General features: G+C 57.0%; 51 protein-coding genes. 20 read left to right on the top strand and 31 right to left on the bottom strand.

Going from position 1 to position 55,038, the window contains the following annotated elements; genetic code table 11:
• The 5 genes from AB7S84_RS05060 to AB7S84_RS05040 all read right to left on the bottom strand — a co-directional run.
• Positions 1-1,367, bottom strand: a 1,367-nt coding sequence (locus tag AB7S84_RS05060) for a sigma-54-dependent transcriptional regulator (protein WP_428153222.1), incomplete at its 3' end; no start/stop codon positions are given.
• Entirely contained in the window at positions 1,364-2,524 is a 1,161-nt protein-coding gene (locus AB7S84_RS05055; protein WP_428153220.1) for a sensor histidine kinase, read from the bottom strand. The genes AB7S84_RS05055 and AB7S84_RS05060, both read right to left, overlap by 4 nt.
• Positions 2,521-3,009: a hypothetical protein gene (locus tag AB7S84_RS05050; RefSeq protein ID WP_020875067.1), complete on the bottom strand. Its 489-nt coding sequence runs from the start codon at positions 3,007-3,009 to the stop codon at positions 2,521-2,523. The genes AB7S84_RS05055 and AB7S84_RS05050 overlap by 4 nt, the downstream gene beginning before the upstream one ends.
• On the bottom strand, positions 3,006-3,566 hold the full coding sequence (locus AB7S84_RS05045; RefSeq protein WP_020875068.1) for a hypothetical protein: 561 nt from the start codon (positions 3,564-3,566) through the stop codon (positions 3,006-3,008). Before AB7S84_RS05045 ends, AB7S84_RS05050 begins: the two co-directional genes overlap by 4 nt.
• Positions 3,567-3,671: 105 nt before the next feature.
• Positions 3,672-4,820 carry a sulfite exporter TauE/SafE family protein gene (locus AB7S84_RS05040; protein ID WP_428153217.1) on the bottom strand — a complete coding sequence of 383 codons (1,149 nt, stop codon included), beginning with the start codon at positions 4,818-4,820 and terminating at the stop codon, positions 3,672-3,674.
• Positions 4,821-5,498: 678 nt separating this feature from the next.
• On the opposite strand from AB7S84_RS05040, the gene AB7S84_RS05035 reads away from it, so the two are divergent.
• The 6 genes from AB7S84_RS05035 to AB7S84_RS05010 all read left to right on the top strand — a co-directional run bounded on the left by AB7S84_RS05035 (position 5,499) and on the right by AB7S84_RS05010 (position 11,273).
• The gene (locus AB7S84_RS05035; protein ID WP_020875070.1) at positions 5,499-6,008 is read left to right on the top strand and encodes a 4Fe-4S dicluster domain-containing protein; all 510 of its coding nucleotides are present in this window, start codon (positions 5,499-5,501) and stop codon (positions 6,006-6,008) included.
• Positions 6,009-6,021: 13 nt separating this feature from the next.
• Positions 6,022-8,202, top strand: a complete 2,181-nt coding sequence (locus AB7S84_RS05030) for an FAD-dependent oxidoreductase (RefSeq protein ID WP_020875071.1) — start codon at positions 6,022-6,024, stop codon at positions 8,200-8,202.
• Position 8,203: 1 nt separating this feature from the next.
• The gene (locus AB7S84_RS05025; protein ID WP_020875072.1) at positions 8,204-8,416 is read left to right on the top strand and encodes a hypothetical protein; all 213 of its coding nucleotides are present in this window, start codon (positions 8,204-8,206) and stop codon (positions 8,414-8,416) included.
• A gap of 12 nt (positions 8,417-8,428) precedes the next feature.
• On the top strand, positions 8,429-9,196 hold the full coding sequence (locus tag AB7S84_RS05020) for a 2Fe-2S iron-sulfur cluster-binding protein (protein WP_020875073.1): 768 nt from the start codon (positions 8,429-8,431) through the stop codon (positions 9,194-9,196).
• Positions 9,197-9,521: 325 nt separating this feature from the next.
• On the top strand, positions 9,522-10,124 hold the full coding sequence (locus AB7S84_RS05015; RefSeq protein ID WP_020875074.1) for a peroxiredoxin: 603 nt from the start codon (positions 9,522-9,524) through the stop codon (positions 10,122-10,124).
• Between the two features lie 39 nt (positions 10,125-10,163).
• Positions 10,164-11,273: a lytic transglycosylase domain-containing protein gene (locus AB7S84_RS05010; protein WP_020875075.1), complete on the top strand. Its 1,110-nt coding sequence runs from the start codon at positions 10,164-10,166 to the stop codon at positions 11,271-11,273.
• A gap of 30 nt (positions 11,274-11,303) precedes the next feature.
• On the opposite strand, the gene AB7S84_RS05005 is transcribed toward AB7S84_RS05010, so the two are convergent.
• From AB7S84_RS05005 to pncB, 3 genes are read right to left on the bottom strand one after another with little or no spacing between them, the layout of a single operon-like run.
• Positions 11,304-13,064 (bottom strand): NrtR DNA-binding winged helix domain-containing protein, encoded by a 1,761-nt coding sequence (locus AB7S84_RS05005; RefSeq protein ID WP_020875076.1) that lies wholly within the window; start codon positions 13,062-13,064, stop codon positions 11,304-11,306.
• A 40-nt stretch (positions 13,065-13,104) separates the two neighbouring features.
• Entirely contained in the window at positions 13,105-13,881 is a 777-nt protein-coding gene (locus AB7S84_RS05000; RefSeq protein WP_020875077.1) for a hypothetical protein, read from the bottom strand.
• Entirely contained in the window at positions 13,878-15,065 is a 1,188-nt protein-coding gene (pncB, locus tag AB7S84_RS04995; RefSeq protein WP_020875078.1) for a nicotinate phosphoribosyltransferase, read from the bottom strand. The genes AB7S84_RS05000 and pncB overlap by 4 nt, the downstream gene beginning before the upstream one ends.
• A gap of 301 nt (positions 15,066-15,366) precedes the next feature.
• On the opposite strand from pncB, the gene AB7S84_RS04990 reads away from it, so the two are divergent.
• The 3 genes from AB7S84_RS04990 (at position 15,367) to AB7S84_RS04980 (ending at position 19,734) form a co-directional block, all read left to right on the top strand.
• Positions 15,367-16,131: an enoyl-CoA hydratase/isomerase family protein gene (locus AB7S84_RS04990; RefSeq protein WP_020875079.1), complete on the top strand. Its 765-nt coding sequence runs from the start codon at positions 15,367-15,369 to the stop codon at positions 16,129-16,131.
• Positions 16,132-16,283: 152 nt separating this feature from the next.
• The gene (locus AB7S84_RS04985; RefSeq protein ID WP_144016425.1) at positions 16,284-18,449 is read left to right on the top strand and encodes an acetate--CoA ligase family protein; all 2,166 of its coding nucleotides are present in this window, start codon (positions 16,284-16,286) and stop codon (positions 18,447-18,449) included.
• Between the two features lie 19 nt (positions 18,450-18,468).
• Entirely contained in the window at positions 18,469-19,734 is a 1,266-nt protein-coding gene (locus AB7S84_RS04980) for a competence/damage-inducible protein A (RefSeq protein WP_020875081.1), read from the top strand.
• Between the two features lie 112 nt (positions 19,735-19,846).
• Here the strand turns inward: AB7S84_RS04980 and AB7S84_RS04975 are convergent, their stop codons facing one another.
• From AB7S84_RS04975 to AB7S84_RS04965, 3 genes are all read right to left on the bottom strand, one after another.
• A complete protein-coding gene (locus AB7S84_RS04975; RefSeq protein WP_020875082.1) occupies positions 19,847-20,473 on the bottom strand; it encodes a GAF domain-containing protein in 627 nt (208 codons plus the stop codon).
• 521 nt (positions 20,474-20,994) lie between these two features.
• The gene (locus tag AB7S84_RS04970) at positions 20,995-21,639 is read right to left on the bottom strand and encodes a thermonuclease family protein (RefSeq protein WP_020875083.1); all 645 of its coding nucleotides are present in this window, start codon (positions 21,637-21,639) and stop codon (positions 20,995-20,997) included.
• 7 nt (positions 21,640-21,646) lie between these two features.
• Positions 21,647-22,135: a ferritin-like domain-containing protein gene (locus AB7S84_RS04965; RefSeq protein ID WP_428153207.1), complete on the bottom strand. Its 489-nt coding sequence runs from the start codon at positions 22,133-22,135 to the stop codon at positions 21,647-21,649.
• A gap of 324 nt (positions 22,136-22,459) precedes the next feature.
• Here AB7S84_RS04965 and AB7S84_RS04960 point away from each other — a divergent pair, with 324 nt between their 5' ends.
• The 3 genes from AB7S84_RS04960 to AB7S84_RS04950 all read left to right on the top strand — a co-directional run bounded on the left by AB7S84_RS04960 (position 22,460) and on the right by AB7S84_RS04950 (position 26,606).
• Complete coding sequence (locus AB7S84_RS04960; RefSeq protein WP_020875085.1) at positions 22,460-23,764, top strand: helix-turn-helix domain-containing protein; 1,305 nt, start codon at positions 22,460-22,462, stop codon at positions 23,762-23,764.
• A 99-nt stretch (positions 23,765-23,863) separates the two neighbouring features.
• Positions 23,864-24,583 (top strand): GAF and ANTAR domain-containing protein, encoded by a 720-nt coding sequence (locus AB7S84_RS04955; protein ID WP_020875086.1) that lies wholly within the window; start codon positions 23,864-23,866, stop codon positions 24,581-24,583.
• A 370-nt stretch (positions 24,584-24,953) separates the two neighbouring features.
• Positions 24,954-26,606: a glutamate synthase-related protein gene (locus AB7S84_RS04950; protein ID WP_020875087.1), complete on the top strand. Its 1,653-nt coding sequence runs from the start codon at positions 24,954-24,956 to the stop codon at positions 26,604-26,606.
• Between the two features lie 78 nt (positions 26,607-26,684).
• Here the strand turns inward: AB7S84_RS04950 and lpdA are convergent, their stop codons facing one another.
• From lpdA to AB7S84_RS04920, 6 genes are all read right to left on the bottom strand, one after another.
• Entirely contained in the window at positions 26,685-28,097 is a 1,413-nt protein-coding gene (gene lpdA / locus AB7S84_RS04945) for a dihydrolipoyl dehydrogenase (RefSeq protein ID WP_020875088.1), read from the bottom strand.
• Position 28,098: 1 nt separating this feature from the next.
• Positions 28,099-29,385, bottom strand: a complete 1,287-nt coding sequence (gene odhB / locus AB7S84_RS04940; RefSeq protein ID WP_428153201.1) for a 2-oxoglutarate dehydrogenase complex dihydrolipoyllysine-residue succinyltransferase — start codon at positions 29,383-29,385, stop codon at positions 28,099-28,101.
• A gap of 488 nt (positions 29,386-29,873) precedes the next feature.
• Positions 29,874-32,657 carry a 2-oxoglutarate dehydrogenase E1 component gene (locus AB7S84_RS04935; RefSeq protein WP_428153224.1) on the bottom strand — a complete coding sequence of 928 codons (2,784 nt, stop codon included), beginning with the start codon at positions 32,655-32,657 and terminating at the stop codon, positions 29,874-29,876.
• A 62-nt stretch (positions 32,658-32,719) separates the two neighbouring features.
• Entirely contained in the window at positions 32,720-33,478 is a 759-nt protein-coding gene (locus AB7S84_RS04930) for an alpha/beta hydrolase (protein ID WP_020875379.1), read from the bottom strand.
• Between the two features lie 447 nt (positions 33,479-33,925).
• Entirely contained in the window at positions 33,926-34,774 is an 849-nt protein-coding gene (locus AB7S84_RS04925) for an Mrp/NBP35 family ATP-binding protein (RefSeq protein WP_020875378.1), read from the bottom strand.
• Between the two features lie 244 nt (positions 34,775-35,018).
• Positions 35,019-35,432 carry a DUF134 domain-containing protein gene (locus tag AB7S84_RS04920; protein ID WP_020875377.1) on the bottom strand — a complete coding sequence of 138 codons (414 nt, stop codon included), beginning with the start codon at positions 35,430-35,432 and terminating at the stop codon, positions 35,019-35,021.
• A 316-nt stretch (positions 35,433-35,748) separates the two neighbouring features.
• Between AB7S84_RS04920 and AB7S84_RS04915 the strand changes: the two genes are divergently transcribed.
• The 5 genes from AB7S84_RS04915 (at position 35,749) to fdhD (ending at position 40,638) form a co-directional block, all read left to right on the top strand.
• Positions 35,749-36,693 (top strand): dihydroorotate dehydrogenase, encoded by a 945-nt coding sequence (locus AB7S84_RS04915; RefSeq protein ID WP_040413969.1) that lies wholly within the window; start codon positions 35,749-35,751, stop codon positions 36,691-36,693.
• Between the two features lie 29 nt (positions 36,694-36,722).
• Positions 36,723-37,190 (top strand): ferritin family protein, encoded by a 468-nt coding sequence (locus AB7S84_RS04910; RefSeq protein WP_428153196.1) that lies wholly within the window; start codon positions 36,723-36,725, stop codon positions 37,188-37,190.
• A gap of 164 nt (positions 37,191-37,354) precedes the next feature.
• Positions 37,355-37,921 (top strand): chalcone isomerase family protein, encoded by a 567-nt coding sequence (locus AB7S84_RS04905; protein ID WP_020875374.1) that lies wholly within the window; start codon positions 37,355-37,357, stop codon positions 37,919-37,921.
• Positions 37,922-38,024: 103 nt separating this feature from the next.
• Positions 38,025-39,554: a carbon-nitrogen hydrolase family protein gene (locus AB7S84_RS04900; protein WP_020875373.1), complete on the top strand. Its 1,530-nt coding sequence runs from the start codon at positions 38,025-38,027 to the stop codon at positions 39,552-39,554.
• Between the two features lie 268 nt (positions 39,555-39,822).
• Complete coding sequence (gene fdhD, locus AB7S84_RS04895) at positions 39,823-40,638, top strand: formate dehydrogenase accessory sulfurtransferase FdhD (RefSeq protein ID WP_020875372.1); 816 nt, start codon at positions 39,823-39,825, stop codon at positions 40,636-40,638.
• 31 nt (positions 40,639-40,669) lie between these two features.
• Here fdhD and rlmD read toward each other — a convergent pair whose 3' ends face one another.
• The gene (gene rlmD, locus AB7S84_RS04890) at positions 40,670-42,058 is read right to left on the bottom strand and encodes a 23S rRNA (uracil(1939)-C(5))-methyltransferase RlmD (protein WP_428153192.1); all 1,389 of its coding nucleotides are present in this window, start codon (positions 42,056-42,058) and stop codon (positions 40,670-40,672) included.
• Between the two features lie 103 nt (positions 42,059-42,161).
• Between rlmD and AB7S84_RS04885 the strand changes: the two genes are divergently transcribed.
• Complete coding sequence (locus AB7S84_RS04885) at positions 42,162-42,902, top strand: alpha/beta hydrolase (RefSeq protein WP_020875370.1); 741 nt, start codon at positions 42,162-42,164, stop codon at positions 42,900-42,902.
• A gap of 60 nt (positions 42,903-42,962) precedes the next feature.
• Here the strand turns inward: AB7S84_RS04885 and AB7S84_RS04880 are convergent, their stop codons facing one another.
• Entirely contained in the window at positions 42,963-43,625 is a 663-nt protein-coding gene (locus AB7S84_RS04880; protein ID WP_020875369.1) for an OmpA family protein, read from the bottom strand.
• Between the two features lie 334 nt (positions 43,626-43,959).
• Between AB7S84_RS04880 and AB7S84_RS04875 the strand changes: the two genes are divergently transcribed.
• Positions 43,960-44,181 carry a hypothetical protein gene (locus tag AB7S84_RS04875; RefSeq protein ID WP_020875368.1) on the top strand — a complete coding sequence of 74 codons (222 nt, stop codon included), beginning with the start codon at positions 43,960-43,962 and terminating at the stop codon, positions 44,179-44,181.
• Complete coding sequence (yidD, locus tag AB7S84_RS04870) at positions 44,163-44,612, top strand: membrane protein insertion efficiency factor YidD (protein WP_020875367.1); 450 nt, start codon at positions 44,163-44,165, stop codon at positions 44,610-44,612. Before AB7S84_RS04875 ends, yidD begins: the two co-directional genes overlap by 19 nt.
• A 27-nt stretch (positions 44,613-44,639) precedes the next feature.
• On the opposite strand, the gene AB7S84_RS04865 is transcribed toward yidD, so the two are convergent.
• The 12 genes from AB7S84_RS04865 to AB7S84_RS04810 form a co-directional block, all read right to left on the bottom strand.
• Complete coding sequence (locus AB7S84_RS04865; protein WP_020875366.1) at positions 44,640-45,464, bottom strand: metal ABC transporter permease; 825 nt, start codon at positions 45,462-45,464, stop codon at positions 44,640-44,642.
• A complete protein-coding gene (locus AB7S84_RS04860) occupies positions 45,434-46,225 on the bottom strand; it encodes a metal ABC transporter ATP-binding protein (protein ID WP_020875365.1) in 792 nt (263 codons plus the stop codon). Before AB7S84_RS04860 ends, AB7S84_RS04865 begins: the two co-directional genes overlap by 31 nt.
• 184 nt (positions 46,226-46,409) lie before the next feature.
• Positions 46,410-47,222, bottom strand: a complete 813-nt coding sequence (locus tag AB7S84_RS04855) for a sirohydrochlorin cobaltochelatase (protein ID WP_428153188.1) — start codon at positions 47,220-47,222, stop codon at positions 46,410-46,412.
• Between the two features lie 85 nt (positions 47,223-47,307).
• Complete coding sequence (gene thyX / locus AB7S84_RS04850; RefSeq protein WP_428153186.1) at positions 47,308-47,949, bottom strand: FAD-dependent thymidylate synthase; 642 nt, start codon at positions 47,947-47,949, stop codon at positions 47,308-47,310.
• Positions 47,950-48,372: 423 nt separating this feature from the next.
• The gene (locus AB7S84_RS04845) at positions 48,373-49,044 is read right to left on the bottom strand and encodes a phosphoribosylanthranilate isomerase (protein ID WP_020878621.1); all 672 of its coding nucleotides are present in this window, start codon (positions 49,042-49,044) and stop codon (positions 48,373-48,375) included.
• 4 nt (positions 49,045-49,048) lie between these two features.
• Entirely contained in the window at positions 49,049-49,840 is a 792-nt protein-coding gene (trpC, locus tag AB7S84_RS04840; protein ID WP_428153183.1) for an indole-3-glycerol phosphate synthase TrpC, read from the bottom strand.
• Positions 49,840-50,856 (bottom strand): anthranilate phosphoribosyltransferase, encoded by a 1,017-nt coding sequence (trpD, locus tag AB7S84_RS04835; RefSeq protein ID WP_020878623.1) that lies wholly within the window; start codon positions 50,854-50,856, stop codon positions 49,840-49,842. The genes trpC and trpD overlap by 1 nt, the downstream gene beginning before the upstream one ends.
• Positions 50,857-50,933: 77 nt before the next feature.
• Entirely contained in the window at positions 50,934-51,521 is a 588-nt protein-coding gene (locus AB7S84_RS04830) for an anthranilate synthase component II (RefSeq protein WP_020878624.1), read from the bottom strand.
• Positions 51,522-51,548: 27 nt separating this feature from the next.
• Positions 51,549-53,033: an anthranilate synthase component I family protein gene (locus tag AB7S84_RS04825; RefSeq protein ID WP_428153180.1), complete on the bottom strand. Its 1,485-nt coding sequence runs from the start codon at positions 53,031-53,033 to the stop codon at positions 51,549-51,551.
• 283 nt (positions 53,034-53,316) lie between these two features.
• Positions 53,317-54,024, bottom strand: coding sequence for a methylenetetrahydrofolate reductase C-terminal domain-containing protein (locus AB7S84_RS04820; protein WP_020878626.1), 708 nt, complete (start codon positions 54,022-54,024; stop codon positions 53,317-53,319).
• Positions 54,025-54,054: 30 nt separating this feature from the next.
• Positions 54,055-54,468, bottom strand: a complete 414-nt coding sequence (locus tag AB7S84_RS04815) for a cytochrome c3 family protein (protein ID WP_020878627.1) — start codon at positions 54,466-54,468, stop codon at positions 54,055-54,057.
• Positions 54,469-54,504: 36 nt separating this feature from the next.
• Positions 54,505-54,888 (bottom strand): 4Fe-4S dicluster domain-containing protein, encoded by a 384-nt coding sequence (locus AB7S84_RS04810; protein WP_020878628.1) that lies wholly within the window; start codon positions 54,886-54,888, stop codon positions 54,505-54,507.
• Between the last annotated feature and the right edge of the window lie 150 nt (positions 54,889-55,038).

Genomic DNA, 55,038 nt, shown 5'->3' with positions numbered 1-55,038 from the left:
TAGCGCCGCATGATCTGCTGGAGAGACTGACGTTCGAGGCCGCATTTGCGGGCGGCCTGGGTGACGTTTCCGCCGGTTTCGGCGAGGAGCCGTCCAATGTAGGCATTGTTGAAGCGCTGCAGATTTCTTTCCTTGGCATCCCTGTAGGGCAGGTCGAGCAAGGTCTCTTCCTCCGGACAGTCCCCCGTTCCGGACAGTCTTTCGATCCCGATGTCCCGGGGCTGAATCTCTTCGCCGCCGGAAAAGAGAATCCCCTGGATGATGACGTTCTCCAGTTCACGCACATTGCCCTCCCAGGGGCGTTCGACAAGCAGTTCCATCAATTTGGGTGACAGCGTCTTCAGGGGCTTCGAAAGCTTGCGGCAGTGCTTTGCCAGGATATGATCGGCAATCAGGGGAATATCCTCCCGACGCTCCCGAAGCGGCGGTAAGGTGATGGGCAGAACGTTCAGACGGTAAAAAAAGTCCTCCCGGAAGGTACCCTCCCGAATCTTCTCCCGAAGGTTCTGGTTGGTGGACGAAATGATCCGGACATCCACTGAGATGGTCCGGTTGTCGCCAAGGGGCTTGATCTCCTTTTCCTGGATGACCCTGAGAAGCTTCGTTTGAATCGCCGGACTGACGTCGCCGATTTCGTCCAGAAAAAGCGTCCCCTTGTCGGCCTCCTGAAAAAGGCCGATCTTGTTTTGGGTGGCGTGGGTAAAAGCGCCTTTCTTGTAGCCGAAAAGCTCGCTTTCGAGGATGTGCTCGGGAACGGTCGGACAATTGACGGGGACATAGGGCCCTTCGCTTCGGGCGCTCAAGGCATGAATGGCCCGGGCGGTCAGGTCCTTCCCGGTACCGGATTCTCCGGTGATCAGGACCGTAAACTCCGTATTGGCCACCATCCGGATGGTCTCGAATACCCGCTGCATGACGGCGCTCTTTCCCACCAGATCCTGAAAGACGTGGGACGTTCGGGTCTCTTTTTTCAGACGGAGGTTTTCCCGGATCAGGCTGCTGCGCTCCAGGGCCTTTTCCAGCCGGAGTACAAGCGCATCGTGGTCAAACGGTTTGGTGATGAAATCGTAGGCACCGTGCTTCATGGCTTCCACTGCCGTCTCGATGGAGCCGTGACCCGTCATCATCACGACGGTCTGTTCGGGATAATCCCGTTTGACCATCTCCAGCAGGGCAAGTCCGTCCATACCCGGCATCTTGATGTCCGCCAGAATCAGATCGAAATATCCCTGGGAGACGTGCCGGAGCGCCTCGGTTCCGGACGATGCGAGGGTCACCCGGCATTTCAGGTCCGGTTCGAGGCTGCGTTTCAGCAGCACGAGCATGTCCGGTTCGTCGTCAACGATGAGAATGGCGCGCGTTGTCATGATACATGATCTCCCGGCCGGGGCGTGGCCGGCAGCGTAATCGTGAATTCGGCGCCTTTGCCGGGTTCGCTCTCCACGGAAATGTTCCCGCCGTGATTTTTCACGATGCCGTAGCTGACGGCCAGACCCAGGCCTGTGCCTTCTCCGGTGGGTTTGGTGGTGAAAAACGGATCGAAAATACGGGGAAGATCCTTCTTTTCAATGCCGTAGCCCGTATCCTTGACGCGTATCAGAAGCTGACCCGCAGGCGCGTCGTACAGCGTGGCGATTCGAATGGTTCCTTGATTGTGGTTGGCATGCTGGGCGTTCATGATGAGATTGATCAGCACCTGTCGTATCTTTTTTTCGTCCATGTAAAGCGGGGGCGCACTCCGATCGTATTCTCTCCGGAAGGTGAGCGCATTGGCGCCGGCCTGGTGGGTAACGAAAACCAGCACCTCCTCGATGATATCGTGGATATCGACCAGGGTGTTTTCCGGTTTCGAGCTTCGGGCGAAATTGAGAAGATCGGCAACGATGGCCTTGCAGTTCTTGACATGCTTCTCGATGATCTTGAGGTCTTCGAATTTCTGTGTGCCGGTAGGCTCGGATCGAATCAACAGCTGGGTATACCCCAGGATAATGCCGAGTGGATTGTTGATTTCGTGGGCGATGCCCGAGGAGAGCTGACCGATGGAGGCCAGCTTGTCCGCCTGGGCGATCTGTTTTTCGGAGCGTGCCAGAGCCTCGGTCCGTTCCCTTACGCGCCTCTCCAGGTTTTCGTTCAGGTCGAGCAACTCGCGATGGGCGCTTTGAATGGCGGTCTTATCGTTCATAATCTCCCGATACACCCGCCATGCCTGTCCGAAAAAGAGGGTAATGGACGCCACGATGATCAGCATGAAGGTGTTGACCCCGCCGCTGAAGGGTCGAATGAGCTCCCACACCTCCCCGTGCCCCGTGAAAAGCAGGACCTGCTTCAGGATGTGGCCGGCGGAGCGGGATACCGCGAACCCGGCCAGAAAATAACTCATCCAGAGGAGGTAGGTCCACATCAGGTGATTGGGGTTTCGCCGGTTCAGCTCCCGTGTCAGTCCGATGCACATGAAGCTCAGAACGATCATGGCGACGGAACCCACCAGGTCCACCACGATAATGGGAATGGCCGGCACGATCATGGGCCTGCCGGGACCTCGTCGGCCGGGTGTCGCTTGAGGAGCTGTTTCAGCCCCAGATAAAGCAGAAACAGGGCCGGCACGCAGAAGAGGTGGTCAAGCTTGACCAGGTAGTAAAGCCCCTTGATCCAGTCGACGTCCGGGATCGAATCGATCTGCAACATCCAGTCATCGCGTCGGGCAACCTGGATGATGGGGTATTGCTCGTCCATGAGGTGAACAGTGAAGGCGTCGATGGTCCAGAAAATGAAGAAAAGCGCTGAATACTGAAGGTTGCGCCATCCCCCCGTCAGCACCAGACCCCGCCGCCTCAGCCAGTAGATGAGAAGCCCCATGGAATAGGCCAGGAAGAGGTGAGACATCTGGTGGACGTACAAACCCTCGGGGTCCCCGTGGGCCTGGGTGGCGAAAACCGGACCCGGAGCGGCCAGAGTCATCCCGGCGGCCATGAGAAGCGCGTATGAAACGCGGCTCCCGACGGTACTCAAGACACCTCCGGCTGCTCCGCGAGCATTTTCTGGACACCCCTGAAATAGGGAAGCCACGGCCTCATGTACTTGAAGAGAATCCGGCAGCCGACGTAGATCGGAAAAAAGGAGAACAGGTACCCCACGCTTTCCAGCCCCACAAGGGAAAAGGGGAAACCAACGGCAAATTCCACACCCCCGAACCGGGTCTGCATCCAACCGAGGGCGAAGGGGATGGGCCAGAGGATCCCGCAGGAATAGGCGGCCATGGTGAAAAACTGCTTTCCCCATTCGTCGGTGGCTTCCTTGTTGAGGGCCTTGTATCCGGACTGGTTCCCCGCGGCATAAGCCGAGAAGGCCATTTTCTCCTTCCGGGCAACTTCTTGCTTCATTCCGTCGATATGGGATCGGTTGAACCGAATGGCCAGGGAGACGCAGATCTCGCCGATCACCACCGTCATGAACGCCAGGACGAAGGTGCCGATGAAATAATCGACGATGGGAATGCCGGTCCCCCGATAAAAAAAGATCAGGAAAGGGTCCACGATCCGGTAAAAGTCTGTGAAAAAAGAGGCCATCGTTTCATATCCTCGAAGATCGGCAGGGTTGGCGAACGCACCGTCGATCCGGCTGCCGCACCCAATGGGCGGCGGCCGGACCGGCGGTTTGGAGAAACACGGAATTTACAGCAGCGAGATGCCGAAAAAGCCTCTCAGGGTGTAGCGCAGCCCGATGTAGAAAGCGAGCACGAGGAAGATCCACTTGAGCACTTTTTCAGGAATGTACTTGCCGGTTCGGGGGCCGATCATGGAGCCCACGAAGATGCCGATGAGCTCGACGCCGATCATGGGCCAATAGACCGGGATACCCTTCATCACCATGAACTGGAAGATGGAGAAAATCATGCCGATGAGAACCGCCAGGGCCGATGTCCCGGCAACCACGAACATGGGGAGGCCCACCACGCTGGTCAGAAAGGGGACGTAAAGGAAGCCGCCGCCCACGCCGATGAAGGAAGCCAGCGCGGAGATGAGAAAACCACCCACGAAGGCCCAGATGGGGCTGAAGGTGAATTTCTGCCCGAAAAAGGAGATTTCGGTTCTGGCAAGGCTCCATTTCAGGGTCTCGACACCCTGCTCACAGATGTCGCCCTTGCACTTGACGGTTTCCTCGAAGGCCTTGACGGCCTCTTTGGCGGCTTTCTTGTTGGACTGACCCTTGGGGCTCATTTCATAGATCATGAAGGCTGCGATCAAAAACACACAGAGCCCGAACCATCCCTGGTACTGGGAGAAACTGACCTTTCCGGCGGTCCCGTAGACGACCATCAGGGTTGCGAACAAGGCGCCGATGCCCAGAAAAAAGCCGAGGGAGGTCACCAGGCGTTTCTGGCGACCATAATTGACGGTGGAGACCAAGGCCGAAAGCCCCACCAGCCACTGGTTGGAAACCCGGATGGAATCGGTCATCAACTTGTTGAGGGGGGTTGCGGTATCCTTGAAGGTCTTGGCATAGGCGCCCAGACCGTAGATGGTGATATGGCCGACGCCGGCCATGACGCCGCCGAAGGCGCCCACCGTCGAGAAAATCCAGCCCACCCAGATGGCCCACAGGAAACACATGATCATACCGGGATCGGGCGCGCCGGGAATGCCAAGAAATCCCGAAGATTTGCTGGGATCGATCTGTCCGGCTCCAGTTCCGATCGGGGCTGCGGCGATGGCGTCCGCCAGTTTGTCGGCATGAGCCGCCGTCGCCGTCAAAAGCGGAAGTCCCACCGTCAGACATATCACGACAATCACCAAAAACGAGGCCAGTTTTTTTTGCATCATTTCCTCCTAATCATAGAGCTTTGAACTTTCATTTCAAAACAAACAGTCCGCACCTTCAATTTGAAGTTTTCCGCGGGTTTCCGGATTTACATCAACAGCCACACCACCTTTCCGTGCAAAATTTCTCTCAGCGGCAACATGCAGCAAACAACATGCCATATTGTCCGGTTCGACTCAAAACCCATGACGTCCACCGCTTCGATGCTTGCCGACAGAAGGCCGCCGAGGGATGGGAACGGGTCGGACCCCTGCCCGGCGAGGCGGGGTCGGCGTTCAAAACACCGCCGGCAGGAGAGCGGCAGCATTTTTTTTATTGCGTCAAATTTACTGCGTCATGATTTTTTATATATATTTTGAGAAAGATAAGCCTATCGCATAAAAATATGACAGATGCAATATTTTCTTTGCAACCCCCTTCACCCCATTCCATCCGAGCGCCGTCTCCCGGGGACGATAAATTTTCTTATCGTATTGATTTTGAAATCTATTGTATGTGATTGGATATTTATTGAGGTCGATATTCATTGAGCGCAAACCTGGCATCGCTATTGCTTGTGAAAAAGCGTCAAAAATGGTATAGGTATATTAACATATCCATAGGGAACTGCTTTCCCTCCGGACCCGGAAAATCCCGGAAAGAGAAACCCGGAAGGATGAGCGGAACAAACGGAGACTTAAATGAGCAAATACTATCTGTTTCAAGACACCCACAAATGCATTGGCTGTCATGCCTGCGAAGTGCAGTGCAAAACCCATAAATCCCTGCCCGTCGGACCGAGGCTGTGCCAGGTGCTGACCGTCGGACCCAAACTTATCGGCGACCTCCCCAAGGCTTCCTATATCTTCATGCCCTGTTTCCATTGTGAAAACCCCTGGTGCGTAGCGGCCTGTCCCACCGGCGCCATGCAGAAACGGGAAAAGGACGGCATCGTGTTTGTGGACAACAACCTCTGCGTGGGATGCAAAACCTGTATTTCGGCCTGTCCGTGGGGCGCCCCTCAATGGAATCCGGAATTGGGTAAGGTGGTCAAGTGCGACTACTGTATGGACCGGATCGATCGCGGTCTCAAACCGGCTTGCGTCACCATCTGCACCACCGGATGCCTCCATTTCGGCAAGGCCGAGGAAACGACGCAGATCCGTCGGGAGCGACACGCCCGTCATGTGGCCGCTCTGGACCAGGAATAGGAGGGGGGACTCAATGGCGAATCAAAGCTGCACCGTGGCGGCCTGTCCGGTAAACGACGCCGTCACTCGCCTGAACGAGGCCCTCGGATCGGGCCGGATCGTTCATCCCCGAAGTCGTCGTATCGCGGAGGAGATTCTGGAACTCCTCAACGACGTGGCCTGGGGGCGAGCGGGAAAGGACCATATCCCGGCCATTCAGGACCTGGCCGCGGAGCTGGTGGATCTTGATCATTCGCCGGCCTCGGTTGAGGTCGGCCGTTCGATTCAGGAGGATCTATCGCGACACCGGGAGGTGTTCATCAGCCATGTGGAGACCCACAACTGCGCCACGGGCGCCTGCGTCAAGCTGGCGCCGGCGCCCTGCCAGATGGCTTGCCCCGCGGGCATCGACGTTCCCACCTATGTGACCCTCATCGGTATGGGAAAAGACGCAGAGGCCATCGAGGTCATCCGACGGGACAACCCCTTTCCCTGGGTCTGCGGCCTCATCTGTACCCGCCCCTGCGAATACATGTGCGTCAGGGGGCGAATCGACACCCCGATTTCCATCAAATTTCTCAAAGCCTTCGCGGCCGAGCGGGCCATGTCCGACGGCAATTACGTCAACCCGTCGAAGGAACCCGATAAAGGCAAAAAGATCTGCGTCGTCGGCGCCGGACCGGGCGGCATGAGCTGCGCATACTATCTGGCCCTCAAAGGATACGCGGTCACCGTCATCGAGGCCCTCCCGTCGGCCGGCGGGATGATCTTCGTCGGCATTCCCCGATACCGTCTTCCCCGGGAGGTCATCGACCGGGAAACGGCCATGCTCGAGGAACTCGGGGTCGAATTCCGGTTCAATACGCGATTGGGGCGGGACGTCACCTTCCCGGACCTCCGGGAAGAGGGATTCGATGCATTTTTCATCGCCGTCGGCGCGCATGCCGCATACAAGCTCAACATCCCGGGCGAAACCGACTATCAGGTGACCGACGCCATCGACCTCCTGCGCCGGGTGGCTCTGGGTGACCGCCGCAAACCCGGCAGACGCGTCGTCGTCATCGGCGGCGGCAACGTGGCCATCGATGCGGCCCGGACCTGTCTGCGGCTGGGATGTGAAGAGGTGACTATCGCCTATCGCCGGACCCGGAACGAAATGCCCGCCGACATCGAGGAGGTGGAGCAGGCCGAGGAAGAGGGGGTCATTTTTTCTTTTCTCACGGTGCCGATCGAGGTGGAGGGCAAAAACGACAAGCCCACCGGGCTTCGGTGCCTCCGGGCCAAGCTGGTGGCCCGGGAAGGCAGCTCGCGCATGTCGCCGGTGCCTGTCGAAGGCAGCGATTTCGTCATGTCGGCGGACGTTGTCATCGGCGCCATCGGCCAACGCGTGGAGCAGTCGTGTCTGGCGGATCTCACCGATATGCACTGGACCCGCCGCAGCACCATCGACGTCAACATGGTCAGCATGGAGACATCGATTCCCGGCGTCTTTGCGGCGGGGGACGCCGTGACCGGTCCCGCCACCGTTATCGAGGCCATCGGCGGCGGAAAACGCGCCGCACTGGCCATCGACCGCTATCTGTCGGGAATTCCGCAGCCCAAAATGCCGCCGGTTCCGGTCCGCCGCGCTCGGGTGGAGCACCTGGAGGTGCCGGCGACGACGAAGATGATCCTGAAGCGGCCCGAGATGCCCCTGCTCAACCTGGATCGCCGTCGCACCACCTTTCAGCAGGTGGAACTGGGATACCCCGAAAACGCGGTCCGGGAGGAGGCCCGTCGTTGCCTGCGGTGCGATATCTGCCGGCGATGCGGCGAGTGCGTCGAGGTCTGCCGGGACAAAATGAAGGTGAACGCCCTCCAGATGGGCTATTTCGACTTCGATCACCCCGTGGAGACCGACTTCAGGGTGACCCAGGATCGCTGCATTCTCTGCGGGGCATGCGCCAACAACTGCCCCAACAACGCCATGCAGATGAAAGACGTCAACGGCGAGCGGGTATTGTCCCTCTGCGGAACGGTGCTCAACCGGAAAAAGATTCTTCATTGCGAGGAATGCGGTGCCGTTCTGGGCACCCGGAAATATATCGAATATATCCGCCGTCGCATCGGCCCCGTCGGCAAGGTCCTCGACAAACGACTGCTGTGCGATGTCTGCCTGAGAAAAAACACGGCAACCGCCAACGTGGAAATCCTTTCCTCTTCCAAGGAGGTGTAAAATGACGTTTCGCAAGGGTCAACACATCGAAGTTTTTCAGCGTTCCGAAGACGAGAGTTGGGAGGATTACATGGACGAGTATATCGGGTGTCACGGTATTATCGTGGATCCGGACACTTCGGTGAACGATCCGGACGCCCTTATCGAGGTCAGCCTGGAGGGAAAAGGGACTCATCGCCTGCCTCAGGATTGTCTTCGTGCCCTCAACCATTAATTGGAGCACATCATGATCAATTTTGTAATCAACGACCGGCGTATTTCGGTGGAAAAGCAAACATCCGTGCTTGAGGCTGCGAGGGCTAACGGTGTGGATATCCCCGCGCTGTGCTTTCACCCTGCCCTTAGACCCTCGGGATCCTGCAAACTCTGCGTGGTCGAGATCATCGGCCACCCCGACATGGCGAATATTCCGACCACCATGCTTTCGTGCATTCTCAAGGTCAAGGATGGTATTGTCATCACAACTGAAAGCGATCAAGTCCAGGAAGCCCGCATCAAGGCGTTCAGAAACCTTCTCCAGATGGCGCCGCAATCCAAACCAATTCGACAGATGGCTGAACGGTACAACGTCCCCCTGGGGCCTGCCCCGGACGGGTGCATCCGTTGTCGTCTGTGTGTCCGGATATGCAAAGATATCGTGGGGGCCGGCGCACTGAAAATGGAAAAACGAAACGGAACCCATTATGTCGTCCCTGTCGAAGGACGCTGTATCGGGTGCGGCACCTGTGCCAATATCTGTCCCACAGGGGCCATCAAGGTTGAGGATCAGGATAATATGCGTATCATCAGCATCCGGGATGAGATTATCGTTCGTCATCCCCTTGCCACCTGCGAAGCCTGCGGTAAGCGTTTTGCCACCACCAAATTCCTGGCATACATCGAACAACGGACCGAGCCGCATCCCCATACCAAGGAAGAGCACCGCTATTGTCCGACCTGTGCTAAACTGTTTTCCAATCAGATCAAAACCTTTTCCAGACCTGCCAAACGATAGCGGATTGTGGGGGGGGGCATTCGAAGGTGTTGGGAAACACAGACTTGAAAATCCGCGAAACGGTCTTATGATTAAGCGTCAACACATGTGATAATGACGTTTCACTATCGTCTTTCGGGTGTCGGCAAAGGGTGATACATGCTCCCCCGGCGGCCCCCGAGTCGGTAGGCTGGAGACGATGGCCTCAAGGGGTGCGCTCGTTACGCAAGGCGCACTGTGCGGCGCAGTCCGAATGTGCGAAATTCCCCTTAGACCTTTGGTCTCATCTCGCAACGGTCGACAGTCGCGCTGTTTCAACGGATTTAACAAGGAGAGGAGGGAATCCATGAGTATATTGGTCGCAAAACCCGCTCCCCACTTTACGGCGCCGGCGGTCATGCCCGACGGTATCATCCGGGACGATTTCAAGTTGAGCGAATACCGGGGAAAATATGTCGTTCTTTTTTTCTGGCCACTCGATTTTACCTTTGTCTGCCCTACGGAAATCATTGCCCACGACCACAGGATAGACGCATTCCATGAGCGCAACGCCGAAGTGATCGGCATATCCATCGACAGCCAGTTCACCCACTTCGCGTGGCGAAACACCTCCGTCGACGACGGCGGCATCGGTGCGGTCCAATTCCCCATCGTCGCCGATGTCAAGCATGAGATCACCCGGCAATACGGGGTGGAGCATCCCGAAGCCGGTGTTGCCCTCAGGGCCTCTTTTCTCATCGACCGGGACGGCATCGTTCAACATCAGGTGGTCAATAATCTGCCCCTGGGGCGAAACGTCGATGAAATGCTGAGAATCCTGGATGCGCTCCAGTTCACCGAGGCGCACGGGGAGGTCTGCCCTGCGGGATGGCGCAAGGGAGATATGGGAATGACGCCCTCTGCGGAGGGTGTGGCGTCATACCTCTCCACCAAGGCCGATAAGCTGTAATCCTGCCGATTAACCCATCAAGGAAGATATGACGTCAACATGAATATCAGACAAGCGTTTCTGGCAATGACAACCTGGATTTTCCTCGCGGCTCCCGGACTCGCGGCAGAGACGCCCCTGAAAATCTCAGAGGTCTCCCTGTTTCCCACCAACCTCGCGGACATCCGGATTTCACCGCCTCTCGACTTCTGCGGTGAGCCCGTGCCGCTGGACGACCCGGACATCCTGGAAAATCTGGAGAAGGAATTGCTGCTCACGATCTGGAACCGGCCGCAGTTCATTCTCTACGTCAAGCGTTCGGCCCGCTACATGCCTTTCATCGAAAAGATGCTCCGGGAAAACCACATGCCCGAGGACCTGAAATATGTCGCCATTGCCGAGAGCGCACTGCTTCCCCACATCGGGTCCTCGGCCGGCGCCGTCGGCTACTGGCAGTTCATCAAGTGGACGGGGCAAAAATACGGGCTCAGAATCGACAATGACATCGATGAACGCCGGAACATCTTCGCCTCGACCCGGGCGGCCATTCGCTATTTCAAAAAATTGTATGGGGACTTTGGTTCATGGACGCTTGCCGCAGCATCCTATAACATGGGCGAGGCGGGGCTCAATCGACGAATCGCGGAACAAAACACGCGCAACTACTACCATCTCTATCTTCCCCTGGAGACCCAACGTTACATATTCAGAATTCTCGCCATCAAGCTGGTGCTCTCAGACCTGTCCAAATACGGTTTCGATCTTTCTCCGTCGGATCTCTACCCACCGGTGGCGTTTGATCGAGTTCGTCTCGACATCACCAGCGACGTCCCTGTTCGGACCATTGCCGACGCCGCCGGCACCTATTTCAAGAAGATCAAGGATCTCAATCCGGAAATCCGCGGCAACCGCCTGGTTCAGGGAAACCATGTCATACTGGTCCCCAAGGGTGCTTCGAAGGGTTTTGCCCAACGCTTCAACACCCTTCTCGCCCAACAGAAAGCGGCCCGGGCGGCCATGAAAAAAGAGATTTACGTCGTGAAAGCGGGCGACACCCTCACCCTGATCGCCGAAAGCCTGAACATTCCTTTAAGGGATCTGCTCGAGTGGAACCAGCTGCGATACAACAGCACCATTCATCCGGGCCAGCGCCTCCTCGTCATGCGTTGATCCCTCGGGAAAAAGGGACCAGACCCCCAATCAGACGTAGCCCTCTTTGATACCATCAAATTTAAGCTGCTTAGGGGGGCGCCCCACCGAATAAGCGCCCCCCTCCGCAGTCAATTCCCGGATTCGGTACATGGATCGGATCTTGCGCTTGAAATTGGCCGCATCCAGCCGCCGGCCCAGAACAATCTCATAAACCTTCCGCAGATCCGGCCAGGTGAACCGGTCCGAAACCAGTTCGAAAGCGATGGGCGTGTAAGAGATTTTCCCACGAATTCGTTCCGTCAGGTCGAGGAGAATGCGCTCCTGATCCTTTGCCGGAACCCTGTTACGGTCTCCAGGAATCGTTCGGTAGTCCCTGAGAGGCATCCACGCAGACTCCGCCGAATTGCCGGAGCGCTCACGACCGGCGATGCGCTCATAGGGTACCAGCGCGAAATAGGCCACGTTGACCCGGCATTCCTGCCTGGATTCGACGACACCGCCGTAGGTTTTCAGCTGCTCGATGTAAATGTCCGCAAGACCGGTTTCCGCCGCCAGTTTCCGAACGGCGATCTCAGAGAGATCTTCCCGAAAAGGCAGTTCCAGGGGACCGCCGGGAAGCATCCATTCGCCGGCGGGAGGTTCATCTTTTCCGCGGATCATCAGCACCGACAGTTGATCGTCTTTCAACGTGCAAACGGCGATATGGATAAAAACCGAAGATCGATCGCACAAGGCCGCCGGGGTTGTGGTCGAGGATTGCCGCCGAGGCTGAAAATGGCGGTCGGGCAGGGCGGAAACGGTTTCGCCTTCGCCTTTCCTCCGATAAAGTCGATGATGCCGGATATAGGATTCAACCGCGGCGGGCACCAACCCTCGAATCGAAACGCCTGCGGCGGCTCTGGCCCGGACCTCGGTTGCGCTGATATCGGGGATTGCGACGTCCGTAAGGATCACATGGGGGGGCCGCGACAACAGCCCGTGATATCGCTCCAGGTCGTAACCCGCCCGGGGCAGAATGATAAACGGCACCCGCGCGGCCAATGCATCGGCATGCTGCCATTTCGTGTCGAAATCAAACACGCAGTCGGCCCCGATCACCATGTGAAAGACATAATAATCCCGATAGTCCGGGTCGTCGAGCAATCGGGAGAAGGTCTCATAGGTCACCCCGGAAAGCCGGTGGTCGATCTCATAACCGAAATACCGGATTCCCGGCGTCTCCACCAGCCGGATCATTCGGATGCGATGCGAAGAATACCCCCGATGCTTCTCGAAGGGGTGGTGATAGGCCGGCATCATCCACACCTGATGAACATCCGGCAGAACCTTCAGGATCGCTTCAGCCATCATGATGTGAGCGTTCGTCACCGGGTTGAAAGACCCTCCGATAATTGCGATCTTCCGTTTTTTACGGGGCCGGCGGTTCTTGTAGTACTTGGCGTAGGGGGTTCGAAAATGGCGGCCGTAGACTGCTGAATCATCCAGGTGTAGATCGATGCCGTTTCGCCGGCAGTGTTCCGCTTTGGCACGCTCCCACAGGTCTTCATCCACGTAGGGATTCCCTCGAATCGTTTCTATGGTCGCGCCCGATTCCCTGGCGTGGGAGATAATGGAGAATAGATGCGTCCAGGAGAGTCCCAGAACGGTCTTCAGATAGTGTTCCAGTTCGGGTGTTCTTTCGACGCCGGTGAGAAGATGCACCTCGTGGCCGTTCTCGACCAGAAGACGCGTCAACCCGGAAAAAAAAGCCACATCCGCATCGGCGACGCCGTGAACGTCGATTCCGAATTTGAGAATCCGTTCTGTCATGATACGTCCCTCGGGACGGCGCATACTCGCCCGGGACACCTCATGCGGCCCGTTCCGTTTCCGAAAGAACAACCCCCGCAGCGCGCATCCGTTCAAAGAAGGCCGCCGCCCTTTCCTCGAATCCGGCGACGGGCGACATGGCGTCGGTCAACAGGACAATCTTTCGCGGAATCTCCGGGTCGTTGCTGAAACGAACGACGTCCGCCACCGTATCCGCCACACAGTGAGAGGCGGCTTCTCCGGCCACCCAGATTCGGTCGGCCTCGTCAAGTCTCTGCAGCAGACTCTGGTTGATCTGGGTGAAAGGATCGTCGGGAACCGCTACCGAAGGCCGGATAGCGGAAAAATTTTCCGTGAAGCGGTTGGCGCCTTTCATTACGAAATCGAGATCGTGAAACCGTTCCCGCCAGTCGTTCAGCACGTCGAGCAGCGGCGCGAAAACCTGATGCCCCCACGTGCCGATCAGACAGTGGTAGGGCCAGATCACGTGTTCGCCGATGGTTTCCATGTAGGTCCGGGTCCATTCGCGGTGGCTCGGATCCGCCGCTCGGTAGCGTCCGGCATCGACATCCCGGATGGAGATTCGGGTAAACGGCTCGGGAGGCTTGCCGTCGGCGTCGATCCACCAGATGGGATGGGCGATGTGAATTTTGTTGTGGGAATCGAGCGTGACGACAATCTGGCGAATATCCCCGGCGCGACGGCGGATAAAGCCGGCAAGGCGCTGCATGTCCGCATCCGCACCCCCGACATAGAGTTCGCCTTCGGGATCGCAAAAGGCGTTTTGAGGGTCGATAATCATCAACAGTGTTTTCATGGTAGACCTCCTGCCGCTACTTTTCGTTTAAACACGCTCTTGAGATAGGATAGATACTCGGCATCCTTGCACATCTGCTTGCCCGGGGTGTCGGATATCTTGGCGACGGGAGCGCCCTGGCATCGGATCATTTTGATGACGATCTGAACAGGCTTCTCGGTAATATCGTTGGTGAGGTTGGTGCCGATGCCGAAGGCGGTCTGAATCCGTCCGTTGAAATACCGGGCGAGCTCGATGGCTTTGTCGAAGGAAAGGCCGTCGCTGAAAATGGCCCGCTTGATCTGCGGAGACACCTTCAGTCTCCGGTAATGAGCAATGAGACGGTCGCCCCAGTGGAAGGGGTCCCCGCTGTCATGCCGGCAGCCGTCGAATAGCTTCGCAAAATACATGTCGAAATCGCTCAGAAACGCTTCGAACCCCACGGTATCGGACAGGGCGATGCCCAGGTCGCCGCGATATTCCTGGGCCCAATGTTCAAGGGCGAATTTCTGGCTGTCCACGAGTCGGGGCCCCAAAGCCTGGGCCGCCATAATCCATTCGTGGGCCATGGTGCCGATGGGCGTGAGGTCGAATTTTCTGGCGAAATAGACGTTGCTCGTCCCGATGAAATTGCGGGGCAACGCCTTCTTGAGGACCGCGATGATATGCTCCTGCCACGCTCTGGAGAAACGTCGTCGGGTCCCGAAATCGGAAAAACTGAACCCCAGATTCTCCGCGTTGGCGGCCTTGACGAGTGCGATCTTGTCGAAGAGCTTCCCGCGGCCCGTATCGAAATTCGGGTGGGGTACGATATTGCTGAAGTAGACCTCGTTCACAATGGCCAGAACCGGAACCTCGAAAAGAATCGTATGCAACCAGGGCCCCTTGATCCCGAGTTTGAATTTGCCGTCCTCGCTTTTGACATGAATGTAGTCCCGCTGGAGATGAAACAGACGAAGAAACTGGATGAAATCCTTTTTCAGGAATCTCAGATCACCGAGATAATTCAGCTCTTCCGGAGTGAACCTGAGGGTGCAGAGGTGATCGATTTCGGCGGCGACGGTATCGACGACGGGCGACAAATCAATGCTGTCGTCCCGACAGTTGAACTCGTATTCGACTTCGGCCCACGGAAACTGGTGCAGCACACCCTGCATCATGGTAAGCTTATACAAATCGGTATCCAAAAGCGAGTTGATGATCACAGCCTGTCCTTTTCTGGAGGTATGACACTCATTTTTTTGATATTCATCCCTTATCCAGTTCATTACTCTTATTAAATTTTTAAGAAGTCAAACTGTTTTTGGTAAAAATAACCTCAATACCCGATCAAATCCCTTTGACATGCGCGGGGGTTGTGCGTAGAAAATGATAAAAGGGAAGGTTGAAGACTAACGACTGGAGGCTGGAGGCTGAAGACTGAAGGGGTGATCAACGCTCCGTTCCTCACACACGCACCCCTTCAGCCTTCAGCCTATAGCCTTCAGCCCAAAGAAAGGAAAAGCCATGAATCTCGAATGCATTGGATACGAAAAACGCAAGGGCGTCGGCATCATCACCCTGAACCGCCCCCAGGTTCTCAATGCCATGAATCGTCGTCTGTGGCTCGATTTTCAGACGGTACTGGCGGAGGCCGGTGCGGATCCCGATATTCGCGCCGTCGTGATTACCGGGGAGGGCAGGGCTTTTTCATCGGGGGCCGACCTTAAAGACAGTCGAAACCGCAGCCAAACGGACTATCGCGCCTATCTCGAGGAACTCCAACAGGCTTCCCGACGCCTCATCCGGTTCGATAAACCCGTCATCGCCGCCATCAACGGGTATGCCATCGGCTCGGGCTTCGAACTGGCCCTGGCCTGCGATATCCGCATTGCCGCTGAAAACGCCCGCATCGGGCTGCCGGAAGCCAAGGTCGCCTCTTCGGTGACCGGCGGCGCGCTCCGCCTTCTCCAGGATCTCGTCGGACCGGGAAAGGCCAGGGAGCTGCTCTTTACGGGTGACTTCATCGAGGGATCGGAAGCAGCGCGTATCGGGCTCGTCAACCTCGCCGTTCCCCTGGAGCAACTCATGGGAACGGCGCTCTCCATGGCCGAAAAGATCGCACAAAACGCCCCGCTTTCCATCAAAATGATCAAAAAGGGGCTTCACATGGCTCAAGGAGAGACAAGCATGGAGGCGCTGATGGATTTTGAAATCGAGGCCTGCCTGGCCTGCGTGTCCGCCGAGGAACGAAGGGTATCTCTCGATACCTTTGAGACCCGGAAAAAATAAGGACGCATCTCTCGGCTTTCGTGATGGAGGCTGAAGGCTGAAGAGGCATAAATACCCCGTTCGGCACAGATGCACCCCTTCAGCCTATAGCCTTCAGCCTTCAGCCTATGTAATGAAGACAATGCCCCCCGGCAGGGGGAGAGGGGATGGTCATGACGCTTGACAAAATCATGAACGCCGAGACCGTCGCGGTGATCGGTGCATCCAGAAACGAGACCAAACGCGGATATCAGGCTATCCGTACGCTTCTGGACGAGAAATACGAGGGAACTATTTTTCCGGTCAACCCAAAGGAACAGCGGATTATGGGCTTGAAATGCTATAAAAGCCTTCACGACATCGATGGCCCAGTTGATCTGGCGCTGATCACGACACCGGCCCGAAGCATCCCCGCCGTTCTCGAAGAGTGCGGTGAAAAAGGGGTTTCAGGCGCCGTTGTCATCGCCGGAGGCTTCGGAGAAACCGGTCTTCAGGGAAAGGTCCTGGAAAACGAGATTCTGGCGGTTGCCAACAGACACAACGTCCGACTGATCGGCCCCAACACCTCCGGCCTGATGAATCTGAAAAGGAACATGAATCTGGTGGGCCTCAGGGACGTCCCCCGGGGCAACATCGCACTGCTCTCCCAAAGCGGAAACATGGCCCTCACCATCATTACCGAAGCGAAGCTTCGCAGCCTCAAGGGGTTTTCCTATTACATAGGGGTGGGCAACGAAGCGGATGTCAAGTTCCATGAATATCTCGCTTTTTTTCAAGAGGATCCCGACACCCAGGCCATCCTGATGTATGTGGAAGGCATGAAGGACGGCCGAAAATTTCTACAGCAGGCCTATAAGACCAGCCGGACCAAGCCCATCATTCTGCTCAAAAGCGGCCGGTCCTCCACCGGCCGACGCTCCGCCGGATCGCATACCGGGGCTCTGGCCGGCATTTCGGAGGTGGCACGGACGGCGTTTCAACGCGCGGGAATCATCGTCATTGAAAACTCCGATGAGCTCTTTCCCTGCGCCGAAACCCTCTCTAGCCTCCCGCCGGTCCGCGGCAACAGGATCGCCATCCTGGCCGACGGGGGCGGGCATGCCGTCATCGCCGCCGACCTCCTCACCGATTTCGGCGTCAGGATTCCGGAGCTCTCTGAAAAAACCCAGAATCTGTTGAAACGGATCCTGCCGCCGGGGGCTTCGCTGAAAAACCCTGTTGACGTCGCCGGCGGCACCGATGCGGATCCGACAATATTCGCCCAATGTGCGAATATCATTCTTAAAGACCCTGCCGTGGGTGGTCTTCTGATTGTCGGCCTGTTCGGCGGATACGGCATTCGATTCGCCGAATCCCTCGCACTGAAAGAGGAGGACGCGGCGCATCAGATGGGAAAGATGGTCACAAAGCGCAACAAGCCCATTGTCCTGCACAGTCTCTACAATTCCGAAAAACCCCACTCGCTTCATCTGCTGCGGTATTACGGCATCACCGTCTATGATTCACTGGATGTCGCCTGTAAGTGCATCTCGGTCCTGGCCAGGCGCGGCAGCTATCTCAAGAGCTATCACGCCAAGACCAATTTCGTTCTCAATTGGGGGCAGAAAGCCCGTTCGGAAGGACGCCGGATCATCAGCAACGCCCGCGCGGAAGGTCGCAGCGTCCTTCTCGAGCATGAAGCCAAGCATATGCTTCACCTCCACGGCGCGCCGGCGTTCCGTGATCGGTTGGCGACGACGGGTGCGGCGGCGATCGATTTTGCCCGGGAAGTGCGCGGACCCGTGGCGCTCAAGCTTGTTTCCCCGGATATTCTTCATAAAAGCGACGCCGGCGGGGTCAAACTCGGCCTCAAGACCGACGATGAGGTGGGGACCGCTTTCGCAGAAATCATTCAAAACGCCAGGAATTTCAATCCGGATGCGGACGTTCGGGGCGTGCTCGTATCACCCATGGCCCGAAGCGGGGTGGAGACCATCATCGGCACCAAAACCGACGACCAGTTCGGTCCCGTCATCATGTACGGACTCGGCGGGATTCTCGTGGAAATCCTGAAGGACGTTTCGTTTCGCGTGCTGCCCATTTCGCCCAACTCGGCGAAGAAAATGATCGAAGAGACCAAGTCGGCACCCATTCTGGACGGCGTCAGGGGCAGGGGGCCCTATGACAAGGCCGCACTCAGGTCCGTACTGCTGATGTGCTCGGAAATCATCGAATCCTATCCCGACATCCTGGAGATGGATTTGAATCCGGTGATCGTTCATGAGCGCGGTGTCAGCATCGTGGATGCCCGAATCATCCTCAAACCGGCGGGTGAAACATCGTACCCGGAACCGTCTTAGCCATGGAGGAGCGTACCTTATGATCGCCGAAATTCTGGCCACCGGAGAGGAGCTTCGCACCGGGGCACTGGTCGACACCAACTCCGCTTATCTCGCCCGCGAGCTGGAAGCCTTGGGCATAGACGTTTCCCGGCATCAGTGCGTTGGAGACGATTCCGCGACCATCGCCACCGTCCTCGAGGAGATCGGAGATCGTGCGGATCTGGCGTTGGTCACCGGCGGCCTCGGTCCCACCGAGGACGACCGGACGTGTGAAGCCGCCGCAAGGGCCGCCGGCGTGCCCCTGGAAATGAAGAACGACGTTCTGGACGGCATTCGACGGTATTTTGCGGAACGCCGGATACCGATGCCGCCGTCCAATGAGAAACAGGCTCTCATACCCATGGGCGCGGATCTTCTGGCAAACCCCGTGGGCACCGCGCCGGGGTTTGCCGTGATGATCGGCCGGTGCCGATGCTGTTTCATGCCCGGCGTGCCCTTCGAGATGAAGCGGATGTTCAGGGATCGGGTCCGGCCGATCATCGATGCAATGACAGACTCCTCCCTCGGGGTCCGCCTAAATCGAACCCTTTCGGTCTTCGGTCTCACCGAATCGGCAACCGATGAGCGCCTTAAAGGCCTGGAGCAGGCTTTTCCCGGCATCCGATTGGGGCTGCGGGCAGTATTTCCCGAGATCCAGATCAAGCTTTACGGGGACGGCAGCGATGCGGAAACGCTGGCGGGAAAAATGCAGGAAGCGACGGCATGGGCCGCGGCGCGGCTGGGGGATCGGGTTTTTTCCGTGACGGAGGAATCGATGGCCGCCGCCCTGGGACGTCTGCTTCGACAGGAACAGGCGAGCCTGGCGCTGGCGGAAAGCTGTACGGGAGGTCTTATCGCCAACAGCGTCACGGATGTCCCGGGCAGCTCGGATTATTTCCTTTTTTCAGCCGTGACCTACAGCAATGATGCAAAAATGAACATCCTGGGCGTATCGCCGGATACGCTGAGCCGTTTCGGCGCCGTCAGCACTGAAACAGCCAAAGAGATGGCGGCAGGCGTTCGTCGGATTACCGGCGCCACATACGGTCTTTCGGTCTCCGGCATCGCAGGCCCTTCCGGCGGGACTCCGGAAAAGCCTGTCGGCACCGTCTGCATCGGGCTGGCCGGACCCTTCGGAGCAACAGCCAGACGCCTGACACTCAGTTTCGCCACACGCGAAATGAACAAAGCCATGTTCGCCATGAAGGCGATGGATATGCTGCGGCGGAGCCTCATGGCGAAAAAAGCGGACGAACGCCTCTGAAGCGATAGGAAATGTCGGCTGCAATGCACCGGCAAATCGCTGCAGTCCCGACAAAAGAGACACGCCGGCGCATGAGGCTATCCGCGCCGGCGCTTTGGATTGCAGCATTGCTTCAGGAGGTTTTCCGAGGCGTGTCGGTTGCGGGAACGCTGACAGGAACCCCCTCGTAGGGTGTTCGTCGTCGACTTCTGGTGGTCTGAGCTTCCCGCATCTGGCGAAGGACCTCGATGGCTTCCTTCTGTCCCTGGTAGAGGCGGGACATATCGACGGCCATGCCGGCGATCTGGGCCAGGCCCTGGACGAAGTTGACGTCATCGAGGGTAAATTCCCAGGGTTCGGCGGTATAGACCCTGAGAGCCCCCAGCATTTTGCCGCCGACGGCGATAGGCACCGAAAGGATCGATTTGATGCCCTCCCTGACCGCAGCCTCCGGATACTGAAGTCTTGGATCGTCCTCCACATCGTAAATGGCGATCGGTCCGTCCTCCAGGGACTGGGCGATGGATGACATGGCGCTGATCGGCCCTTTGTTGAGGTATTCGTCGCTCAGCCCGAACGAGGCCGCAATTTCAAGTTCGTGGGTTTTGCGGTTGAAAAGAAACAGCGTGCATCCCTTGACGTTCAGGGCGGTTTTGATGCCCTCGACGGTCATGAGTACCACTTCCTCGGGATCCCTGGAATGAGAGATGGCTTTGGTAATCTTGACGAAGGACTCGTAATTGATGACTTTTCTGTTCATCCGACCCTCCTTTGTCCGGTGATGTTGCCGTTATTGGCGGTGGTCCAGTTCCGCGGTGCGGCTTTTGGGCTTCCGGCAAACGATCTTCGTTTCCGCCGGAAGCACTGAACACAGCACTTCAGTTTCACGGGCACCTCCTTCCTCCAAACCTGACAAATCCTCTGAATCGGCCTCCGGGATCCGAATGACGAAGGCCAATCCTTGTTATAAAAGGGCTTATAGCCCTTACGTCGGCAGGGTTGCGGTCGCGATGCAACAGTGAACAGGCCAAAAATCACGTGAGAAGGTCAAGAACAGTAAATGAACAGGGTCGATGGGATCGTTAGAATGCCGGTTGAGATATAAATCGTGAAAAGGCTGAAAGGATGTGTCTTTGGCGAATGGGCGCTCAGGCCCCTTCAGCCTTCACCAACCGCGAATCAATTATACATTATGAAATTATTTCACAAAAATCAAGTCGGAAAATTGGGCGCATCTCGTTCGGCAAGGATTGCAGCGGCGCAGATCGGCTGGATCTGCGTCTACCGGGGGTGCCTGGCCCGCCATTGACGGGGAGATACGTATCCGCGCCCCTGAATCCACATACCCCGTTTGTGTTTCCGGGCGCGCCGCTCTGCCGCGAGGTAAGGCCGCGCATCAAAGCCCTTCGGCAGCCGTCCTTTGTAAACCTCGGCATAGCCGGCCTCGACCATGGCGAGACCGATGTTCCGGCCTTCGGCAAACACCTCGGCAAGATGCCGGTTGTAGGCGTCCATGCCATAGCCTTTGACACGAAACGATCGATTCGATATCAGCCCTTTCAGATGATGCGCGGCCTTGTTGCCGTAAGGTTGCGACGGCGTTCCACGTTTACGGTTTTTTCGCTCCGGTGCATCGATTCCCACGATGCGGACGTGGATGGCGAGATTGTCGTCGGCGGCCATGAAACTGTCCCCATCAAAAGCACGTGTCATCCGAAAGCTTCGCGCCGACAGCCTCGCAGGAGATACCCTGCCGTTTTCACTGACGATGCTCCGCCCCGTTTCTTCAGGGTGGACGGCGTCGGCAAAGAGATCGCCGCTCTGCAACAAAACGAATGACACCAGCGCCAGTCGAACAATGGCGGAAAAGTTCCAATGCGTGCGCTCGGAGACGCCGGGTCCGCATCCACTCCGGGTCCGCACCATGCCGGCCTCAGCAATCACTGAAGGCGGGATGGGCCGTTTCGCTCCCCAAAAAAACCGTGAGCCGCTCGACATGACGGTTCTCCTCGTTGATGATCGTCTCGAGCATTCGCTTTGCTGCCGGATCCTCAATGAAAGGTGTGAGCATTTCATAAAAGAGAATGGTATCCTTTTCGAATTCGATAAACGTGCGAATCATGTCGTTCTGGTCAGCGATATTCGAAAAATCGACATCCTCGAGAGAAAAACCGCGATCTCCAAGTATTTCGTCAAGCATTTCCCGACTCAGTTCCCGGGAAAACGAATGATTTCCGCTATCCGGATGCTTTTGTTTGAGACGGGAAAAATATGTCGCATGGTGGGATTCCTCGTCGGCCATCCATGCCAGCAGAGCGGACAGCATCGGATCCGAAACCTTGTCCGCAGCCTCGCGATAGATCTTCTCGCCGTTTTTTTCGAATTGAATGGCCATGTCCAGTATCTCGTTTATCAGAAACATACGCTCCTCCGATATCCTTGGTGCCGAAATTCAAAGCCGGCGATCCCGAGCGCCGCCCAACCGATAAAACCGCGCTGTGCTGTGACCCAATACCACATCAAAGCCTGTGAGGTCCATTTCGAAATCAGATGATGCCCGGATTACCGATTTGTCGTGAAACCGCCGGCATCAAGATCTCATTTTGACGATTGAGACCGTATAATTGACAGTTTCAATTATTTACGTTATTCACTCAACTTTCGACTTTCACAGGCCGATGCCGGCCGGAAATTCGGGAAGCGTTTTGCTCCACTCATTCAACTTCCGCCGCGAGGGTGCAACGGAATGGATTCGAGTCAAATTCGGATTACCTCGGGGGTGAGCGAGCTCGACCGCTTGCTTGGAGGACTTTTTATCGGCGACAACGTCGTCTGGTACGATGACGCCGGAAGTTTGGCGGGAACCTTCTGCATCAACTTCATACAGGCCTCCCAGGCTGAAAACAAGTTTGTCATATATGTCAGCTTTGACCGATCCCCTAACAACCTGCTGGAAAAACTCGGCGACCTCGCTGAAAACCCACGCCTCACCATCGTGGACTGCTTCACCTGCGGCAAAGGCGAAGGCTCCGATATTTTCAATCGGTTCTATAAAAAAGATCGCCATCGACGACAGTCCTGCAACATCGTAAAGATCAACGAACCTCAGGCTTTCCGACAGGTGATGGCGGCCCTCCAAAATATCCACAAGCCGCTTCAGGGAGACGTTCGGTTCGTTTTCGAAAGTCTTACGGGCATGCAGGATCTGTGGGGCGGGGAGGAGGCGGTTCTCAAATTCTATACCCATTCCTGCCCGCAGTTGTATGAACTGAACACCATCGCCTATTGGATCGCCGAGAAAGGGGCCCACTCGCTCAGGCTCAAGGCCCATATCAATCAGATTGCCCAGGTGGCCGTGGATCTCTCCATGAAACGGGGCCGTTCTTCCCTGACTCTCCTCAAGGCTGAAAAACGTAACCCCGGCACGGTGAACACGCCCAGATATTACTGGACCGACGGCACGCAGATCCGCTTTGAGGACCAGAAGCGGGCCTCAGGTCCCATTGACATCGGGCAGCGACTCAAAGCGCTTCGTACCCGTCAGGGAATTTCCCAGACCGAACTCGCCAGATCGGTCGGGGTAACGCCCAGCACCATCTCCCAAATCGAGAGCAATCTGATCTACCCGTCCCTGCCGGCCCTGTTCAAGATCGCCGACACGCTCTCCATCAAGATCTCGGCGTTTTTTCAGGAAAAGGCCCGTCAGAACGACCCTGTGGTCTTTTCGGTAACAGGCGGCGTCAATATCCGATTCCCGAACCTGCCCAAAGAAAGCATTCAGGGAAAACTCCTGACCCCCATCGGATCGACTCCGCGCGTCGAGACGTCGGTAATCGAAATCCCGGAACACACGGTCCTTCCTGCTCATTTTTACATGCACAAGGGGGAGGAGTTCGGTTACGTGACGGCAGGGCGACTCCAAATGGAAATCAAACAGGTCGCTTACGACCTGTCGGCAGGCGATATCATCTACCTTACCGCCGAGGTACCCAGTCAGTGGAAAAATCCCGGACCGGGGCCGGCTCGTCTCCTCTGGCTGAAAATCAGATAGTCTCCAGGGCCGGCCCATGAAAGCCGAAAGTCGAGTCATCACATCAGGTTTTCAGGCCGGGATCTTGCCACCCCCTTTTTTTTCAGATATATTGAACGCATGAAATCCGACACACGCCAATCCCACGACGAGTATGTGAAGGCCCTCACCGACATCAGTCGGGCCATTACATCGGATCTGTTTCTGGAGGATCTGCTCAAGCTCATCGTCATGGTCACCGCCAACGTCACCGGCGTGGCCATCTGCTCCCTGTGGCTCATCGAGGAGATTGACGGCCGTCCGAAAATCCGGCTGAAAGCGACGCAGGCCATCGCTCCGGAATACGTCAAAGACCGGTCCCTCAATCTGACCGAAGGGGTCGTGGGCTATGTTGCCACCACCAAGCGACCGCTGATCATCAAAAACGTTCTGAAAAGCAAACGGTTCAAGGAAAAAGAGATGGCCAGGAAGCTCGGGCTCATCTCCATGCTGAGCGTTCCCCTAGAGGTCAAGGAGGAGAAAGTGATCGGCGTCCTGAACTGCTTTACATCCGAACCGCACGATTTTTCAGAGACCGAGGTCAACCTCATCACCGCCGTATCGAACCAGGCGGCCCTTGCCATTCTGAACGCCGAACTGGTGGTCAAGACCAAGGTCATCCAGGAGGAGTTGGAGACCCGAAAGATTATCGACCGCGCCAAGGAGATCATTATGCATCGTCGCGGCATGAAGGGCGACGAGGCCTATCGATGGATTCAGAAAAAAAGCATGGACAGCCGGAAATCCATGCGGCAGGTGGCCGATGCCATTCTGCTCTCGGAAGAGTTCTACCACACCTGAACCGCGGCCATCGGGACTTCAATGCTCCGGTGGGAGCGGGGCGCGCCCGCGAAATTTCTCTTCAGTCTTCAGTTTTTTCCGGCCGGCATCACGAAAATCAAAATTGCGACACCCTGTTTTTTTCCGCCCCAATAATTTTTGCTTGACATCCCTTTTCAGTAAAACTAAAATATTTACTCAAAATTAAGTGTTCTTTCGTTGCCGTACAATGGCGTTCGGCGAACACGGGGGAACCTCAAAGACAGAGATAGACAAAGGCGTCTGATTTTCTTCGATAGCGAAGACAGACGCCTTTTTGTTTTTTAGCGATGGGAAAGCGTTCAGAAACAACGATCTCTCATCTCAACCAGTTAAAAAAAGGAGAAATAACGTGCGCTTTTCTAAAACCAATGATGTTCTGGGAACGGTCAATCGCGGAAATCCGACGGAATCAGGACTGTGCACCCTGTGCCGGGCGGATTGCGAGGGAAAATGCGAAACATGGCTGTCAAGTCTCGTTGGGCGCAAGCTGCTTTATCCGAGAAGCTTCGGTATCGTGACGGCCGGTTCCAACAACACGACCCATGTGGGGGTTTCCTATAATTCATTGCGAATTCAAGGCTATGCCTACGGCGCTCACGGGCTGGGGGAAGGCTTGAGCACGGATCCCGACGACTGTATATTCCCGAACGTCAATCTGACCACCCAATTCGGAAAAGCCGTTAAGACCAAGGTTCGCATGCCGCTCATGACCGGCGCTATGGGGTCGACCTTCGTGGCCCAGAAGTACTGGGACGCATTTGCCATCGGCGGCGCGCTGGTGGGCATCCCGGTCGTCATCGGCGAAAACGTCGTCGGGGTCGACCGGAACTCGGAGATCACGCCTGGAGATGTCCGAAAGGGCAAGATCAAGAGCGCTCCCGAGCTCGAGCGACGGATCGACGGTTATCTCCGATATTTCGACGGATACGGCGCCATCATCGTTCAACTCAACGTGGAAGACACCCGGAACGGCGTTGCGGAATTCGTGGCCGACAAATACGGCGACAAGTGCATCATCGAGCTCAAATGGGGGCAGGGCGCCAAGAACATCGGCGGCGAAATCCAGGTCCGGAGCCTCGATTACGCACTTTTCCTGAAAAACAGGGGTTACATCGTGGATCCGGACCCCACCATTCCCGAAGTTCAGGAAGCTTTTGAGAACGGCTCCATCAAGTCTTTCGCCCGTCACAGCCGGTTGGGCGCCACCAATATGGACACCGTCGATCAGGTCCGAAGGGATTTCATGAGCACCGTTGAATACCTCCGGAGCATCGGTTTCAATCGGATCACGCTTAAAACCGGCTCCTACGGGATGGAAGAACTGGCCATGGCCATCAAGTTCGCCACCGACGCAAAGCTCGATCTGCTCACCATAGACGGTTCCGGCGGCGGCACCGGCATGAGCCCCTGGAACATGATGCAGAGCTGGGGCGTGCCGTCCATCCACCTCCACGCAAAGGCATATGAGTATGCGAGCATTCTGGCCGCAAAAGGCCAAAGCGTTGTGGACATGTCATTTGCCGGGGGGTTTGCAACGGAGGATCACATCTTCAAGGCCCTGGCGCTGGGAGCGCCTTTCACCAAGATGGTCTGCATGGGCAGAGCCGTTATGGTGCCGGGCTTCGTGGGAGCCAACATCGAAGGAGCGCTCTTCCCCGACAGAAGAGGCGCCGTCAACGGCCACTGGTCCGAGCTGCCGAAAACCGTCCAGCGGGTCGGCAACAGCGCCAAGGAAATCTTTGCCGCTTATTTCGACGTCGAAAAGAAGGTGGGCAAGGATGAAATGAAGCACATTCCCTACGGTGCCATCGCCTTCTGCACCCTGGCGGACAAGCTGGCCGGCGGTCTGCAGCAGCTCCTGGCCGGCGCCCGCAAATTTTCCATGTCCCAGATCACGCGGAACGAGATCTTCTCGGCCAACCGGGAAACCGCCCTCGAGATCGGGGTTCCCCACGTGTCCGACATCAACAATGAAAGCGCGAAAAAGATTCTCAATTCCTGAACCAATGCCGGAATAACGGTGTCCCGCGGCGCCTTTCGGAACCCCTCCGGAAGGCGCCGCCAAATCATGGAGAAGGGTCTACGAGGTATAGATGGAGCACTTGCGGGCGGACTGAGCGGCCTCCATCAGGGCCTCCGAAAAGGTCGGATGGCCGTGAACCGTCCGCGCGATGTCTTCCGAACCGGCACCGAATTCCATTGCCAGGACACCCTCGGCGATCATGTCGGCGGCGCGAGGACCCAGGATATGGACCCCGAGAATGCGGTCCGTCTTTGAGTGACAGATCAGTTTGACAAAGCCGTCGGTTTCACCCATGCATCGGGCCCGCCCGGTCCCCGAAAAGGGGTAGGTGCCCACACAATAGGGAATCCGGCGTTCCTTGGCCGTCTCTTCGGTGATGCCGACGGCGGCCGCCTCGGGCCAGGTGTAGATCACGGCGGGAATGGCATCGTAGTTGACCTCTCCCGGTTTTCCCGCCATGTTTTCCACGGCGGCAATGCCCTCGGCAGAGGCTTTGTGAGCCAGAGCGGGTCCGGGGACGAGATCGCCGATAGCGTAGACGGTCTCGGCATCGGTCTGATATCGGCTGTTGACCCGGACGTGACCGGTTCGGGAGTCCGTTCCAACGCCCGCCGCCTCCAGGTTGAGGCCTCGTGTCAGGGGTCTGCGTCCGACGGCCACCAGGACGCGGTCACATTCCAGGGTAGAGGCGCCGTCCTTTCCTTCCACCGCAACCTTTACGGTGCCGTTCGTCACCGTCACCCCGGAGACCCTCGTTTCGAGACGGAAATCCAGCCCCTGCTTTCTCAACATCCGTTCCAGTGACCGGATGATTCGGCCGTCCATCGTCGCTGCAATCTTGGGCAGCATCTCGACAACCGTCACCGCCGACCCCAGCCGCCGCCAGACCGACCCCAATTCCAGACCGACATAGCCCCCGCCCACCACCACCAGGTGCTCAGGTACCGCGTCAAAGGAGAGCGCCCCCGTCGAATCGACAATACGATCGCCGTCGATGGAAATCCCCGGGACTGAAACGGTTTCGCTGCCCGTTGCCAGGAGGATATTTTTGGCGCTCAGGATTTTCGGGCTGCCGTCGTCGACGGTCACGGCGACTTCCCGGGGGCTCTCGAGACGGGCTGTACCATGAAAAACATCGATCTTGTGTCTGTCCAGGAGCTTTTCCACCTGATCGGTCAGGTCGGCCACGACCTTTTCCTTTCGAGCCATCATGACGGCCAGGTCGAAAGAGAGATTGTCAAACCGGATCCCGTGATTTGAAAAATTTTCCTTTGCCTGAATGAAGTGTTCGCTGGAATCGAGCAGGGCCTTGCTGGGAATACACCCGACATTGAGACAAACGCCGCCCAGACGCGCCGCCTTCTCGACGCAGGCGACCTTGAAACCCAGTTGAACCGCCCGTACCGCCGCCACATAACCGCCGGGGCCCGAGCCCACCACCACCAGATCGTATTGTTTTTTCTCCCCCATATCAGACCTCCATCAGCATGCGTTCCGGGTTTTCAATCATCTCCTTGATCCGTTTCAGGAAGGTGACCGCCTCCCGCCCGTCGACGATCCGGTGGTCATAGCTGAGTGCCGTGTACATCATGGGACGGATGACGATTTCGTCGTCCACCACGACCGGTCGTTTCTCGATCCGGTGCATCCCCAGAATGGCGCTTTGCGGTGGGTTTAAAATCGGCGTACTCAGGAGTGACCCGAACACGCCGCCGTTGGTGATGGTAAAGGTCCCCCCCTCGAGGTCGGAGAGTTCCAGTCGGTTTGCCCGGATTTTTTCCACGTAATCGACGATGGCCTGTTCAATGTCGGCAAACCCGAGTCGATCGACGTCTCGGATGACCGGAACAACGAGGCCCTTGGACGATCCCACGGCGATGCCGATATGATAATAGTGGTGAAATACGATGTCGTCGCCGTCGATAAAGGCGTTGATCTGGGGAAACTCGCGAAGGGCCTGAACCGTCGCCTTGAGGAAAAAGGACATGAAGCCCAGGGAGACATCGTATTTTTTCTTGAAGTCCGCCTTGAACATGGAGCGCATCTCCATGCATCGACTCATGTCGATATCGTTGAAGGTGGTCAGCGAAGCGGTATTCTGTTTGGCCGCAAGGAGCCGGGCGGCGATTCGCTTGCGGATGGGGCTCATGGGCTTTCGTTCTATGCCCGGTTCCGCTTCAGGTTTCGCCTCACCGGCCGGCGTGTCGGATGGTTTTTCCGTGGTTGCGGATTTCGCCTCCAGATGCAGCAGGACGTCTCCTTTGGTCATGCGGCCGCCTGGCCCGGTGGCTTCGATCCCGGAGGGATCGAGGTCATGAAGGGCCACCAGACGCCGAACCGACGGAGAGAGATCGAGATCGTCCCGGACAGCATCCGGTCCCGGGTCGGCCCCTTGCTTCCGGGTCGCTTTATCGGTCTTCTCAGCCGTCTCGGTCTTCTCAGCCGTGTCGGTCTTCTCAGCCGTCTCGGTCTTCTCAGCGGTCTCGGTCTTCTCAGCCGTCTCGGACGCCTGGGCGGATTCGCCTTCCGTGATGATTTCACCCACCACCTTGCCGACAGCCACCGTTTCCCCCTCCCGGACCCGAATTTTGAGAACCCCATCCGCCTCGGCCACGACCTCCAGGGTGACCTTGTCCGTTTCGATCACGAAAAGGGGTTCATCCTTTTTCACGGTTTCGCCGTCCGCTTTGTACCACTGGGCCAGAATCGCTTCTTGAACCGATTCCCCGACGCTGGGGATTTTAATCTCTATTGCCATGGCTGCTCCTTCTTCATCTGTTTGACGCAATTTTCGCCTTTCGTAGTGTTGACCGAAAAGCGTTTGAGGCTGACGGAGTCATTCACGGGCATAACCCGCTTCTGCTGAGGGATAAACGCGCCGTTTGTCGCAAGCCCGCCCCTTCAGTTTTCAGCCTGAATCGGGACCATTCTCTGCCGGCGCCGGCGGCTGAACATCGAAAGTTGACTATTCAACTTTCGACTTTCATGATGGTAACCGGAAAGAGGTGCCGGGAGGATACGGCCCGGGCCCCTTCAGCGGTGAGTTTTAGTGCCGCTTAAGCGCCGCGGCGGATCAGCGGCCCGGACTGTTTGAGCGCAGCGAGTTTCCGGGCCGCCCGGAGCAAGCTTTAGCGGCACTTGAACGAAACCGCGTGGGGCGCGGGCCGTATCCTCTCGGCACCGGCCTATGAAAGTCGAAAGTTGAGTTGACTATTTAAGCCGACGATGTCTTGAAGGACGACCGGCTCATCCCGTTTGAACACCCGACAGTTGGCCCACCGCCTTATCCGGAAGAAGGCTCTGTTCCTGTTTGTAAATGTTCGCGAAACCGGTGGCCGGACTGGCCGAAGCCGGCCTCCCGATATAGGTTGGATCCGTGCCGACAATTTCTTTCAGGCGCGGCGCCATAAACGACCACCCCTCCATGTTTACAGGCCCCTCCTGAACCCAGCACCACTGATCGGCTTTCCGATATTTCCCGACGATCCGCTCCAGTTTCTCCCGGGGGAAAGGATAGAACTGCTCGACCCGGACAATGGCGATGTCATATGCCTTGAGGGTTTCCCGACGCTCCAGGAGCTGGTAATAGATTTTTCCGCTGCAGAAGATCACCCGGCGCGCTTTTTCGACTGCGGCATCGTCGTCGATAACTTCCTGGAACGTTCCCCTGGAAAAATCGTCGATTCTGGAAACCGCCCGGGGATGCCGCAGGAGGCTCTTGGGCGTCATCAGCACCAAGGGCTTTCGCCAGGAGCTTTTGACCTGTCGTCTCAGAAGATGAAAATACTGGGCCGGCGTTGTCGGATTGCAGACCTGAATGTTGTCGTGGGCGCACAGTTGAAGAAAACGCTCCATGCGTGCAGAGGAGTGTTCGGGGCCAAGCCCCTCCCACCCGTGGGGCAGAAGCATCACCAGACCGGAGCGGCGCTGCCACTTGGTTTCACCACTCACGATATACAGGTCGACGATCCCCTGGGCGTTGTTGACAAAATCACCGAACTGCGCTTCCCACAAGGTGAGGCCCGCCGGTCGAATCATGGAGTAACCGTACTCGAACCCCAGCACCCCGGCCTCGGAGAGCGCGCTGTTGAAAACGCTGAAGACCGCTTTTTCCCGACAAACGCCCGTGAGGGGGACATGGAACTCGCCGGTTTTGACATCCACGAGGATGCTGTGCCGCTGGCTGAAGGTGCCCCGAGCGCTGTCCTGGCCGCTCAGCCGGACATGATGCCCCTCCGACAGCAGCGATGCAAAGGCCAGGGATTCGGCATTGGCCCAGTCGATATCGCGGCCGCTTTCGACGCTTTCCAGACGTTTACCCAAAAGACGTTCGAGCTTCGGGTGGACGGCAAAGCCGGACGGCGGCGTATTGACGGCGGCCGCCAGGGCTTTCAGCGACTTCTGGGAAACCGCGGTGTCAACCGGTGCGAAGCTGTAATCGCCGTGATAGTCCGACCAGTTTTCATAAAACCGCGGCACCGGGAAAATCCGGGGATTGTCCTGAGCAGCCGAAAACCCCTCCTCAAGACAAGTCACAAGTCCGTTCTCGATCTCCGCGAGACCGCTATCGTCAATCTCGCCGTCGTCGACCATTTTCTCCCCATAAATCTGGTATAGCGGCGGCCGTTCCCGGATCCGTTCGTACATGGCAGGCTGGGTGAAGTAGGGCTCATCCCCTTCATTGTGTCCGAACCTACGGTAACAGACCATGTCGACAATAACATCCTTGCCGAATGCCATGCGGTAGTCAAAGGCCAGTTTGATCACATGGATGACGGCCTCGGGATTCTCCCCGTGAACATGGAAGATCGGGACCATCAGCATCTTGGCGATGTCGGTCGAATAACGCGTCGAACGCGCGTTCTCCGGCAAAGTGGTGTACCCGATCTGATTGTTGATGATAATGTGGACGGTCCCTTCGGTTCTGTATCCCTCCAATTGTGAAAGATTGAGGGTCTCGGCAACCACGCCCTGACCGGCAAATGCCGAATCTCCATGAATCAGCAGCGGCAGCACCTGGTTCCGGTGTGCGGGTGTCAGGGCATCCTGCCGGGCGTAGGCAATGCCTTCCACCACCGGATCGACCGATTCCAGATGGCTGGGATTGTTCACCAGAAACGCTCGAACCTTGCGCTGATTGGCCAGCGTGAGGTCGGCGAGAAAACCGTTGTGATACTTGACATCCCCGGCCCCCATCAGGCTTTCGGGGTCGTAGCTGTTGATGAACTCCCGGAATATCTCCTCATAATGCTTGCCCAGGATGTTGGTCAGCACGTTCAAACGCCCCCGATGGGCCATCCCGAGGATAATCTCGGTCACCCCCTGTTCCGACGCGTGAAGGAAAAGGGCATCCATCGCGGCAATCAGGGCATCTGCACCCTCGAGGGAGAAACGGGTCTGGCCCGTGTACTTTTTGTGCAGAAAACTCTCGAAAAACGCCGACTGATAGAGCTTGGTGATGATGCGCCGCTTATCCTCCGCTGAAAATACCGGCTGGTTTCGGATCGGCTCCATTCGGTCCTGAAGCCAACGGCGCTCCTCCGGATCCTGGAGGTGCATGTATTCCACCCCAACGGATCGGCAATACGTTTCCCGAAGTTCCCGGATGATGTCCTTCAGGGGGGCCGTGAGGGTTTTTGAGAACCGCCGTGTGTAAAACGCCGTATCGAGGTCTTCGGGAGAAAGTCCCACGGCAGAGATGTTGAGCAGGGGATGATCCGTCGGGCAGGCCACCAGAGGATCCAGGCAGGCGAGAAGGTGCCCCATATCCCGGTATCGGTATTTGAGCGCCTCCACCCGTGACTGGAGGAGGGTTTTGTCGATGGTGCAGGCCTCTTCGGGCAGATCCGTATCCGGTCGGGAGAGCCCCTCATCCGCCCGGACGACGGTTTTCAGATCGAGGCCGCCTGCCGTCTCGAATCCCTTGAAAAAGATCCGCCAATCCCGTTCCACGGCATCAGGATCGTTTTTCCAAAGCTGGTACTGCCGGTCGATGTACGCCATGTTCATCGTTTCGGAGATGTCAATCATTTCCACCTCTGTTCATTTGTCTTGAAACACATGCTGAAGTGTCGAAACACGGTATAACGGCATTATGCGTCGAAACGTTGTCGAAACCAGTCTGCCGCGAGGTCGGCAACCTTTTCACGCAACGCGGCATCGCTGAACATGTGATCCGCACCATGGACGATCTCGAGCGTCGCGCGGGGATTTCGTTCCTTGGCGGCCTCGGCGTGCCATACCGGAATGATCTCATCCTTATCCCCATGAATGATGAGAAGCGGTGCGCTGAGGGCCGAGACGGCTTCAAGAATGTCATATCCGGACGCATCCTCGAAAAATGCGTTCGACAGTGCCAATTCACGCCCCCGACTCTGGAATGTCACACGACCGGTCTCCCGGAGCCGCGACAGCTGATCGTGGGTAAACATCGCTTCGGGATCCAACCCGCCAAGGCGGCCGGAAAAAGCCGATACACCGACGACGTCCGTCATCCGTAAGGCGGCCAGAACGGCAATGGCCGCCCCCATGCTGTGGCCGGCCAGTCCGAAACGCGACAACCCCCTGGCGGCAAGAAACCGACGCGCCGGCGTCATCTCACCGATATGCCGGGTGTAGGCGGTATTGATAAAATCCCCCTCACTCTGACCGTTTCCGGAAAAATCGAACCGAAGGGCCGCAATTCCCCGATCCGTCAGTTTGCGGGCTGTTTCCCGGAGCACGGTGGTATGTCGTGAGCAGGTAAAACAGTGGCCGAAGATGACGCACTCCACCGCGGGGGATTCGGGGAGGTGAAGTGTGCCGGCCAATATTTCACCCTCGTCGTTCTTGAATTGTATCGTTTCTTCCATACGGATCCTTTCCCTGACGATGTCCCTGGTGCCTGCCGCCGGAAAGACGCAGGACCAACAGATGCATCACATCGTTCCCGCAGACGGCACGGATGCCGTAATATCAAAACCTGCCGTATGGAGGTGCGGCATCTTTTCGCCATGCCTTTCGGGGTGTGTTGGTGAGCTTAATATCAGAATCCGAGAAAATCAAGAAAAAGCATTTTCTAGCGTATTGCTCAGATTTCGGTTTTCGTTGAGGAGAGGCTGAAGACTGAAGGTTGAAGGGGCACAAACACACCGTTCATCGCAGACGTTCCCCTTCAGCCTCGATCCCGAAAGCTGAAGTATTGACGGTATGACAGGGGGTGGGATATGGATGTCGGCTGTTCGGAGGATGGACGATCCATCTCTCCGAACACCTGTTGTCTGAGAACTTTTTGTCGCTGAGGACTGTCGGATCGGGGTTCAGCCGTTCAGCTTCGCCATCCGTTCGGCAACAGCCTCAAAGGCAAGCGTCACAGGAGATGTCTTGTATATCTCCTGATAGCAGCTCCCTGAATCCCCGCAAGCCACGATCTTGGGCTCAAAGGGTATTCTGCCGAGGAAATGAATGCCGAAATCACTGGCGGTTTTCTCACCGCCCCCCGTGCCGAACATGTCGATGGCTTCACCGCAATGGGGACATTTGAAACCGCTCATGTTTTCGATGAGACCGAAAATTTCCATCTTGATGGTCTGGCAGAAATTGATGGATTTCCGGACATCCGCCAGCGAAACCTCCTGGGGCGTCGTGACGATGATCGCCTTGGCGCCTGAAATCGTCTGAGCCACACTCAGGGGTTCGTCTCCCGTTCCCGGAGGCGAGTCGATTATCAGATAATCCAGTTCCCCCCACTCCACATCCGATATGAACTGACGGATGACCGAATGTTTCATGGGTCCTCTCCAGATGATGGCGTCGTCCTTGCTCGCACTGAGGGATTCGATGGACACCGCGGAAAGGTTGTCGGAGTAGGCCAGGGGCGTCAGCTTCCTGTTGGCGTTGACGCCCAGCATCTCCTTCTGTATGCCGAGCATTCTGGGCACGTCCGGGCCGTGAATGTCCACGTCCATAATCCCGACCTTGAAGCCCTTTTTGGCCAGTGCCATCGCAAGGTTGACCGAAACGCTCGTCTTCCCGACGCCTCCCTTGCCGCTCATGACCATGAAGATCTGTTTTATTTTTCGGAGGGAATCTTCCAGGGCTGCGTCCTGCTCGGACTGTTTCTGTTTCTGCTGGGACGATTTGCAATCGCCGCCGGTGATCATTTCCATAATTCAATCTCCTCGAACGTTAAAACAACCATAACAAACGCACCGGCACCTTTCGGTGCCAAACGTCAAAAGACGGACGCCTCTGCATCAACCGCCTGCAAAGGATCTTTCCGTCTCCCATCTTTGAGGGGGCAGACCGGTCGCCGGTATACCCACGTGTTCAACTGTCTTTCCCTGAAAGACAATAACGCCTTCTCAGGGGATTTTCAAGCACCGCCCCACCCGACCCGGGTCCTGCATACCTTTATTCGGAGACACGATGGAAATACCGACTGTTGCAAGCCGGACAGCTTTCGGGTTTTCCCGTGCCGAGGGGTTCATCCCATTTGTAGTTGCACTTGTCACAGACGAAAATCCGGTTGTCTTCCACAATCGTGTAGTTCCCACCGTCAACGTTGATGGCTTTTCCATTGATCAGCGCGTCGGCGATCACCTTTCTGGCCCGCTGGATGATCCTCCCGAAAGTGGCCCGGGAAACCCCCATCCGCTGACCGGCTTCCTCGTAGGAAAGCCCCAGCAGATCTGAAAGGCGAATCGACTCCCGTTCGTCTACGGTCAGGGAGACCTCCTCGAGGTCGACCATTGGTATACCCCGCGGCTTGAAATAGCTGATTTCGGGATTAAACGCCACCAGTCGATTTTTTTTGGGTCTGACCATATATCCGCTCCTTGGTTTGACAGAATTAAACCGATTCGGGCCATCGCACGAGTCGGTATGACTTCTGAAACATGTGTTAGAATAATATCTCAAAATATAGTCTGATTTTTGAATTGTAAAGCGCTTTCCAAGAAAATTTTCCATTTTTGGCGGCGGCGGTTTCCGGATCCCCAATGGTGTCTATGCGTCCCATTTCCAAGACCCCCGGCCCTTCCGTCCAAAAAATAGTCTTGCGATTTCTCACAGAAGTCGTTAGATTAACCCGGATATTGTTCTGAAGCCTGTTTTAACCATGACTTTCCAAAAGCGTGACGATATGCCCGAAGCCACGGATTTGACAGCCGATTTAAAACCCGATCTGACGACCCGCATCGGGGGTGTCCTGCTCAAGAACCCGGTCATGACCGCTTCGGGCACCTTTGGGTATGGTCGTGAATATTCTCCCTTCATCGATCTCAACCGTCTGGGAGCCATTGTTGTCAAGGGGCTTTCCCTCTCTCCCGCCAAAGGCAATCCGCCCCAGCGCATCGCCGAAACCCCTTGCGGGATGCTGAACGCCATCGGCCTTGAAAATGTCGGCCTCGACGCCTTCGTTGAAAAAAAGCTGCCTTTCCTGAGATCGATCGCAACACCGACATGGATCAACATTTACGGCAAAACCGTCGAGGAATATGCCGAATTGGCCCGGAGAATTGATGACATTGAAGGGATTGCCGGTATAGAACTCAACATTTCCTGCCCCAACGTCAAGACCGGCGGCATCGCCTTCGGCGTCGACCCGCAGATGGCTAACGAGGTGGTTGAGGCCGTCCGGAAACGAACCTCACGACCGCTCATGGTCAAACTCTCTCCCAACGTCACCGACATCACTCAGATCGCCCGAAGCGCCATCGATGGGGGCGCAGACGCTCTCTCACTCATCAACACCATCACCGGCATGGCCGTCGACATCCACCGTCGGCGCTCCAAGATCGCCAACATCACCGGCGGACTGTCCGGACCCGCCATCAAACCGGTGGCGCTCAGAATGGTGTGGCAGGTCGCCCAGATGAGCGAGGTGCCGGTGGTGGGGATCGGCGGCATCGCCAAAGCCGAGGATGCCTTGGAATTTATCATCGCCGGCGCCGCTGCCGTTCAGATCGGCACCGCCAATTTCATCGACCCCACCGTATCGGTCCAGATCGTCGACGGCATCGAACGCTACATGATCACCCACGGCATTTCCCGATTGACAGAGCTGATCGGAAGCCTTGAAACATAGTTCATCATCCACCTGGAAAGGAGACAGGAATGCATTTTGAAAGCATAAACGAGATTATCGATTTTGCGATCCAGAAGGAACAGGAAGCCGTCGACTTTTACCTTGCGGCCAGCCGGGAAGAATCCATGTCAGGCTCGAAGGAAATGCTGATCGAGTTTTCGGAAGAAGAAAAAAAGCACAAACGCATGCTCGAAGAGCTCAAGGTCAAAGGCTATGCCGAAGGCGTCGAAGACTATCAGTTCAAATGGATCAAGGACATCAAGCGCAGCGACTACATGGACGACATGGTTTACAAGCCGGGAATGGGATATCGGGACATTCTGATTGTCGCCATCAAGCGGGAGGAAAACGCTCTGAAGCTCTACAACAAATTGCTGGCCGAGGCCAAGTCCGAAAACGCCAAAGCCATTTTCAAGATCCTCTGCCAGGAAGAAGCCAGGCACAAGCTGGGTCTTGAAACCCTGTACGACGATCATATGGCTGAAATGGGCGATTGATCCCGGCAGTATGATCCCGATCATGTCGTTCGGTTTTACGATCCCCCATACCGTAAAAGGCAGGGGGATTTTTCGTTGAATCCGAAGCGGGGCCGGCGAGCACGGAGATGATCGACCCGCCGCCGCACACATGGTCGGCGATCGAATTGAAAGGATAAGTCATTGTGTTGAAACGCTGTATAATGATCGCATTGGCCGTACTGACGGTGGTGTTACCCTCGTGTTCCGCCGAAACCGTCGGCGGCGTCGCCGTCCCGGATACGCTGACGGCGGGCAATGTGCCGCTCGTTCTGAACGGAGTGGGTTTGAGACAAAGGTTTTTCATGAAAATATACGCCGGAGCGCTGTATCTCGAAAAAAAAAGTTCTGATGCCCGAAAGATTATCGCGGCGGAAGCACCCATGGCCATCCGCATGCACTTCATTCATGACGGGGTGCCCAGCCGGAAACTGATCGAGGCCTGGAACGAGGGATTCGAAAACAGCACCAGGGGAGATACGGCGGCGCTTGCGTCACAGATCGAAAAATTCAATGCATGCTTCACTGAAGCGGCGCGTGCGGGGGATGTCTATGACATCATTTATTCCCCGGGGCAGGGGATCCGCGTCTATAAGAAAAATCAGCTCCGCGGGGCGATTCAGGGGACCGCGTTCAAAAAGGCCCTGTTCGGTATCTGGTTGGGGGAAAAGCCCGCGGATCAGAACCTCAAGGAGGATATGCTGGGCAAATAGACCATAGGGAGTTGAGGCTTACCGTCGCAGGCCGATGCGGCCCGGGCGTGCGACCCCGCTGTCACAAAAACCGACATTCCATAACAGACAGGACTGAGAATCATTGGGAACCGATATCACCAGCCACAAGCTCCAAATCCGGAATCTTCGTCTAACGGATTACGACAATATCCGCGACATCATGAAAGCGGCTTATGCCGGCATGGGCGGGGCATGGCAGGCGCACGAATATAAGACGATCCTCTCTCTTTTCCCCGAGGGGCAGATCTGCATCGAGGACAAGGGCAGGGTGGTGGCGGCTGCGCTCACGCTGATCATCGACTACGCCGGTCTCGAGGACGACCATTCTTACGAGGATATCGTGTCCGACGGCAGCTTCAAAGGGCATGACCCGAAGGGGGATTATCTTTACGGCATAGACCTTTTCGTCCATAACGATTATCGCGGCATGCGTCTGGGTCGACGACTCTATGACGCGAGAAAGGAGCTCTGCGAAAAGCTCAACCTGAAGGGAATTATCATTGGGGGCCGTATACCGGGCTATGCCAAATACCACCGGGAGATGAGTCCGGTCACCTACATCGAGAAGGTGCGAAGCCGTGAGATCGTCGATCCGGTGCTGACCTTTCAGCTCGCCAACGAGTTCCACCCGAAACGGGTGATCCGCAACTATATTCCCGAAGACAATTCCTCCCGCAGCCACGCGGTGTTTCTCGAGTGGAACAACATCTTTTACGAGAGCCGGAAAAAGATCGTGTGGGGACGGAAATCCAACGTCCGGATCGGTGTCGTTCAATGGAAAATGCGGGCGTTCAAATCCTTCGAAGAACTCCTGCAGCAGGTGGAATTCTTCATCGATACGGTGTCCGGTTACAACGCCGACCTGATCCTGTTCCCGGAGCTCTTCAACGCACCGCTTCTGGGGCATTACAGCCAGGACGATCCGCCGACGGCCATGCGCGCTCTGGCCGAACATACCGAGCGGCTGCGGGACGAGATTCTCCAGATGGCGGTCGCATACAACATCAACATTGTCGCGGGAAGCCTCCCCGAATACGTCGGTGAAACACTCCACAACGTCTCGTTTCTCTGCCGGCGCGACGGGACATGGGATGCCCAATACAAGCTCCACATTACCCCCGATGAAGCCGAATATTGGGGACTCAAAGGCGGCGACGCCCTGAAGGTTTTCGACACCGACATCGGCAAAATCGGCATCCTGATCTGCTATGACGCTGAATTCCCCGAATTGTCCAGGCTGCTGGCCGACAGGGGCATGCAGATTCTTCTCGTTCCGTTCTGGACCGACACCAAAAACGGTTACCTCAGGATCCGTCGCTGCGCCCAGGCCCGGGCCATCGAAAACGAATGCTATGTCGCCATTTCGGGAAGCGTGGGAAATCTGCCCAAGATCGAAAACATGGATATTCAGTATTCCCAATCCGCCATTTTCACACCGTCGGATTTCGCGTTTCCCCACGATGCCGTCGCCGCGGAGGCCACCCCCAACACCGAGATGACCCTTGTGACCGATCTGGATCTGGATCTGCTGAAAGAGCTGCGGAAACACGGCAGCGTCAGAAATCTGGACAGCCGAAGGAAGGAACTCTATTCCGTGAGGTGGCTGAAATAACATCGGCAGCCGGGCACCAGGGGATTTTCCACCTTTTGGGGCAGATACGCCTGAAGATAAGAAGGGCGTGACATTATGGGTTCGCGTCCTATTTTTATTTTTCAACTTTCAACTTTCGACTTTCATGATGGTAACCGGCACCGGCCTATGAAAGTCGAAAGTTGAGTTATTTCTTGAGGGCAATATCAGCATAAATCCCGCCGGCGCTGAAACGCCGGCGGCATTCCGATCCTCGATATCCACAGGGTCGGCAAGAGGAGATAGAGATTTGGAAAGCACATCATCACACAACATCGTTCGCTGCAAATCCGGAAATACCCTGATCGCCGAAACGCAAATGCTCATCAGCGAGGAGCCCCTGTCCATCCGGGTCGAGAACACCCCATACGCCGTGGTGATGCGCACACCGGGGGATGAACGCTTTCTGGCGGCAGGGTTCTGTCTTGCCGAGGGATTGGTGGATCGGGTCGAGGATTTTGCCGCTATCGGATACTGCGAGCAGATGGACCCCAACGTTATCGCCGTGACCCTCACCCCCCAGCGGCGGGAAAAGGTCTCCGACCTCCTGGCGCGACGCGGTTATATCAGCCAGACCAGTTGCGGCATCTGTGGGAAGGAGTTGGTGAAGGATCTCATTCAGAACATGGTTCCCAGCACCGATACGACCCGGATCGATCTGGCGGCGCTTCTTGAACGGATCAACGACGATCGGATGCAGGACTACCAGGATCTCTATCGAAAAACCAACAGCGCCCACGGCGCGGTGCTCTTCAGTCGGGACTTGGCGGTCATGGGCCTGGGCGAGGACGTGGGACGCCACAACGCCCTGGACAAAGCCATCGGTCAGGCCCTCCTGGAAAACCGATTGCCGCAGACGGTCGCGGCCGTACTTTCTTCCCGGGTCAGCTATGAACTCGTCCAGAAATGTGCCCGGGCCGGCATCGGCACCATCGTCAGCATGTCGCGGCCCACGGCCCTTGCCGTCGACCTCGGCGGCAGGATGAACATGACGCTCGCCTGCATCAGCAAGGAGGGGGATCTTCTGATCTTCAGCGGTCGGGAACGGCTGGTCGAATCCGGCTGACGTGCCGCCTCACGACCGAAGCCATGCCCGGCTATTTCCGGATGAGCCGGGCAACGGATTCGATATGAAAGGTGTGGGGAAACATGTCCACCGGCTGAACCTCCGCGATGTCGTAATGTTCGCTCATAACGGTCAGGTCCCGGGCCAGGGTCGCGGGGTTGCAGGAGACGTAAACGACCTTCCGGGGAGCAAGCTCGATCACCTGTCGAACCACGTCCTTGTGCATTCCGACGCGGGGTGGATCGATGACCATCACCTCGGGGGAAACGGCAATACCCGACAGCAGGTCCCGGATATCCCCGGCCATAAACCGGCAGTTCCGGATCCCGTTGATGCGGCAATTCCGCCGGGCATCGGCAACCGCGCTCTCGACGATTTCGATTCCCGTGACCGACCGGGCGGCATCCGACAGGGTGATGCCGATGGTTCCGGTGCCGCAATAGAGGTCCAGGACCGTTTCGTCACCGGAGAGCCCGGCGTAATCCTTGACGACCGCATAGAGGCTTTCTGCGCCGCGGGTGTTGGTTTGAAAAAAGGAATTGGCGGAAATCTCAAATTCGAAGGCGCCGATGCGATCCCGGATGGCAGTGCCGCCCAGAAGGGGGGCTTCGGACTCGCCCACCGCGATTCCGGCCCGGCGGGCCGTGATGTTGTTGACAATGGATACGATCGCGGGATAGTCGGCCATGAGGCGCTCTGCAAGGGGATAGACCACGTCGCGTCGCTCCTCGGCGGTAATGATGTTGACCATCCACTGATCCCGGGCTGCGGAGTGCCTGAGCATCAGGAATCGCCAGAAGCCCTCGTGGGATTTCAACCCGTAGACCGGCATTTCCGACGCCCTGATGAAGGTGCGCACCGCATCGAGAATGTCGTTGCCCAGGCGGGGCTGAATCAGGCATTCGCTGATATCCAGCACCTTGTGAAAGGTTCCCGGCACATGCAGGCCGACGGCAAAACCCGTATCGATGTCCGTTTGCCCCAGCTCGTCGGGAAGCAGCCAACGCCGGTCGGCGCAGGAAAATTCCATCTTGTTCCGATATTCGTACATCACGGGGGAGGGAAGAGTGGGATGGACGGGAACGTCTTTGATGAGGCCGATGTGTTCAATGGCCTCCGACACGTGCCGGCGCTTGTATTCAAGCTGCATCTCATAATCTATGAACTGCCATCTGCAACCGCCGCAGAACCCGCTGTAGCGACAGGGCGCCTTGCGACGATGGGGTGAGGGCGAGAGGATTTCGATGAGGCGCGCCTCTGCGTAACGTTTCTTTTTTCGGAAGATCCGGGCCCTGACCCGATCCAGCGGAACCGTCCCATCCACGAACACCGCGAATCCATCCACCTTGGCCAACCCCATCCCCCCAAAGGCGATGTCCGTGATCTCCAGTTCAAGCTCCTGCCGATTTTTGACGTCCATCTCCGTCCTCCGAAATTTTGAATCTTGTCCGCTATAGCGAAATACAGTATAAAGCAGGGGTTTTTATCCTACCCATTATGGAAAATCAAGGAGGGTTTTGTTAATGTCGGAAACGGAATCAATCATCAGCACGACTCAGGATATTTCCTTTAACAGCGGGGATTTTCAGCTCAAGGGAACCCTCCACCTGCCGCCAAACAGCGCATTGCCGCCGGTCGTCATCGGATCCCACGGCCTTTTCAGCACGGGTGATTCTCCAAAACAGATCGCCCTGGCCGAAAAATGCCTCGAGTTCGGCATCGCTTACTTCCGTTTTGACCACAGGGGATGCGGCGGGAGCGATGGCGTCTTTGGAGAGGTCACCGCTTTTGAAAACCGTCGCAGGGATTTGTTGAGCGCCATATCCGCCGTTCGGGCAACGGAGAAGACGGGGGATGTCACGGGACTCTTCGGCAGCAGCCTGGGCGGCGCCGTTGTGCTTTCCGTTGCACTCGAAGCCGATGTTGCCGCCGTGGTCACTTACGCCGCTCCTTTGGACGGAAATCGGATCGTTCAGCACCTGAAGAACGGGAAGGGGGCGCCCCACAACCATCCGAAGATCGATCCCGAAGCGCTCCGTTTCGATATTTCCGACAGGATCGACGGCATCCACCACATCCTCATCGTGCACGGCGATTCAGACAGGATCATCTCCTCCTCCGAGGCACACCGGATCTATCAGAAAGCAAGGATGCCCAAGCGGCTGATCATGCTGAGAAACGGAGACCACCCCATGAGCCTGCCCGAAAATCAGGAAAAATTCGTTCGGGAAGCGGCGTTGTGGTTCAAGTCCGCAATGAAATAGGTCGAGCATCCGGGAAAACGATCGAAGCAGGGAAGACCGGCTTCCCTGCCTGAATGACGGCTAACCGGCGGCCGGCTCGTTCGGCTTGATTCTGATCTCCACCCTTCGGTTCATCTGACGCCCCTCGGGAGTGGCGTTCGTGGCCACGGGCATCGTCTCGCCATACCCCATGGCGGTGACGCGATCGGCCGAAACCCCGCGCTGGAGCAGGAGATTCCTCACCGCTTCCGCGCGTCGCTCGGAAAGCCTCTGATTATATTCCGCGGCGCCCGTGCTGTCCGTATGCCCCTGGACAAAAATCTGGGTTTCGGGGTACTGGACCATCACCTGAGCGATGCGGTCTATTTCATTGTAAAGGCCGGGTCTTACGACGGTTGAATCGGTGTCGAAGGTCACGTCGCCCTTCAGGGTGACGGCCAGAAGATTCCCTTCCCGGGAGACCTGGGCCGCATGGGACTGCGACAGCGCCTGGTTCAGATCGGCTTCCTGTCGGTCCATATACTTGCCGGCGCCAAGACCGGTAAGGCCGCCGACAGCGGCGCCTACCGCCGCCCCGATCAGGGTGCCCTTGGTGTCCTTACCGATCAGTTGTCCGGCCAGCGCGCCGGCCGCGGCCCCCCCTGTCGTCCCGTAAAGGGCGCCCTTTCCGGTTTTTGTCTGGGGCCCGGCACAGCCTGTCATTACCAAGGCTGCGGCAATCACCACTGTCAGTATCCGTTTCATTCTCCATTACCCCTTTCATTTTTTTTCTGATCAATATTGTCGGGTTCTCCTGCTTTGCGTGATCCCATCGATCCGCCCTCTGCCGCCGGGATAAACCCGTTACGCGTCATATCCTATAGGTCATCATGATCGTCGTGTCAACGTCGCTGTCTGAAATCGGAAAGACTGCCCCCGACCCCGGCAACGCCGTCCGTGAAACACCTCGGAATCCACTTGCGCCGCCGGCTTTCAATCCGTATATTGTGAACCATGATGCCCGCTTGTCAAGCTGTCGGCCGCTCTTTTTCGAGGCGCAGCCCTTGACGGAAACCTTGTCGGAAAGGAATTGACTCCATTGGAAAAACATGACGTTACGACATTCGCGCCTTACCCTTTTCGCATCGGACAGAAGATTCACATCCAGGAAGGTCCCAGGAGAGGGGACTGGGAGGTCGTCGGCGTGACCGACCATAAACTGACCCTGAGATGTCCTATAAGCCGCCGTGAATTCACCTGGAGCCGTTTCTGCTACTTCGTGGAAGAGCACAAAGGGGTGGAATGGCCGCAAAAGGACTGATCCGAAAAATTGCGGGCGCTCAGTTCGACATGAAGCGGCTCGTCCCGATGCTTCTGTTCGCCGTCCTGGCGACGGGTTGCGGCGCAACAGGGACCGGAAGTGCCGGCGGCGGGTATTCAGCCTCGCCCTTCAGCGGGATGCTTGCCTTTTATCGGGGCCCCCTGGACCATCTCTCCGCCGTTCGCAGAGGAACCTGTCCCATGACGCCCTCCTGTTCCGAGTACGCGCGTGAAGCGGTGGCGCGACATGGGGAGCTGAGGGGGTGGATCATGGCCTGCGATCGACTCATGCGCTGCGGCCGGGATGAGATCCACAGGGCCCCCAAGGTGAAAGTCAACGGGGAGTGGCGATACTACGACCCGGTGGATCGGAATGATTTCCGGCGGGCCTCTGCCGCTTCAAGGCCGGAAGCCGTCGAAACCGGTCGATGACCGTGGACCGCGCACAATACCGTCGTGTCAGGACGCGGACCGCCGATGTCGGGCGATCCATCGCCCGCCGATGATCGACAGGAAAAATCCCGCACCGTTGACAAGAATGATGGTTGCGCCTGAAGTCAGATCGTATCGGAAGGATATCCAGAGGCCCGCCACCGTGAAGACACAGCTGATGAGACACGATATCAGCATCATACCTGCCAGGGAATCTGAAAATTTTTCGGCGATATAGGGGGGAATGGTCAGCATGGCGATGACGAGGATGAGACCGACCACCTGGATGACCATCACCACACATACCGAAATCATGCCCAGAAGCAGAAAATAGAGTCCCGCCACCGGAACGCCCCGCAGCCTGGCAAACTCGCCGTCATAAGACATCGCCAACAGGGCATTGTAGAAAAAAGCGACAAGTCCGGCCACCATGACCGTCATGAGGCCCATGATCCATAGATCCGACGTGGGAACTGTAAGAATGCTCCCGAAAAGATAGCTCATGAGATCGACGTTGTAGCCGGGGGTAAGATCGAGCAGAATCACCCCGATCGCCATACCTACCGCCCAGATCACCCCGATAACGGTATCGGATCGATGTCGGCTGCGAACCGTCATGGCCGCCATGAACATGGCGACCCCAAGCGAAAATCCGAAGGTTCCTAACATGTAAGGCAATCCCAGAAAAAACGCGAGCCCGATGCCGCCGTAGGCCGCATGGGCAATCCCGCCGGCCAGGAAGACGATGCGGTTGACGACCACGAGGGTGCCGATCATCCCGCAAGTGACGCCGGCCAGCAACCCGGCCAGGAGGGCGTTTCTCAGGAACTCGAATTGCAGCGCTTCCCACATGGTTTGCTCCCGTGCGTTCGCAGCACTCGGTGGGGGATGCCGTGAGCGATCAATTCCACCGGACACTGATACATTCGAATCATATCTTCCGTTATCTCGTTGCCGCCGTGATAGTGAAGCCTGCGGTTGACACAGGCCACGGATTTGACGTAGCTGGAAATCACCATCAGGTCATGGTTCACGATGATGATCGTCACCGTTTCGTTAAGCACTTTGAGAAGGTCGAACAGGTTTTCCTGATGGACGGCGTCGACACTCGCGGTGGGCTCGTCCAGAAACAGGATATCGGGCTCCGCGACCAGGGCGCGGGCGATGAAAACCCGCTGGCGTTGTCCTCCGGAGAGTTCTCCGATGCGACGGCGTCTGAATTCCCACATGTTCACCGCTTCGAGGGCCTTCTGAGCCGCAGCCCGGTCCGTCGAGCTGTACCCGCCCCAACGCCTTGCGGGATCAAGGCGCCCCATGAGCACCACATCCAGAACGGAAATCGGAAAATGCCTGTTGATGCCGATCTCCTGGGGCATGTACCCCAGACGATGTGCTATCCGGCGGGGAGGCTCACCCAGGATTCTGATGTCGCCGCTGTTCGGGGTCAGAAGACCGATCATCAATTTGAGAAGTGTCGTTTTTCCCCCGCCGTTGGGGCCGATAAGCGCCGTGAAGTCTCCGGCCTCCAGGGTCAGATCGACGTCCTGAAGCACGGATTGACCATTGTAGGAAAAGGATACCTTCCTGATGTCGACTGCCGGAGATGCCTTCATGTACGTCGTCTCTCTTTCCGTATTCCCGGCAGCCGTTTTGGCTTCCGGTCGTTGCCGGTACCGGCCGTGCCGTTCAATAAACGCCGCCCATCATGCAACTGAATGGCGGGGATGTCAATACGCCAATCCCGATATAACCGCCGTGGGTTGGGTTTTAATTCAAATTCTCATGAACAACGATACTTCAAACGACGAAGATTTTCGAGCATGGAAGACGACAGCCCTGGTTGTCGGGAATCACGTCAAGGGCGTCGTGAATGTGACGGCAATAGAGGTCGACGATCCCCCGGTTGAACCCCAGCCCCTGGTTTTCCAGAGAAACGGCTATGCCCGCATTTTCAAAAGCGAACCGCCAGGAATGGTTGTCACCCGACATATCCTCTTCGAAATGGAGGCCTGCCACCAGCATCAGGGGTACGAGTTTCACCTTCCGGTAACCGTCCCTGGACACCTCCTCGATCACCGACGCCATGGTTGGATAACCCTGTTCCACAAGGCCCACGTAAACCCCGGACGACTTCGTCTTTCTGAAAATGTAATCCAATGCGACATAGCTGCTCCAACTCGGATGATCCGTGCCGTGGCCGATCATGACCATCGCCTCGTCCGCCGCCTCGGGCAGATGGGGCATCAAGGCGGCGACAACGGATTTGTAATCCTCGGGCCGGTGCAACAACGGCAGCCCCATGGCGGTCCGTATCCCGCAGTCGCCCACCTCCTCGATCAATCGATAAAACTCGTGACCGCAAGTGAAATGAAGGGACTGAACCACGGCCCACGGGTAGCCCTCTTTTTTGAGCTTCCGCAGCACTTCGTGGGGATGCTGCATGTTGGTGTTGTAGTTCCGATTGGAAAAATCCCTGACCTGACGGGAAGAGAACGCCCAGAAGATCGGATGGCCGATAAATCGCTCCCGACAGATGTCATTGATGAAGGAATAGGTTTTCATGGCGCGGGTGGTCGTGCCGAATGCGGCCAGGACAATAGGCGTTTTCATACACTTGTCTCTCTTTCAGGGAATCACACGTCGATGCGGACCTCTGGGGGGCTGGGTCAGTCCATTGGCGGACAAATGGGGTGGATCAAGCCGGTTTAAGATATTTCTCATGTTCTTGTTCAAAGACAACAGGTAGACGTTGATGCATCTCCGCAAGGAGCGGTAACATGATTTCTCGTATCTGAGGGTGGGCGGCCCTGGAGCATCTCAGGTTGATCACGTGCTTCCATTCCCGCAGATTGGCCGTCATGACCACCTCGGTCTTCAGGCTGTTGGGCAGCACGCTTCGGGCCTCCTGGGGACTTGCTCCCTCCCGGACAAGCTTGAGATACATCTTTTCGGCATAGGCCATGGCCGAGCGCCAGTCCTGGTAGGCCTGGGAGTCCTCCGCCCAGAAAAAGGGTCTGATCACGGTAATTTCATTTCCGAATCTGTCGTTGGCGTAGTTGGCATACCGTGTCGATTCCTGGCTGTAGGCGGCAAGGCGGTGACGGACCAGCTCATGGCTGACACCGCGGTCACAGGTAAATTTCACGGTGACGTTCATGTGCTCGATCACGCTGTGATGCCCGGAACGGACGATGCGCCGGATAAAATCGGCCCCCGATGTCGGTGTCATTTTATCCTCGCTCTTATAGCAGGTTCGCCCGGCCAGTTCGATGATCTTCAGGACCGTATCGCCGTCGGGCATATACAGGATCTCGTGGTAGGGGGATATGATTTTCATCCGGAGGCTCCTCCGCCTGGGAAAACATGCATTAAAATTTTTATTCAACTTTCGACTTTCATGATGGTAACCGGAAAGAGGTGCCGGGAGGATACGGCCCGGGCCCCTTCAGCGGTGAGTTTTAGTGCCGCTTAAGCGCGGCGGAGGATCAGCGGCCCGGACTGTTTGAGCGCAGCGAGTTTCCGGGCCGCCCGGAGCAAGCTTTAGCGGCACTTGAACGAAACCGCGTCGGGCGCGGGCCGTATCCTCCCGGCACCGGCCGATGAAAGTCGAAAGTTGAGATTTTTATTAAAGCATAATTCGACGGGAAAATCAAAACAGACATTTTGAAAGGCATTTAAAACCGCCTTTTGACCAACGCGTCAAAACAGGCCGGGTAACATCCGGAAATCCGCCGGGAAGGGCACGGGGCCCGAAACCGCATCAAAAAATTTTCAGCAGACGTCTCTCCATTCGGCATCCACGGATCGCCGCCATCAGCGCCGCCAACTTCCGAAGGTCCTTGTTGCCGGGGGAAGCCTCCACCCCGGAGCTGACATCGACGGCATCCGGCTGAGCCAGGCCGACCGCCCTGACAATGTTTTCCGGCGTCAGGCCGCCCGCCAGAATGAGCGGATAACGATCGGAGAGAGACCTGGCCCGGGCCCAATCCCACGTTTCGGCATTGCCGCCGGGAAGTTTTCCGGCGCCGCATTCCACCAGGAATCCCGAAGGTGCATACGTATCGAGATCGGAGAGTCCAGGCGATCGGGCGGCGAACAAGGCCTTGATGACCAGAAGACCCTGTCGGCGAAGTCGGCGTATCAACTCCGGAGGCTCCTGTCCGTGCAATTGGACGACATCGAGCCCGCACGCCTCGACGACGCCCATGATTTGGGAAAAGGACTCGTCGACAAAGACACCGACGCGTCGGACGTTGGCAGGCAACACCCGACAGAGCGTCCTGGCCGCCTCCCGGGTCATATGCCGTGGACTTTTCGGGAAAAATACGCAACCGACGGCATCCACGCCCAGTTTCGCAACGGCAAGGGCCTGGGCCGGATCCGTCAGGCCGCATACCTTGACCTGAGGTATCCTGGAAACAGAGTCGGTCATGACATCAGTATCCTTTCAGGGATCGAATAAACCGGGCAGGGTCCGCTGAGCGAACGATGCTTTCGCCGATGAGGAAGTTGAAGATACCGGCGGCTGTAAGGCGTTCGATATCCGTCCGATTCCGTATGCCGCTCTCCGCAACGGCCACCCTTGGCGGCCCAAGCATACCCCCCATGGCGGAGGCTCGCCCGACATCGGTGTCGAAGGTTTCAAGGTTCCGATTGTTGATGCCGATCAGCCGGGCGTCGGCCTCGACCGCGGTTTCAAGCTCCGATGTCGAATGGATCTCCACCAGGACGTCCATGCCGCTGTCCTTTGCCAAAGCCATATACTCCCGAAGCTGTTCGGGGCTCAGGATACGGACGATGAGCAGTATGGCGTCGGCACCCATAACCGCCGACTCGAAAATCTGGTAGGCATCGATGATGAAGTCCTTCCGCAACACCGGCAGACGGACGGCGGAACGCGCCTGGGCCAGATCCGCCGGACTCCCGTGGAAAAAGGACGCGTCGGTGAGGACGGACAGGGCATCGGCCCCTCCGTCCTCGTATTGACGTGCGTAGAGGGAAGGATCCAGCCGGGAACGGATGACGCCTTTGGAGGGAGAGGCCCGTTTGATCTCGGCAATGATATTGACACCCGAAGGTCCTGCCGAGGCCAGGACGTCGTAAAAGGGACGCCGTTTGCGCGGGGCTGCGGCGAGACGGCGGAGTTCCGTTTCGGGGAGACGCTCTCTCGCCCGGGAGACCTCGAGGCGTTTCTGTTCCACGATCCGGCTCAGAATGTCGGTCGTCATTATCCATTCTCCCGGGTATATTGAACAAGGGCATCCAACTTTCCAGCGGCCGCTCCGCTGTCGATGGCGGCTTCGGCCATGGCGATCCCGGATTTGAGATCCCCGGCTTTCCGGGCCACCGTGAGCGCTGCACCGGCGTTCAACACGACCACGTCCCTTTTCGCCCCCCGCTCCCCCGCGAGGACCCGTCGGAGGATCCCGGCGTTCTCTTCGGGGCCTCCGCCCAGCAACTCCTTTGGATCGGCGGTTCGACCAAAGAACTGCTCCGGTGTGATATCATAGGTCCGGATGAGACCCTCCCGGAGCTCGGAAATCCGCGTGGGGGCACACACGGAGATCTCGTCGAGCCCGTCGTGGCCGTGAACCACCATGGCCTGTTTCGTGCCCAGGAGCTTGAGGGCGCCCGCAAACATCTCCGTCAGCTCGGGGGCGTATACGCCGATGAGCTGGCAGTTGGCCCCTGCCGGGTTCGTGAGCGGCCCCAGCATGTTGAAGATGCTGCGGATGCCGACCTCTTTTCGGGCGGGGGCGGCGTATCGCATGGCGCTGTGATAAAGAGGCGCGAACAGGAACCCGATGCCGATCTCCCGGACCGCCTCCTCGACGATTTCAGGATCGGTATCCAGTTTGACGCCAAGGGATTCCAACACATCGGCGCTGCCGCACTTGCTGGTAACGGCGCGGTTCCCGTGCTTGGCTACGGTCACCCCGCATCCCGCCACCACGAAGGCCGAGGTTGTCGAGATGTTGAAGGTGTTCATGCCGTCTCCGCCGGTGCCGACCGGGTCTACCACCATGCCGCCCGATGTCTGGATCCGCACGGCTTTCCGCCGCATGGCGCCTGCAGCGCCGGCGACCTCCTCGAAGGTTTCGCCTTTGGTGGCCAATGCCGCCATGAACGCGCCGATCTGAGCGTCGGTGGCATTCCCCGACAAAATCTCGGTAATCATGAACGACATTTCCGACTCGTTCAGGTTTTCACGCTTGACAATTCTGTTCAGATACGTTCGAAACATGGTCTCCCTCCCGCTGATGATTGATAGTGACGATTTCACTGAAAGTCTGATACCTTCGCATCGCTGATCACTCGCCGCTAAGACCTGCCGGCGCCGTCGACCGAAAACCGCAGAAAATTTCTGAGCAGCCGCTTGCCCACGGGGGTCATGATCGATTCAGGGTGGAACTGAATACCTTCGGTCGGATGCTCCCGATGCCGGATCCCCATAATTTCGCCGTCCTCGGACTCGCAGGTGACGACGAGACAGTCGGGCAGGGTTTTTCGACAGACGGCGAGGGAATGGTAACGCATGGCCTGGAACGGCTGGTTGATGCCGTGGTAAAGCATTCTGCCGTCGGCCGTGATGGTCGATGTCTTGCCGTGCATCAGCCGCTTTGCCGGAACGATATTGCCGCCCATGGCCTCGGCGATGGACTGGTGCCCGAGGCAAACCCCGAGGATGGGAATCTTCCCCGACAGCGCACGGATGACGTCCATGGAAACCCCCGCTGTACCGGGGCGGCCCGGTCCGGGTGAAATCACGATCCCGGCGGGATTGAGCCGTTGAATTTCCGCCAATGTCACCTGGTCGTTCCGAAAAACCCGCACCGGCATTCCCAACCCTTCCAGGTACTGGACCAGATTATAGGTAAACGAGTCGTAATTATCGATCATAATCAGCATTGAACATCCCTCCGCATCGCTGTTGTCCTATGCACCGACGCCGTGCATCAACTGCAGGGCCCGTTGAATCGCCCCGGCCTTGTTTACGGTTTCAATCCGCTCTTTTTCCGGATCCGAGTCCGCCACGATCCCGGCCCCCGCTCTTACCGTCAATCGACCGTTCTGAACGCACGCCGTCCGGATCGTGATGGCCATGTCCATGTTCCCGTTGAACGAGACATAGCCGACGGCGCCGCCGTAGGGGCCCCGGGGCTCCCGTTCCAGTTCGGCGATAATTTCCATGGCGCGAACCTTGGGAGCGCCGGATAAGGTGCCGGCCGGAAATGTCACCCGAAGAAGATCCCACGCATCGAATTCGGGCTTGATGTCGCAGCAGATGTTGGAGACGAGATGCATGACGTGAGAATAGCGTTCCACCACCATCAGGTCCGTCACCTGGACCGATCCGACCTCGGCGACACGGCCCAGGTCGTTTCGGCCCAGATCCACAAGCATGAGATGCTCGGCCCGCTCTTTCTCATCCTGAAGCAGTTCATCTGCCAGTGCGCGGTCCTCCTGTTCGTTTTCGCCCCTGGGGCGCGTTCCGGCGATGGGTCTCAGGGACGCCACGCCGTTTTCGAGGCGGACCATGGTTTCAGGGGAGGAACCCACCAGCGCCGTATCGTCGAGATGGAGAAAATAGAGGTAGGGCGATGGGTTGATGAATCGCTGGGCACGGTAGAGGGTCCACAGGTCCGGGGGGTCGGTACAGGTGAACGGCTGGGAGATGACGGCCTGAATGATATCGCCGTCCCGGATATAGGCTTTGGTCTTTCTCACCATTTCCCTGTAGACGTCATCATCGAGTCTGGGCAGGAGATTGAAATCGGCGCCGTCGGCGACCCTCACCTCCGTCGATATACAGGATGCGGTCTCGGACAGGAGACCCTCCAGATCAGTCAGGGCACGGCGGTAGATCGCTTCCGAAGCGTCGGCATCCTCGATGAAGACGATCACGACGGCCATAAGGGTATGTCGGATATTGTCGAAAATAATGAGTTTATCCGGAATGATAAAATGAGCGATGGGCTGATCGTCCGGAAGACGGTTGGGGATGTTTTCGAAAAACGACACCATCTCATACCCCAGATAGCCCACCATACCGCCCCAGAACCTGGGAAGCTCCGGAATCGGCGCGGGCCGATAGTGTTGCATCAATGCCCTTAGAACGACCATCGGCTCTCCGCCGTGAGCGATGGTTTCGGTTCGCCCTCCGGTTTCGACCGTTATGCTATCGGCGTAGACCCGGATTTCGGCCCGTGCGGAGGCGCTGAGAAAGCTGTAGCGACCCCATCGTTCTCCGCCCTCAACGCTTTCAAACAAAAAGGCGGGACCCTTTCCGGAGTAGATTTTTCTCAATAGAGAAACGGGCGTTTCCGTGTCGGCCAGAACCTCCGCACAAACGGGAATCACATTGTGTCGTTCCGCCAGCTGAAGGAAACTTGATTTTTGAGGAAATCGACTGATGAGCATGAAATGCGTCCTTTTTGAGGTAAAAAAAAGGGCCGTGGCTGTTTGTTCCCACGACCCTCAAATCAAAAGACCGTGGGCGTTTGGTGATGCCCACGGTCTGGTTGTTTTCTGATGCCTCGTCAAACTTATAGCGGTACCCAGGGCACACCGAATTGCATGTGCCGCCACCACCAGTTTGCGTTTTTCATCGTCAGATTCTTATTCATAGTAAACAGATAATAATCCATTTTCCCAGCAGATGTCAAGCGTTTTGAGCATTCTTTTCAAGAGGCCCCGTTGACGGCTAATGAATTCGGCTGAAAAAGCCGGTCTTCTTTTCTTTCTCGGCAAAACGCTCCTCGTATCCCAGCTGGACGAAAGTGCCGCGGATCGTGTTCTGCCATTCCATCGGCTCCTTGATCTTCATGATGTTCTCGAGTTGGCCGATTTCCTTGAGGCGCATATAGATATCGTACCACGCGCACGGGATATCCTTGCTGACCTCGCAGCTGGTGATGTTGGTCCCGCCGCAGGGGCCGTTGAAAAGCCCCTTGGCGCACCGCGTTACGGGACATATGCCCCCGGTGTAGCCGAGTACGCAGTTACCGCAGGCACGGCAACGTTCTTCGAAAATGCCGACCTCTTTATCCACCCCGATGAACATGGTGTTGATGGCGGGATAAACCGGTGTCTGAGGGAACCGTTCCGCCAGGTATTGGCAACCGGCGCCGCAAGCCATGGACATCATGGCGTCATATCGGGGAACGATCCGATCCAGTTCTGCCAGAAGATCCTGGTTGCACTGACGTTCGACGGTGTAGCCGTCGATCTGGATGTCGATACCGTCCTGCTTGAAAGAGGCGTTCAGCTGATCATTCAGGATAGCGACCTCCTTGAGGCCTCCGGCGTAGCAGACCGACACGCAGCCGCCGCAGCCGACATTCAAAACCTTTTTGTGGTTTTTGATCATACCCTTAATTTCATCAAAAGGTTTTCTTTTGCCCTTTACCATTATTTGCCTCCGCTATATAGAGTTGAGTGACTATCGTTGAATGATCAGTGCATCGAGATCACCCGACACGGTTTTCGGGTGGCAGGTTCCGCAGGTCCGAGGCCCGCTGACGTTGCCCTCTTTTTCGAGGGCCCGGTGGCACTGGATGCACTGTCGATGAAAGGCTTCCCGCCCATCGATGGCATTCGCGTCGGTGTGACAGGTTCGACATCGCATGGCCTCGCCGCCGTCCAACTCATCTTCCTCCAGGACATTGACGCCGTCGACGAATCTGTGATGACAGCGGTTGCAACCATCCACGACCTCCATATGCCTGTCATGGGGGAAATATGCGGCGGCGCGTGCATCCGAAGGCGCTTCAGGTGTCTTGACGACGCTGCCGATCCCCAGAAAAGATAGAACAACAAACCAAAGTACAAGTGCGCTGAGCAACATTCTGTCCATAATAATTATTCCTTATCGTCTTCCTTCACATGGGGATTAAGCTACCTTGGGTTGATCATATTCTCTGTAGACGCCCTGGGATCGACAGATGCTTCTGGCCCATGAAATCATGCTCGGAATACTGATGCCGATCGGGCAGTAGCATCGCGTGCACAGAACACACTTGTTCCAGACCAGATCCTTCATCTCTTCCAGTTCGGCACGAGTGACGTTCCCCTTTTTCCGGTACATCTTCCCCAAGGAATGAATCGCCTTGTAGGAAGGCATATAGCTGGGATCCTTGTCGTTATTGACGTAAAGAAAACAGCTTTCAGCGCACATGCCGCAGCTGGCGCATACCGATACCAGAATCTCCATGTTCTTCTTCTGCTTCAGCATTTCCCGGATGACATCTTGATTTACCGGTTTTACTGGATCCATAATTTTCCTCCGTCCTGTATTTTATGTGGTTTCCACCCATTTTCGGGTACCGTTTCCCAATGTCAGCTCGTTTCTGATCAGAAACCGGGCAAAGAAGAAGAACGGCATGTGGATCAATTTGGTGAAGGGGATGGCGATCAGCATCAATTC

Origin of the sequence: Desulfococcus sp., from assembly GCF_050178255.1 — a bacterium.
In the GTDB taxonomy this organism is placed as follows: Bacteria; Desulfobacterota; Desulfobacteria; order Desulfobacterales; family Desulfococcaceae; genus Desulfococcus; species Desulfococcus multivorans.
The sequence above is the reverse complement of the archived record's forward strand: the minus strand, read 5'-3'. Positions and strand labels throughout refer to the sequence as shown.

What these genes read in the sequence shown, in the direction of transcription:
- AB7S84_RS04920 (WP_020875377.1), bottom strand. Translation starts at nt 35,432, where the DNA reads ATGGTCAGACCCAAAAAAAATCGACTGGTGGCGTTTAATCCCGAAATC.
- AB7S84_RS04975 (WP_020875082.1), bottom strand. Translation starts at nt 20,473, where the DNA reads ATGAACAGAAAAGTCATCAATTACGAGTCCTTCGTCAAGATTACCAAA.
- AB7S84_RS04990 (WP_020875079.1), top strand. Translation starts at nt 15,367, where the DNA reads ATGAATCTCGAATGCATTGGATACGAAAAACGCAAGGGCGTCGGCATC.
- trpD (WP_020878623.1), bottom strand. Translation starts at nt 50,856, where the DNA reads ATGTTTCGAACGTATCTGAACAGAATTGTCAAGCGTGAAAACCTGAAC.
- AB7S84_RS05030 (WP_020875071.1), top strand. Translation starts at nt 6,022, where the DNA reads ATGGCGAATCAAAGCTGCACCGTGGCGGCCTGTCCGGTAAACGACGCC.
- AB7S84_RS04815 (WP_020878627.1), bottom strand. Translation starts at nt 54,468, where the DNA reads ATGGACAGAATGTTGCTCAGCGCACTTGTACTTTGGTTTGTTGTTCTA.
- AB7S84_RS04810 (WP_020878628.1), bottom strand. Translation starts at nt 54,888, where the DNA reads ATGGATCCAGTAAAACCGGTAAATCAAGATGTCATCCGGGAAATGCTG.
- AB7S84_RS05045 (WP_020875068.1), bottom strand. Translation starts at nt 3,566, where the DNA reads ATGGCCTCTTTTTTCACAGACTTTTACCGGATCGTGGACCCTTTCCTG.
- AB7S84_RS04960 (WP_020875085.1), top strand. Translation starts at nt 22,460, where the DNA reads ATGGATTCGAGTCAAATTCGGATTACCTCGGGGGTGAGCGAGCTCGAC.
- AB7S84_RS04830 (WP_020878624.1), bottom strand. Translation starts at nt 51,521, where the DNA reads ATGCTGATTATGATCGATAATTACGACTCGTTTACCTATAATCTGGTC.
- AB7S84_RS04865 (WP_020875366.1), bottom strand. Translation starts at nt 45,464, where the DNA reads ATGTGGGAAGCGCTGCAATTCGAGTTCCTGAGAAACGCCCTCCTGGCC.
- AB7S84_RS04825 (WP_428153180.1), bottom strand. Translation starts at nt 53,033, where the DNA reads ATGCTCATCAGTCGATTTCCTCAAAAATCAAGTTTCCTTCAGCTGGCG.
- AB7S84_RS04885 (WP_020875370.1), top strand. Translation starts at nt 42,162, where the DNA reads ATGTCGGAAACGGAATCAATCATCAGCACGACTCAGGATATTTCCTTT.
- AB7S84_RS04925 (WP_020875378.1), bottom strand. Translation starts at nt 34,774, where the DNA reads ATGGAAATGATCACCGGCGGCGATTGCAAATCGTCCCAGCAGAAACAG.
- AB7S84_RS05000 (WP_020875077.1), bottom strand. Translation starts at nt 13,881, where the DNA reads ATGAAAACACTGTTGATGATTATCGACCCTCAAAACGCCTTTTGCGAT.
- trpC (WP_428153183.1), bottom strand. Translation starts at nt 49,840, where the DNA reads ATGACGACCGACATTCTGAGCCGGATCGTGGAACAGAAACGCCTCGAG.
- rlmD (WP_428153192.1), bottom strand. Translation starts at nt 42,058, where the DNA reads ATGGACGTCAAAAATCGGCAGGAGCTTGAACTGGAGATCACGGACATC.
- AB7S84_RS04820 (WP_020878626.1), bottom strand. Translation starts at nt 54,024, where the DNA reads ATGGTAAAGGGCAAAAGAAAACCTTTTGATGAAATTAAGGGTATGATC.
- AB7S84_RS05025 (WP_020875072.1), top strand. Translation starts at nt 8,204, where the DNA reads ATGACGTTTCGCAAGGGTCAACACATCGAAGTTTTTCAGCGTTCCGAA.
- AB7S84_RS05005 (WP_020875076.1), bottom strand. Translation starts at nt 13,064, where the DNA reads ATGACAGAACGGATTCTCAAATTCGGAATCGACGTTCACGGCGTCGCC.
- AB7S84_RS05055 (WP_428153220.1), bottom strand. Translation starts at nt 2,524, where the DNA reads ATGATCGTGCCGGCCATTCCCATTATCGTGGTGGACCTGGTGGGTTCC.
- AB7S84_RS04915 (WP_040413969.1), top strand. Translation starts at nt 35,749, where the DNA reads ATGCCCGAAGCCACGGATTTGACAGCCGATTTAAAACCCGATCTGACG.
- AB7S84_RS04880 (WP_020875369.1), bottom strand. Translation starts at nt 43,625, where the DNA reads ATGAAACGGATACTGACAGTGGTGATTGCCGCAGCCTTGGTAATGACA.
- thyX (WP_428153186.1), bottom strand. Translation starts at nt 47,949, where the DNA reads ATGAAAATCATATCCCCCTACCACGAGATCCTGTATATGCCCGACGGC.
- AB7S84_RS05035 (WP_020875070.1), top strand. Translation starts at nt 5,499, where the DNA reads ATGAGCAAATACTATCTGTTTCAAGACACCCACAAATGCATTGGCTGT.
- AB7S84_RS04955 (WP_020875086.1), top strand. Translation starts at nt 23,864, where the DNA reads ATGAAATCCGACACACGCCAATCCCACGACGAGTATGTGAAGGCCCTC.
- AB7S84_RS04980 (WP_020875081.1), top strand. Translation starts at nt 18,469, where the DNA reads ATGATCGCCGAAATTCTGGCCACCGGAGAGGAGCTTCGCACCGGGGCA.
- yidD (WP_020875367.1), top strand. Translation starts at nt 44,163, where the DNA reads ATGGCCGCAAAAGGACTGATCCGAAAAATTGCGGGCGCTCAGTTCGAC.
- odhB (WP_428153201.1), bottom strand. Translation starts at nt 29,385, where the DNA reads ATGGCAATAGAGATTAAAATCCCCAGCGTCGGGGAATCGGTTCAAGAA.
- AB7S84_RS05010 (WP_020875075.1), top strand. Translation starts at nt 10,164, where the DNA reads ATGAATATCAGACAAGCGTTTCTGGCAATGACAACCTGGATTTTCCTC.
- AB7S84_RS04845 (WP_020878621.1), bottom strand. Translation starts at nt 49,044, where the DNA reads ATGACCGACTCTGTTTCCAGGATACCTCAGGTCAAGGTATGCGGCCTG.
- AB7S84_RS05040 (WP_428153217.1), bottom strand. Translation starts at nt 4,820, where the DNA reads ATGATGCAAAAAAAACTGGCCTCGTTTTTGGTGATTGTCGTGATATGT.
- AB7S84_RS04910 (WP_428153196.1), top strand. Translation starts at nt 36,723, where the DNA reads ATGCATTTTGAAAGCATAAACGAGATTATCGATTTTGCGATCCAGAAG.
- AB7S84_RS04985 (WP_144016425.1), top strand. Translation starts at nt 16,284, where the DNA reads ATGACGCTTGACAAAATCATGAACGCCGAGACCGTCGCGGTGATCGGT.
- AB7S84_RS05020 (WP_020875073.1), top strand. Translation starts at nt 8,429, where the DNA reads ATGATCAATTTTGTAATCAACGACCGGCGTATTTCGGTGGAAAAGCAA.
- AB7S84_RS04860 (WP_020875365.1), bottom strand. Translation starts at nt 46,225, where the DNA reads ATGAAGGCATCTCCGGCAGTCGACATCAGGAAGGTATCCTTTTCCTAC.
- lpdA (WP_020875088.1), bottom strand. Translation starts at nt 28,097, where the DNA reads ATGGGGGAGAAAAAACAATACGATCTGGTGGTGGTGGGCTCGGGCCCC.
- AB7S84_RS04965 (WP_428153207.1), bottom strand. Translation starts at nt 22,135, where the DNA reads ATGTTTCTGATAAACGAGATACTGGACATGGCCATTCAATTCGAAAAA.
- AB7S84_RS04935 (WP_428153224.1), bottom strand. Translation starts at nt 32,657, where the DNA reads ATGATTGACATCTCCGAAACGATGAACATGGCGTACATCGACCGGCAG.
- AB7S84_RS04930 (WP_020875379.1), bottom strand. Translation starts at nt 33,478, where the DNA reads ATGGAAGAAACGATACAATTCAAGAACGACGAGGGTGAAATATTGGCC.
- AB7S84_RS04855 (WP_428153188.1), bottom strand. Translation starts at nt 47,222, where the DNA reads ATGAAAACGCCTATTGTCCTGGCCGCATTCGGCACGACCACCCGCGCC.
- AB7S84_RS04970 (WP_020875083.1), bottom strand. Translation starts at nt 21,639, where the DNA reads ATGGTGCGGACCCGGAGTGGATGCGGACCCGGCGTCTCCGAGCGCACG.
- AB7S84_RS05015 (WP_020875074.1), top strand. Translation starts at nt 9,522, where the DNA reads ATGAGTATATTGGTCGCAAAACCCGCTCCCCACTTTACGGCGCCGGCG.